General features: G+C 72.2%; 49 protein-coding genes, 1 tRNA gene and 2 pseudogenes (2 of these 52 only partly in view). 27 read left to right on the top strand and 25 right to left on the bottom strand.

The genetic code is table 11. From position 1 onward, the window contains the following. Both PSED_RS24455 and istB (PSED_RS24450) read left to right on the top strand, forming a co-directional pair. A pseudogene (locus tag PSED_RS24455) lies at nucleotides 1-867 on the top strand (Mu transposase domain-containing protein) (its annotated part extends 240 nt beyond the left edge of the window); the annotation flags it as partial. After that, complete coding sequence (gene istB / locus PSED_RS24450; protein WP_083845269.1) at nucleotides 864-1,688, top strand: IS21-like element helper ATPase IstB; 825 nt, start codon at nucleotides 864-866, stop codon at nucleotides 1,686-1,688. The pseudogene PSED_RS24455 and the gene istB (PSED_RS24450), both read left to right, overlap by 4 nt. On the opposite strand, the gene PSED_RS24445 is transcribed toward istB (PSED_RS24450), so the two are convergent. The 3 genes from PSED_RS24445 to PSED_RS24435 all read right to left on the bottom strand — a co-directional run bounded on the left by PSED_RS24445 (nucleotide 1,585) and on the right by PSED_RS24435 (nucleotide 4,700). After that, nucleotides 1,585-2,673 (bottom strand): site-specific integrase, encoded by a 1,089-nt coding sequence (locus tag PSED_RS24445; RefSeq protein WP_202946299.1) that lies wholly within the window; start codon nucleotides 2,671-2,673, stop codon nucleotides 1,585-1,587. The two genes, istB (PSED_RS24450) and PSED_RS24445, sit on opposite strands and share 104 nt — an antisense overlap. A 624-nt stretch (nucleotides 2,674-3,297) precedes the next feature. Then, nucleotides 3,298-3,615: a helix-turn-helix domain-containing protein gene (locus tag PSED_RS24440; RefSeq protein ID WP_013676029.1), complete on the bottom strand. Its 318-nt coding sequence runs from the start codon at nucleotides 3,613-3,615 to the stop codon at nucleotides 3,298-3,300. Next, nucleotides 3,612-4,700: a tyrosine-type recombinase/integrase gene (locus PSED_RS24435; protein WP_013676030.1), complete on the bottom strand. Its 1,089-nt coding sequence runs from the start codon at nucleotides 4,698-4,700 to the stop codon at nucleotides 3,612-3,614. The genes PSED_RS24440 and PSED_RS24435 overlap by 4 nt, the downstream gene beginning before the upstream one ends. A 145-nt stretch (nucleotides 4,701-4,845) precedes the next feature. Here PSED_RS24435 and PSED_RS24430 point away from each other — a divergent pair. Together PSED_RS24430 and PSED_RS24425 are read left to right on the top strand one after the other, a co-directional pair. Continuing rightward, nucleotides 4,846-5,001 (top strand): annotated as a pseudogene (locus PSED_RS24430) (ATP-binding protein); the annotation flags it as partial. 149 nt (nucleotides 5,002-5,150) lie between these two features. Further along, the gene (locus tag PSED_RS24425) at nucleotides 5,151-6,335 is read left to right on the top strand and encodes an IS30 family transposase (protein ID WP_013672281.1); all 1,185 of its coding nucleotides are present in this window, start codon (nucleotides 5,151-5,153) and stop codon (nucleotides 6,333-6,335) included. A gap of 154 nt (nucleotides 6,336-6,489) precedes the next feature. Here PSED_RS24425 and PSED_RS24420 read toward each other — a convergent pair whose 3' ends face one another. From PSED_RS24420 to PSED_RS24395, 6 genes are all read right to left on the bottom strand, one after another. Continuing rightward, nucleotides 6,490-6,822, bottom strand: coding sequence for a hypothetical protein (locus PSED_RS24420; protein WP_041762272.1), 333 nt, complete (start codon nucleotides 6,820-6,822; stop codon nucleotides 6,490-6,492). 41 nt (nucleotides 6,823-6,863) lie between these two features. Continuing rightward, nucleotides 6,864-7,286: a hypothetical protein gene (locus tag PSED_RS24415; protein WP_049803496.1), complete on the bottom strand. Its 423-nt coding sequence runs from the start codon at nucleotides 7,284-7,286 to the stop codon at nucleotides 6,864-6,866. Between the two features lie 205 nt (nucleotides 7,287-7,491). Then, nucleotides 7,492-8,793, bottom strand: a complete 1,302-nt coding sequence (locus tag PSED_RS24410) for a PAS domain-containing protein (RefSeq protein WP_013676908.1) — start codon at nucleotides 8,791-8,793, stop codon at nucleotides 7,492-7,494. Next, complete coding sequence (locus PSED_RS24405) at nucleotides 8,790-9,119, bottom strand: hypothetical protein (RefSeq protein ID WP_013676907.1); 330 nt, start codon at nucleotides 9,117-9,119, stop codon at nucleotides 8,790-8,792. The genes PSED_RS24410 and PSED_RS24405 overlap by 4 nt, the downstream gene beginning before the upstream one ends. Nucleotides 9,120-9,518: 399 nt before the next feature. Beyond that, nucleotides 9,519-11,951, bottom strand: a complete 2,433-nt coding sequence (locus PSED_RS24400) for a heavy metal translocating P-type ATPase (RefSeq protein ID WP_013676906.1) — start codon at nucleotides 11,949-11,951, stop codon at nucleotides 9,519-9,521. A 646-nt stretch (nucleotides 11,952-12,597) separates the two neighbouring features. After that, complete coding sequence (locus tag PSED_RS24395) at nucleotides 12,598-12,798, bottom strand: hypothetical protein (protein ID WP_013676905.1); 201 nt, start codon at nucleotides 12,796-12,798, stop codon at nucleotides 12,598-12,600. 242 nt (nucleotides 12,799-13,040) lie between these two features. On the opposite strand from PSED_RS24395, the gene PSED_RS24390 reads away from it, so the two are divergent. Next, complete coding sequence (locus tag PSED_RS24390) at nucleotides 13,041-13,454, top strand: CBS domain-containing protein (protein WP_013676904.1); 414 nt, start codon at nucleotides 13,041-13,043, stop codon at nucleotides 13,452-13,454. Between the two features lie 293 nt (nucleotides 13,455-13,747). On the opposite strand, the gene PSED_RS24385 is transcribed toward PSED_RS24390, so the two are convergent. After that, complete coding sequence (locus tag PSED_RS24385) at nucleotides 13,748-15,226, bottom strand: bifunctional aminoglycoside phosphotransferase/ATP-binding protein (RefSeq protein WP_013676903.1); 1,479 nt, start codon at nucleotides 15,224-15,226, stop codon at nucleotides 13,748-13,750. Beyond that, on the bottom strand, nucleotides 15,223-16,239 hold the full coding sequence (gene gap / locus PSED_RS24380; protein ID WP_013676902.1) for a type I glyceraldehyde-3-phosphate dehydrogenase: 1,017 nt from the start codon (nucleotides 16,237-16,239) through the stop codon (nucleotides 15,223-15,225). The genes PSED_RS24385 and gap overlap by 4 nt, the downstream gene beginning before the upstream one ends. 233 nt (nucleotides 16,240-16,472) lie before the next feature. Here gap and PSED_RS24375 point away from each other — a divergent pair, with 233 nt between their 5' ends. The 8 genes from PSED_RS24375 to PSED_RS24340 all read left to right on the top strand — a co-directional run bounded on the left by PSED_RS24375 (nucleotide 16,473) and on the right by PSED_RS24340 (nucleotide 26,333). Next, complete coding sequence (locus PSED_RS24375) at nucleotides 16,473-17,357, top strand: universal stress protein (RefSeq protein WP_013676901.1); 885 nt, start codon at nucleotides 16,473-16,475, stop codon at nucleotides 17,355-17,357. Then, nucleotides 17,354-18,259, top strand: a complete 906-nt coding sequence (locus PSED_RS24370) for a universal stress protein (RefSeq protein WP_013676900.1) — start codon at nucleotides 17,354-17,356, stop codon at nucleotides 18,257-18,259. The genes PSED_RS24375 and PSED_RS24370 overlap by 4 nt, the downstream gene beginning before the upstream one ends. Nucleotides 18,260-18,669: 410 nt before the next feature. After that, a complete protein-coding gene (locus PSED_RS24365) occupies nucleotides 18,670-19,539 on the top strand; it encodes a universal stress protein (protein WP_013676899.1) in 870 nt (289 codons plus the stop codon). Further along, a complete protein-coding gene (locus PSED_RS24360; RefSeq protein ID WP_013676898.1) occupies nucleotides 19,536-21,077 on the top strand; it encodes a CBS domain-containing protein in 1,542 nt (513 codons plus the stop codon). Before PSED_RS24365 ends, PSED_RS24360 begins: the two co-directional genes overlap by 4 nt. A 213-nt stretch (nucleotides 21,078-21,290) precedes the next feature. Beyond that, on the top strand, nucleotides 21,291-23,645 hold the full coding sequence (locus PSED_RS24355; protein WP_013676897.1) for a phosphoketolase family protein: 2,355 nt from the start codon (nucleotides 21,291-21,293) through the stop codon (nucleotides 23,643-23,645). A 43-nt stretch (nucleotides 23,646-23,688) separates the two neighbouring features. Then, nucleotides 23,689-24,744 carry an acetate/propionate family kinase gene (locus PSED_RS24350; RefSeq protein WP_013676896.1) on the top strand — a complete coding sequence of 352 codons (1,056 nt, stop codon included), beginning with the start codon at nucleotides 23,689-23,691 and terminating at the stop codon, nucleotides 24,742-24,744. 71 nt (nucleotides 24,745-24,815) lie between these two features. Beyond that, nucleotides 24,816-25,274: a pyridoxamine 5'-phosphate oxidase family protein gene (locus tag PSED_RS24345; protein WP_013676895.1), complete on the top strand. Its 459-nt coding sequence runs from the start codon at nucleotides 24,816-24,818 to the stop codon at nucleotides 25,272-25,274. A 450-nt stretch (nucleotides 25,275-25,724) separates the two neighbouring features. Next, nucleotides 25,725-26,333 carry a hypothetical protein gene (locus PSED_RS24340; RefSeq protein ID WP_013676894.1) on the top strand — a complete coding sequence of 203 codons (609 nt, stop codon included), beginning with the start codon at nucleotides 25,725-25,727 and terminating at the stop codon, nucleotides 26,331-26,333. Here PSED_RS24340 and PSED_RS24335 read toward each other — a convergent pair. Further along, nucleotides 26,302-27,207 (bottom strand): M56 family metallopeptidase, encoded by a 906-nt coding sequence (locus tag PSED_RS24335; protein ID WP_041759995.1) that lies wholly within the window; start codon nucleotides 27,205-27,207, stop codon nucleotides 26,302-26,304. The genes PSED_RS24340 and PSED_RS24335 overlap by 32 nt on opposite strands. Nucleotides 27,208-27,209: 2 nt before the next feature. Beyond that, complete coding sequence (locus tag PSED_RS24330) at nucleotides 27,210-27,617, bottom strand: BlaI/MecI/CopY family transcriptional regulator (protein ID WP_013676892.1); 408 nt, start codon at nucleotides 27,615-27,617, stop codon at nucleotides 27,210-27,212. 199 nt (nucleotides 27,618-27,816) lie between these two features. Between PSED_RS24330 and efeU the strand changes: the two genes are divergently transcribed. From efeU to PSED_RS35375, 6 genes are all read left to right on the top strand, one after another. Beyond that, entirely contained in the window at nucleotides 27,817-28,677 is an 861-nt protein-coding gene (efeU, locus tag PSED_RS24325) for an iron uptake transporter permease EfeU (RefSeq protein WP_013676891.1), read from the top strand. Between the two features lie 50 nt (nucleotides 28,678-28,727). Next, on the top strand, nucleotides 28,728-29,897 hold the full coding sequence (efeO, locus tag PSED_RS24320) for an iron uptake system protein EfeO (protein ID WP_013676890.1): 1,170 nt from the start codon (nucleotides 28,728-28,730) through the stop codon (nucleotides 29,895-29,897). Between the two features lie 32 nt (nucleotides 29,898-29,929). Then, nucleotides 29,930-31,246, top strand: coding sequence for an iron uptake transporter deferrochelatase/peroxidase subunit (gene efeB, locus PSED_RS24315; RefSeq protein WP_267939138.1), 1,317 nt, complete (start codon nucleotides 29,930-29,932; stop codon nucleotides 31,244-31,246). 559 nt (nucleotides 31,247-31,805) lie between these two features. After that, a complete protein-coding gene (locus PSED_RS24310) occupies nucleotides 31,806-32,492 on the top strand; it encodes a response regulator transcription factor (RefSeq protein WP_013676888.1) in 687 nt (228 codons plus the stop codon). Continuing rightward, complete coding sequence (locus tag PSED_RS24305; RefSeq protein WP_013676887.1) at nucleotides 32,492-33,823, top strand: sensor histidine kinase; 1,332 nt, start codon at nucleotides 32,492-32,494, stop codon at nucleotides 33,821-33,823. The genes PSED_RS24310 and PSED_RS24305 overlap by 1 nt, the downstream gene beginning before the upstream one ends. 162 nt (nucleotides 33,824-33,985) lie before the next feature. Further along, the gene (locus tag PSED_RS35375; RefSeq protein ID WP_013676886.1) at nucleotides 33,986-34,111 is read left to right on the top strand and encodes a hypothetical protein; all 126 of its coding nucleotides are present in this window, start codon (nucleotides 33,986-33,988) and stop codon (nucleotides 34,109-34,111) included. 112 nt (nucleotides 34,112-34,223) lie between these two features. Here PSED_RS35375 and PSED_RS24300 read toward each other — a convergent pair whose 3' ends face one another. From PSED_RS24300 to PSED_RS24285, 4 genes are all read right to left on the bottom strand, one after another. Next, nucleotides 34,224-35,441, bottom strand: a complete 1,218-nt coding sequence (locus PSED_RS24300) for a carboxylate--amine ligase (protein WP_041759993.1) — start codon at nucleotides 35,439-35,441, stop codon at nucleotides 34,224-34,226. A gap of 116 nt (nucleotides 35,442-35,557) precedes the next feature. Then, complete coding sequence (locus PSED_RS24295; protein WP_013676884.1) at nucleotides 35,558-36,349, bottom strand: phosphatase PAP2 family protein; 792 nt, start codon at nucleotides 36,347-36,349, stop codon at nucleotides 35,558-35,560. Continuing rightward, nucleotides 36,346-37,308 carry a hypothetical protein gene (locus tag PSED_RS24290; protein WP_143770598.1) on the bottom strand — a complete coding sequence of 321 codons (963 nt, stop codon included), beginning with the start codon at nucleotides 37,306-37,308 and terminating at the stop codon, nucleotides 36,346-36,348. Before PSED_RS24290 ends, PSED_RS24295 begins: the two co-directional genes overlap by 4 nt. Before the next feature lie 506 nt (nucleotides 37,309-37,814). After that, nucleotides 37,815-38,453 carry a DedA family protein gene (locus PSED_RS24285; RefSeq protein WP_013676882.1) on the bottom strand — a complete coding sequence of 213 codons (639 nt, stop codon included), beginning with the start codon at nucleotides 38,451-38,453 and terminating at the stop codon, nucleotides 37,815-37,817. A 205-nt stretch (nucleotides 38,454-38,658) separates the two neighbouring features. On the opposite strand from PSED_RS24285, the gene PSED_RS24280 reads away from it, so the two are divergent. From PSED_RS24280 to PSED_RS24260, 5 genes are all read left to right on the top strand, one after another. Continuing rightward, on the top strand, nucleotides 38,659-39,384 hold the full coding sequence (locus tag PSED_RS24280) for a response regulator transcription factor (protein WP_013676881.1): 726 nt from the start codon (nucleotides 38,659-38,661) through the stop codon (nucleotides 39,382-39,384). Further along, nucleotides 39,381-40,793, top strand: coding sequence for a HAMP domain-containing sensor histidine kinase (locus tag PSED_RS24275; RefSeq protein ID WP_013676880.1), 1,413 nt, complete (start codon nucleotides 39,381-39,383; stop codon nucleotides 40,791-40,793). Before PSED_RS24280 ends, PSED_RS24275 begins: the two co-directional genes overlap by 4 nt. A 21-nt stretch (nucleotides 40,794-40,814) precedes the next feature. Continuing rightward, nucleotides 40,815-41,267: a DUF1707 SHOCT-like domain-containing protein gene (locus PSED_RS24270; RefSeq protein WP_013676879.1), complete on the top strand. Its 453-nt coding sequence runs from the start codon at nucleotides 40,815-40,817 to the stop codon at nucleotides 41,265-41,267. Nucleotides 41,268-41,348: 81 nt separating this feature from the next. Continuing rightward, complete coding sequence (locus PSED_RS24265; RefSeq protein ID WP_013676878.1) at nucleotides 41,349-42,527, top strand: MGDG synthase family glycosyltransferase; 1,179 nt, start codon at nucleotides 41,349-41,351, stop codon at nucleotides 42,525-42,527. Further along, a complete protein-coding gene (locus PSED_RS24260) occupies nucleotides 42,527-43,543 on the top strand; it encodes a DMT family transporter (protein WP_013676877.1) in 1,017 nt (338 codons plus the stop codon). The genes PSED_RS24265 and PSED_RS24260 overlap by 1 nt, the downstream gene beginning before the upstream one ends. Nucleotides 43,544-43,694: 151 nt before the next feature. Here PSED_RS24260 and PSED_RS24255 read toward each other — a convergent pair whose 3' ends face one another. The 3 genes from PSED_RS24255 to PSED_RS24245 form a co-directional block, all read right to left on the bottom strand. Further along, entirely contained in the window at nucleotides 43,695-44,510 is an 816-nt protein-coding gene (locus PSED_RS24255; protein WP_013676876.1) for a COG4705 family protein, read from the bottom strand. 198 nt (nucleotides 44,511-44,708) lie between these two features. Next, complete coding sequence (locus tag PSED_RS24250) at nucleotides 44,709-45,524, bottom strand: ABC transporter permease subunit (protein WP_013676875.1); 816 nt, start codon at nucleotides 45,522-45,524, stop codon at nucleotides 44,709-44,711. Further along, nucleotides 45,521-46,474, bottom strand: a complete 954-nt coding sequence (locus tag PSED_RS24245) for an ABC transporter ATP-binding protein (protein ID WP_013676874.1) — start codon at nucleotides 46,472-46,474, stop codon at nucleotides 45,521-45,523. The genes PSED_RS24250 and PSED_RS24245 overlap by 4 nt, the downstream gene beginning before the upstream one ends. Nucleotides 46,475-46,743: 269 nt before the next feature. Here PSED_RS24245 and PSED_RS24240 point away from each other — a divergent pair, with 269 nt between their 5' ends. Beyond that, nucleotides 46,744-46,983: a hypothetical protein gene (locus PSED_RS24240; protein ID WP_132975694.1), complete on the top strand. Its 240-nt coding sequence runs from the start codon at nucleotides 46,744-46,746 to the stop codon at nucleotides 46,981-46,983. Between the two features lie 940 nt (nucleotides 46,984-47,923). Here PSED_RS24240 and istB (PSED_RS24235) read toward each other — a convergent pair. From istB (PSED_RS24235) to PSED_RS24215, 5 genes are all read right to left on the bottom strand, one after another. Continuing rightward, nucleotides 47,924-48,736, bottom strand: coding sequence for an IS21-like element helper ATPase IstB (gene istB, locus PSED_RS24235; protein WP_013676872.1), 813 nt, complete (start codon nucleotides 48,734-48,736; stop codon nucleotides 47,924-47,926). Next, nucleotides 48,733-50,325: an IS21 family transposase gene (gene istA / locus PSED_RS24230; protein ID WP_013676871.1), complete on the bottom strand. Its 1,593-nt coding sequence runs from the start codon at nucleotides 50,323-50,325 to the stop codon at nucleotides 48,733-48,735. The genes istB (PSED_RS24235) and istA overlap by 4 nt, the downstream gene beginning before the upstream one ends. A gap of 269 nt (nucleotides 50,326-50,594) precedes the next feature. Further along, nucleotides 50,595-52,115 (bottom strand): tyrosine-type recombinase/integrase, encoded by a 1,521-nt coding sequence (locus PSED_RS24225; protein ID WP_013676870.1) that lies wholly within the window; start codon nucleotides 52,113-52,115, stop codon nucleotides 50,595-50,597. Nucleotides 52,116-52,195: 80 nt separating this feature from the next. Next, nucleotides 52,196-52,269 (bottom strand) — tRNA-Arg (locus PSED_RS24220). Beyond that, nucleotides 52,260-54,017, bottom strand: coding sequence for an N-6 DNA methylase (locus PSED_RS24215; RefSeq protein ID WP_013676869.1), 1,758 nt, complete (start codon nucleotides 54,015-54,017; stop codon nucleotides 52,260-52,262). The genes PSED_RS24220 and PSED_RS24215 overlap by 10 nt, the downstream gene beginning before the upstream one ends. Before the next feature lie 66 nt (nucleotides 54,018-54,083). On the opposite strand from PSED_RS24215, the gene PSED_RS24210 reads away from it, so the two are divergent. Together PSED_RS24210 and PSED_RS24205 are read left to right on the top strand one after the other, a co-directional pair. After that, complete coding sequence (locus PSED_RS24210; protein WP_013676868.1) at nucleotides 54,084-54,908, top strand: PP2C family protein-serine/threonine phosphatase; 825 nt, start codon at nucleotides 54,084-54,086, stop codon at nucleotides 54,906-54,908. 34 nt (nucleotides 54,909-54,942) lie between these two features. Then, a protein-coding gene (locus PSED_RS24205; protein WP_013676867.1) for a bifunctional copper resistance protein CopD/cytochrome c oxidase assembly protein crosses the window boundary here: on the top strand, nucleotides 54,943-56,931 show its 5' portion. Its footprint extends 192 nt past the window's final position; the window shows 1,989 of its 2,181 coding nt (coding positions 1-1,989); its start codon is at nucleotides 54,943-54,945; its stop codon lies beyond the right edge, outside the window.

Raw genomic sequence — 56,931 nt, 5'->3', positions numbered from 1 at the left:
CTGGTGCTGACCTTGGCGTTCTCCCGGTTCCTGTCCGCGACGATGATCCCCTCGCGCCAAGGCGGGGACATCCTGTCCGGGATGTGGCTGCTGATCTCCCAGCTCGGCCGGGTGCCCAAGACGCTGGTCTGGGACCGGGAGTCCGCGATCGGCGGCACGGGGAAGGTGTCGGTCCCGGCCGCGGCGTTCGCCGGGACCCTGGCCACCAGGATCCGGCTGGCCCCGCCGAAAGACCCAGAGTTCAAGGGCATGGTCGAGCGCAACAACGGGTTCTTCGAGACCTCGTTCCTGCCCGGACGGGCGTTCGCATCCCCGGCAGACTTCAACTCCCAGTTCACCGACTGGCTGACCAGCCGCGCGAACACCCGCACCGTCCGGGCCATCCACGGGCGTCCGGTCGACCTGCTCGAGACCGACTACCAGGCCATGACAGTCCTACCTGCCGTCGCCCCGACAGTCGGGCTGACCCACCGGATCCGGCTCGCGCGCGACTACTACGTCCGCGTCGACACCTGCGACTACTCCGTGGACCCGCGGGTGATCGGCCGCTTCGTCGACATCGTCGCCTCGCCCACCACGGTCGAGGTGTTCTGCGACCGGCAGCTCGTCGCCCGCCACGACCGCAGCTGGGCCAAACACCTGGTGATCACCGACCCCGACCACGTCGCCACCGCACGCCAGATGCGCCAGGCCCTGGCCGAGCACCACCGAGCCCAGCAACAGGCCGGGCAGCGCGGGCAGCGCCGCCACAGCGACGGCCACCCGGTCGCGATCCGCGCCCTGCCCGACTACGACGCCCTGTTCGGCGTCGACTTCGACCCCACCAGCCCGACAGCCGCGGATGCGGCGGAAGCGAGCAACCCGTGACCACGACAACCACGTCGGCGAACGCACCGACGGCGCCGTCGAGAACCGCCCCGGCGGACGGCCTTCCATCCATGCTGGCCTACCTGGCCAGAGTGTTGAAGACCCCGACCATCGGGCGCTGCTGGGAGGAGCTGGCCGAGCAGGCCCGCGACGAGAACTGGTCGCACGAGGAGTATCTGGCCGCCGTGCTGCAGCGCCAGGTCGCCGAGCGCGAGTCCGCCGGAACCACGATGCGGATCCGGACCGCGCACTTCCCGGCGGTGAAGACGATCGAGGACTTCAACCTCGACCACCTGCCCTCGCTACGCCGGGACGTGTTGGCGCACCTGGCCACCGGCACGTTCGTCGCGAAGGCCGAGAACGTGATCCTGCTCGGCCCACCCGGGCTCGGGAAGACCCACCTCGCGATCGGGCTCGGGGTCAAAGCCGCCCACGCCGGCTACTCGGTGCTCTTCGACACCGCGAACAACTGGATCACCCGCCTCGCCGAGGCCCACCAAGCCGGACGGCTCGAGGCCGAGCTGAAGAAGGTCCGCCGCTACAAGCTGATCATCATCGACGAAGTCGGCTACATCCCCTTCGACCAGGACGCGGCGAACCTGTTCTTCCAGCTCATCGCGTCCCGCTACGAAGTCGGCTCAGTCATGGTCACCTCGAACCTGCCCTTCGGGAAAGCGCACATGTTCGACCGAACCTGTGTCAGGTCGCGCCGAAACATCACGGGTTCGGCAGCCGGCCGGCGTCGACGTGGTCGGCCAGATAGATCAGTGGGGACTGCGGGTCCATCCCGAACGCGGCCGCGACGAGCTTGGGGTCCATGACGTTGACCAGGTCGACCAGCCGGGTGCTGCGGATCATGCGGGGCGCGGCGCCGCAGGGGTCGAGGACGTGGCTGAGATAGGCCGTCGACGCCGCACGGCGCCCGGCTTTGGTGCCCTTGGTGACGATGACGTGCGGATTGTCGGTTCGCTGCTGCGCGCGGTGGGCAAGGCAGCGCTGCAGCACCGACCAGCTGGCCGGGTCGAGCGGGACCGGGTGCGGCCGCCGGCCCAGCCGCACTGCTCGGGCGTGTTCATCGACGTCATCGATCAGCATCAGGCGCATTTCCTGGCTGGACGCGCCATGCAACAGCGCGAGCATCCCGACCAGTGCCTCATGCGGATGCACCCCGTCGCCGGCGGCAGAATCCGCGCTGAGGTCGGTGGTCCACCGCCGAAACAGCGATCGTTGCTCGGCGAGGGTCAGGGTCGACCCGCGGAAAGCGCTGGGCTCGGAGGCCGACAGATCTCGGGCGGGATCGACGAGGATCAGCCGGCGCGCGCGGGCGAAGCGGAAGAACTGGCGCAGCACGACCAGCCGCCGCTTGCGCGAGGCCGGCATGCCGGCCAGGAACGCCTCGATGTCGCCGATGTCGACCAACTCCCACCCGTGCTTGCCACGCTGCTCGGTCAGGAACTGAGCGAGGTCGCCCACGATGGTCAGCGCCGTCTCGACGGTGTGGTCACTGCGCGCTCGGGTTCCGGCGCGACGCGCGCGTTCACGCGCATGCAGCATCTTCTCGCAGAACCCGGCCACCGCCGGCCGCAACGGTGCAGGGACCCGGTCGACACGGCGCCGCCGCCGCCCGGCGGCGAGCTGTTCGGGATGGTCGGTGGCCAGGGCGAGCTGGTGGTCGGTGAAGAAATCCTCGAGCACCCGCGCGAGCGGGCCCATGGAGCGTCCTGGGCGGCGGGCTCGGTCCAGCACCGCCGCCGGCAGATTGGAGTGCTCATCGGCCAGCAGTCGCCCCAGCTCGGTGATCAGCATGCAGGCCCGGCTGGGGCAGTAGCGCGAGGCAACGTGAGCGGTGAACGACTCGAGCCAGTCGGGCGGGCTCGCCAGCCGCTCGGCCAACGCCTCGGCGCGGATGAACGGCCGAGCGGGGTGTCGCTGCCAACACGCCGAGCACAGCCCGAGACCGGCATGGCGGCGCACCCGACCGCAGCCAGCGCAGGGGCGCGGCGGCTGGGGCCCTGGCTGCGGGCGTGAGCAGTGGCCACACCATCCCGTCGCCGCGCGCAAGTGGCCGAGCCTGGCGCAGCGCGGGCAGATCTGCATCGCGGCCGCCCGCTGATCGGTGCGCCGGCAGGTCTTGCACAACGTCTCGGTGGCCGAACGGCGCGGCCTGTCGCAGCGTCGGCAGCGGCGTGAGCACAACACGCACCGGCCAGTGTCTGCCTGCAGGACACGCTGGTTCCCGCAGGCCGGACAGGGCTCCTTAGCTGCATTCTCACGAACCCGCCGGGAACAACGACAGCATCGTGGCTGATCCAGCAGCCCGACGGGCGCGCCGCAGTCGGCGCAGTCACGCTGCTTCTTACCCACGACCTCGCCAACCTGGTCGATCGTGTCGGGCTCGCCGTCGTCCCCGCAGTCGTTCTCGTGGTCCGGTCACATCGGCGGCAGGGATCGACCACCGGTCCCGGATGCTCGAGGACCGTCGAGGGCTGTCGGACGAGTCGGCGCGACCGGTCGCTCGACCGGAGTGGTGTCGATCTCGAACAGGTCGTCGGGAGTGCACTGCAGAGCAGTGCACAGCGCGATCAGCGTCGAGAGCTTGATCTGGCTGGGTTCCTTGGTGAACAACGCCGACACCGACGCCGCGGACATCTCCACGCCAGCCCGCTCCCCGAGCAGCCGACGCAGTTGCGTCCCGGTCCAGACCTCGCGCTGCGCCGCGGCCATCCGCAGCCGCCACCGAATCCTCATCGCCGTTCATCCTCACCGGCGCGCTCGACAGGCTCGTCGGGCCCGCCGAGCTCGGACAGCGTGGTGGACACCGCGCGTCGATATGCATCCTCGATGAACGTCGCCGAGGGGCGGACATACCGCATCGTCGAGCTGACCGTCCAATGCCCGAGCAGCTGCTGAATCGCGACCAGGTCCACGCCGCGCTCATAGTTGTGGGTTGCGCACGCTCGCCGCAGCGCATGCGGGCTGAACCACTCCCCGGCCGCGCGGCCTTCCAGCTCCATCAACCGGCGCAGCCGGTTGCGGATCGTCCCCCGATGCAGGCTGCCGCCGGACTCGTCGGCGAACAGCACCGGTGAGTCGGGGAACTTGCCGCGCACGTCGTTGAGGAACCACCGCAGCACCAGGTCCAGGCCATCGAGCATCGGGACCCACCGCGGCCGCGGACCTGATGTCCTCGCTGCCTTGCCGAACCGGACATGCAGCTTCCCGAACGGCCCGCGGTTGAAGTGCACATCCGCCACATCGAGCAGCGAGGCCTCCTCCGAGCGCAAGCCAGCGTGATAGAGCGTCCGGAACAACGCGTAGTCCCGCGCGGCCGGCGCATACTTGCGGGCGGTCGCGATCCGGCCCTTCAGGAACTCGAAGAACTGCCCGACCCGTTCCGGGGTCGGCGGCGGCATCGAGTCCGGCGAGTCGTCCCCGACATGGCGGGATGCGTTGAACTCATCCACCGGGCAGACCAGCGAGACACCGAACCAGGCCTGGATCTCGGCGGCCTTGCGCACCTGCAGGAACCGGTGGAAGCCCTTGAAGATCTGCACATAGTCACGGCGGGTCGACGCCTTCCGACCCGCAATGGCCAGATCGCCCACGACCCGATCGACGTCCTCAGGCGTCACCTCCCACGCCGGGCGGCCCAACGCCGTCAGCGTCCGCTCCAGCAACCCGAAGTCGTTCTCGATCGTCACCGGGCTGAACCCACGCGCCCGCCACGACGCCACGAACGCCTCGACGCACTCGCCCTGGAACTCCCACGGATCCGTCGTCGCCGGCGCCGCTACCGACGCAGCACCCGCGATCACTGTCAGCCGCCGCGTCACCCGCACACCCTCTTCGCACCTGAATGATTAAGGCAGCGCCTAACATAGCGATCTCCCACCTGGAAGATCCACAGGGCCCATCCAGGGCGCATCGGTGCAGGCACGAGCACAGATCCGGCTAAACGAACAAGTGCCAGCCCCAGATCGCTGGGGCGAGACCTTCTCCGACGACGTCGTCGCCGCAGCCATGATCGACCGCCTCGTCCACCACGCCGAGGTCCTCACCCTCACCGGCGACTCCTACCGCACCCGCCAACGCCGCCAGCTCCTCGCCAAACAGAACCGCGCCGACCAAGACTGACAACCATCCGAGGGGTCAAGATTCAGAGTGGTGGTTTCTACGGAGCGTCGCAACACTCCCATGATCGTTTAGGGGTTGTGTTGTCTTCGACGCGTCGTGTCAAGAAGGGGCCCGGACGGCGGCCTCAGTCGGCCAAGCGCCAGCGCTTCATGGAGCTGCGCGCCCGCGGCTGGAGCATCCAGGCCGCGGCACGGGAGGTCGGCACGTCCCGCACGTCCGGGGCGAACTGGGCCCGCGGCTACAAGACCTACCGCGACGGGCGGGTGGTCGGGTTCGTGGCGCCACTGGATCGCCTCGCCGTGCGCGAGATCAGCTCGCGCTACTTATCCCAGGACGAGCGTTTCCAGATCGCCGACCTGCGCCGGATGGGCTGGAGCATCCGACGCATAGCCGCCCACCTCGGACGCTCACCCTCGACCATCTCCCGCGAGCTGCGCCGCAACGCACGCAACGACGGCGGCTACCGCCCGTTCGACGCCCACCGCCGGGCCGTGGCCCGCCGAGCCCGCCAGCACCGACGCCGTCTGGACACCAACCACGAGCTGCGAGCCCTCGTTGGAGAGCTACTCGCACAGCGGTGGAGCCCTCAGCAGATCTCCCGTCACCTGCGGGCCCGCTTCCCGGAACTCCCGGGCATGCGTCTGTGTCACGAAAGCATCTACCAGGCGATCTATGAGCCCGGGTCCTCTCTCGTCCGGCCCTCAAGGGTGCCGTCGGTGCATCGATCGCCGCTGCGGACCGGGCGCGATCATCGCCGAGCGCACCAGAAGGTCGAGCGGCGCAGGCCCCGCTTCGCGCAGCCGATGCTGACCATCCACCAGCGCCCGTTCCGACCCGAGGACCGGTCCGAGGCCGGGCACTGGGAGGGCGACCTGATCGTGGGCAAGGACCACGGTTCGGCGATCGGCACCCTGGTCGAGCGCACGACTCGCCTGGTCCGGCTGCTACACCTTCCTCAGCGTGACGCACACACGCTGCACCGCGTCCTCGCGATGAGGATGGGCGACCTGCCACCGTCGCTGCTGCGCTCGATCACCTGGGACCAGGGCACCGAGATGGCGAGACACACCGACATCACCGCCACCCTCGCGGTCCCCGTCTACTTCTGCGACGCCCACGCGCCCTGGCAGCGGGGATCGAACGAGAACACCAACGGGCTGCTGCGTCAGTACTTCCCTAAGCGGACCGACCTGAGCATCCACAGCCCGCGGCACCTCAAGGCCGTCGAGAACGAGCTCAACACCCGCCCTCGAATGGTTCTCGCCGACCGCGCTCCCGCCGAGCTGTTCGCTGCGTTGCTAGCCTCTTCGTCCGAGCCATCGTTGCGACGTTGACTGGAACCCGCCAGTCCCCAGAGAGGTCAATTTTCAAGATCCGTTGACACCGCTCGGCTGCCGCGTCGTGAGTCGGTGTCGGCGGGCGTCGTCACACACCCCCGTGCGGTACGTCCGATGCGCGGGACTGTCGTCGTCGGGGTCGACGGGAGGTTCAGCGAGCCGATCGCCGGCGGCGGGCGCGTCCGCCTCCGAACAGGATCGTCGGCAGCGGGATCACGCACGCACCGATGACGAAGCCGAGGTCGTAGAGGTGGCCCGAGTTGGGTACGGCGTACACGGCGACGTGGTCGTCGAAGAGCGAGACCAGGAAGGCGATCGGCAGGATCATCCCCTGCCAGACGCCGAGCCAGAAGCCGGGTGCGCCGGCGATCGCCGGGGCGGCCGTGTTCGTGGCCGCGCAACCGGCGAGAACCAGGGCCGCGGCGACGGTGACGGCGACGAGCGCGGCGGTCCGTCGCCACGAGCGTATTGCCGGTCGTCTCATCGCCCGGGCCCCGTCGGGGGCGCGGTCCCGGCCGGACGACGTCATCGTCGCCCGGCTCGATGGTCGCCGACGGACCCGGAACCGCCTGCCCACACTCGGCGTCCCGGCAAGCCGTGGCCGGCCTCTCGACCCGAGCGCGCGAGGTGTCCGAGCCTGTGCCCGAGTCGTTCCGGGAGCAGGTCGACGGCCCCGCGCGGGCGTGCGGCGTCGACGCGCACGACAACCGTGGTCCCGTCGAGGTCGACGACGATGCGGGCGACGACCGGTCGTTCGACGGCAGGGTCGTGGTGGCGCAGGACGCGCATCCTCGCCCGTGCCGTGGCCCGACCGCGCCGCACGAGCGGATCACGGAGCCCGTCGCGGGCGTAGTCGGCGAGATCGGGCGCGATGCCGCCGCCGAGTTGCACGATCGGTTCGTTGTCCGGTCGTGTGGTCCGTCGGTGCGCAGGGTGCGGGTCGGTCATGTCACCGAGAGTCGCCGCGGTGCGGAAGGCGGACCAGGGGCCTTGGGACCCGTCGGGGTCACCAGTGGTCCCGCGTGGCGGTGCGATCGTCGCTGTGCCGACGCGTCGACGTCGCGACACCGCGCGACCCGTCCGATGCCCGGATGCGAGACGGACCTCGTCCAGGGAGTTGCGGAGGGCGGCTCGCGGCTGCCGGACGTCGCAGCTACGTGAGCCGGATGGTCCGTCCGAGCACCTCGCGTGCGGTGTCACCGACGGCGGTACCCGTGGCCGTTGCATGTAGCCGGATCCGGGCGACCGCCTCGTCGTAGCTGATGTCCCGACGGAGTGCGAGGACCCGTGCGGCGAGGGAGACGACGGCGACGTCGGGGCCGATGGTGACGTCGCGGCCGTCGGGCCGGGGACCGAGGACTTGTCCGATCCTGTCGTAGTCGGCGGTGAGCGCGGTGAGCGCGAGCTCGGCGAGCACGGCAGCGTCGGCGTGCTCGCTCTGAGTGGGGCGCAGGTCCCCGGTGCGCCGGTAGAGGGTCAGCACTCCCAACGGTCGGCGGGCCAGCGCCAGCGGATAGGCCGCGACAGCGTCGAGGTGTGCGCTCGCTGCGACGTCGACGTAGTCGGGCCATCGGTGTTGCTCGTCGCCGAGCGGATCGACGACCACCGGCAGGCGGGTTCGCGCCGCCGTCAGCGACGGGCCGTCGTCGATGCTCCGTTCCAGGGCGTCGAGATCGGCGGCCCATTTGTCGGTGGCGGTGAGCAGATGGAGGCGGGAGTCGTCGCGGACCAGCGAGAGGGCCGCGGCATCGACGGTGTCGAGCACGTCGACCGCCGACCGGCATACCGCGCACGCCCAGCCGAGCCAGGGCGCATCGTCGATGTGCTCGACGACGGCTCGCCACAGTTGTGCCCGCCGGGTGAAACCGACATCGGTGTCGGTGGCGCCTCGAGCGGCGACGAGCGCGGTGAGCGCATCGCTGAGGCGGCGACCGCGCCGCTCCAGCGTGCCCGCGTCGCTCCACAACCGCTGTGCGCCGAGGGCGAGCTGACGCAGGTGACGTTCCGGAGGCTCGGTTGCGGATGTGTCCAGGTCCAGCCGGGCCACTGGAGCGCTGACGTCCTCGACGCGGTGCAGGATCGCTGCGACGGTGCCGCTCTCGTCGAGCAGCGGTGTGTTGACCGGTGCCCAGTACTTCCTGCGGAACGGTCCGGCCGATCGGCTGGGCCGTACGTCGTAGCGCTGGATCTGCATCGTGTGCGGGCGTCCACGGCGCAGCACACGGTGGAACGACGCGCTCAGGTTCGGGACACCATCCGCGTGGGGATCCTCCGGGTTGTCGGGGAAGGCCTCGAACATGGGCCGCCCGATGACGTCCTCGACGCTGCGCTCCGTGGCGGCGAGGTAGGCAGGGTTGCTCGCCCTGATCGTGAGGTCGCGGTCCAGCAGCAGGTACGGGGCTGCGGAATGGTGGAAGATCGCGCTGGCGGCGGCGGACTCCAGCACCACGTTCATCGCGAACCAGCTCTCCCCTCGCAGCTGCGCGGCCAGGTACTCGCACCGCTACGAGCGTCGATCACGTCGGACAGGTCCTCGTGTCGGTAGCGCTCGGCCACACGCTGCTCGTGGGCGGCGACCCTGCGCGACTGCGCCGCGTGCGCCAGCAGCTCGGCCGACCGGCCCGGGCAGGTCGATGCCCGGGCCTCGTACGTTGCCGCCACCTCTGCCTCGACCTGGGCGACCCACTCGGCGACGCTCGCGAGCCGGCCCCGCAGTCGACACAGGCGTGTTCTGGAATCGCGCACCGACTCGATCAGCTCCGTGAACGCCGGCTCGTCCATGGCGGGCCTCCTGCACACCGTCCGGGCACGGTGTCGGTAGCGCCGTCCGCGCAGGCGAACGAGTCTCCGGACTTCTGCACCCGGGACCGCGACGAACACCGCCGTCCGCACAGTGTGCCGACCGGCGGCAGCCCGCGTCGACCGCAGCGGGACCGAACGGCCGCGCGCGTCTGCGCGGTCCACCCACTCGATCCGCGTCCGAACGGCCCGGTCGGAAGCGCCGCAGGAGACCGCAGCCGCAGACCGGAGAAGCGACCCGCTGCAGGTCGCTTCGCTCCGCACAGTCGGAACCGGGTCGTACAGCGCCCCAACCTGTCAGTGGCCTTCGGTCGCTCGGATCGGCAACCGCGGCCTCGGGGAGCGCACACATGACAGGCCGGCCCGTCGTCGACGTCCGCCTCAGGACCGAGGCTGGTGATCACGCCGTCCCGCGCGCGTGGCGTCGTCGGTCTGGCGGGGTGTGTCCGACATCGGCTGTGCGAGGGCGAAGTACTCTTCCTCCTCCTGCGCGAAGTGCAGTCGGAGAAGTGCGTGCAGGCCGTACACCGTCGCCAGCAGGTCGTCGACCTGGCCGTGCTCCAGTTCGCCGGCGGCCGCCGCGAGGTCGAGGTGGGTGCTCAGGCGGCGGGCGAGGCGGTCGATCTCGACATGCGCTCTGGTCATCGGCGCGGTGGCGTCCGTGCCGCCCAGGGGAGCGGTCAGCGCGGGGTAGAGCTGGGCCTCCTCGGCGTGCTCGTGCGGGAGCAGCCGGCTGGTGAGCACCCGGTCCGCCTCGCGGAGGGCGTCGAGCGCGACGGGCGTGGCGCCCTGGTCGGCCAGCAGATCGGCGGCGTCGCGCAGCGCCGGCAACGCATCGGCCAGGTCGCGGTGCTCGGCCTCGAAACGGTGCACGAGCGCCTCCGCGTCGGCCGGCAGGGTGACCGTGTCGGGACGTCCCGGTCGTAGCGCACGCAGGGCGTTGAGGATGACGGCGACGTCGATCCCCTCCTGGAGCAGGGCACCGGCCGCCGGCGGCAGGAGGCCGACGGCCGCGACGGCCATCGCGAGCAGCGACAGCCCCATGCCGACGAGTGCGCTCTGGACGGCCAGCCGGCGAGAGCGGCGCGCGATACCCATCACGTCGGCGAGCCGGTCGAGGCGGTCCACGGTGAGCACGACGTCGGCCGCCTCGGACGCGGCCGTCGCCCCGCGAGAGCCCATCGCCACACCGACGGTCGCCGCAGCGAGGGCCGGGGCGTCGTTGACCCCGTCGCCGACCATGACGGTGACGGCCTCCTCGCGCTCCGCGCGAACCGCCGCCACCTTGTCGGCCGGTGACTGTTCGGCGCGGACGTCGTCGAGGCCCAGCATGGCGCCGACCTCGCGCGCCGGCGTCGCACGGTCGCCGGTGAGCAGCACCAGCCGCCGCAGCCCGGCCGTGCGCAACCGGCGCAGCGTCCGCGTCGCGTCGCGGCGCAACGGGTCCCGCAGCAGGATCGCGCCGACGACGTCGTCGCCCTCGTCGTCGGTGCTGTCCTGGTGACCACCGCGACCGACCCACACGACCGTCGCACCGTCGAGCAGGGCCCGTGCGGCCACGCTGCGCGTCCAGGACGCCGAGGGCGGCGCCGACCGCCTGCCGACCCGCACGAGGGAGCCCTCGACGACGGCGGAGACCCCGCGGCCGGGCTCCTCGACGACGGCGCTCGGCACGGAGAGCGTCATGCCGTTGGTACGCGCGTGCGCCACTATCGCGGCTGCCAGCACGTGCGGTGACACCTGGTCGGCCGACGCCGCGAGCCGGACCACCTCGCTCGGGGTCCATCCGGGCGCGGTGGCGACGTCGATCACCCGTGGCCGGCCCTGGGTGAGTGTGCCGGTCTTGTCCAGCACGAGCGTCCGTGCCCGGCCGAGGCTCTCCAGCGCCGCGCCGCTGCGGACGACCACCCCGCACTTCGTCGCGCGGGACAGACCGGACACGATCGCCACCGGGGCGGCCAGCAGCAGCGGGCACGGAGTGGCGACGACGAGCACCGCGACGGCGCGCACCGCGGACCCGCCGACGATCCAGGCCGCGGCGGCGACGGCCAGTGCGAGCGGGACGAACCACGCCGCGTAGCGGTCCGCGAGCCTGACGATCGGGGCGCTCTCCGCACCCGCCTCCTGCGCGAGGCGGACGAGCCCCGCGTACGTACTGTCGGCCGCGATGCGGTCGGCGTGGACCTCGAACGCGCCTCCCGCGTTGACGACACCGCTGCGAACCGACTCGCCCACTGCGCGGTCGACCAGAACCGACTCGCCCGTCACGACGGACTCGTCGAGCAGGGCCGCCGAAGTACGGATCCGTCCGTCGACCGGAACCACCTCACCGGGGCCGACGACGAGCAGGTCACCGACCTCGACGTCGTCCAGCGCCACCACGTCGGCGACGTCGCCGACGCGGCGCCGCGCGGTCCGCGGGACGTGCTCGGAGAGCGCGCGAAGATCGCGCGAGGCTCGCCGCTCCGCGGCGGACTCCAGCGCCCGTCCCGTGGCCACCATGACCGCGATGAGGGCGCCGGCGAGGTACTCGCCGACCAGGAGGGTGCCCACCAGCGACAGCACCGCGAGCAGGTCGACACCGACCCGCCCGCGGCGCAGCGCCGCCGCGACCCACACCAGCGACGGGACCAGCGCGGCGACCGTCCCGGCCGCCCAGGTCAGCTCCGCGGCCCGTCCGGCGCCGGCCCAGGTCGCCACCAGCCCGCCGAGCAGTGCCAGCACCGTCGCGGGCAGCAGCGACCAGGCGAGCCACGTCGTGGGCACCGCCGTGACCGTCCGTCGTCGCCCCTCTCCCGGCGCCACCGGGCTCATGACGTCTCCCGACGAACCGGGTTCCCGGTGCTCACGGGTACCTCGGTGGCTCGTCGTCGAGGGCGCCGCGACCAGGCCGGTCTCCCAACTCTGCGTGCACCGTTCCTCCCCGCCGCCTACCGGACGCCACAGGCTTTCGGGCCGGCCCGGCTGGGCGCGCGAGGCTTCCGGCTCCGTCGCCGAGGACCTCCGGCCCGATCGTGACGTGCCCCGCTCCGGTGGTGCCCGCTCGATCGGTGCCCGCTCGATCGCTGACGACCGTGCACTCCGGAACGAGCCATGGGTTCGACGGTGGCGACGCGACCGGGGACATCGACCGCGGCGAGCGAGCGCAACCACTCGCGCATCCCCGGACCGGAGGTCACCGCTGCGGCACCCATCTCCCGGGCCGCCCGGCGACTCCCGGGGCGGCTGAGGCCGAACGTGTGGGTGGGTGCCGCGACCACGAGCAGGTCGGCGCCCGCTGCGACGCCGGGTCCGGCCCGCGCCACGGCGACGATGTCGACGTCGGCATCGGGCACCGCCGACCGAAGTCCCTCGGCGACGGCCTGCGCGGCAAGACCCGTGTTGCCGAAGCAGGTCTCACAGGCAACGAGCACGCGCACGACCAGCACTTCCTCGGCGTCGTGGCGATGAGCGGGTCACGTCAGCCATTGCCGTGGACGACGTGTCCGATGCGGATTCCGGCGAAGTCGACGACGACGTCGGCGCGGTCCGGGTCGACCGAGCCGATGTGGACGCCGGCGAAGTCGCGCACCTCGCCGTCCTCACCGGCGGTGCCGAGCCGGACCCCGCTGTCGTCGACGACGAACGCGCCGGTCACGACGGCGGAAGCAGACGCGGGCATGGTGGCCCCTTTCGGTAGGGCCCGGTCGTCCGGGCGGTGCCGCACACGGTCCGCCGGGCGCCGACGCTGCGACCAGGGCCGGAGGGCCGCCGCGGACGGGACCTCGGTCTCCGTGTCGGCCGTGGAGACCGACCCTCGGCCTGCCGGACGAGGCCGATCGACCCTGCCCGGGCAGTCCTGCGGACGCCGAGGATCTCCCTGTCGACACGACGTTCGGCGCACCGCGACCCGAGGGGACCTCCATGGCGACGACGACCGAGCGACCCGCTCCGGACGACCCGGTCCGGCGCATCCTGCGAGCACCGGTGGCGTCGATCCCTGCGGAGCGGAGCGCCCGGGAGGTCGCCGAGGAGCTGGTCGCCGACGAGGTGGGGGCGGTGCTCGTCGACGGGTCCCACGGGCCGGTCGGCATCGTCTCCGAACGTGACGTCGTCACCGCCCTGGCGACCGGCAGCGACCTCGACCGGCTCCAGGCAGCCGATCTCATGAGCACCGAGCTGGTCTGGGCCGACCCCGACGACGGGATCGGCGACGTCGCACGACGGATGCGCGAGGCGAACGTGCGGCACATGCCCGTGCGCGGAACGTCGGGGGCTGTCGCCGGGATCGTGTCGGTGCGCGACGTCCTCGACGTGCTCGCCGCGCCTGCGGACTGAGCAGCGCCGGTGCAGGAGTGGGTGGTGGACCGGTCGGCCCGATGCGACGTCGTCGCTGGTCCGGACGGAAGTGCCCGACCCCGATCCGGGGCGCGGGAGAGGTGCGCGTCCGCGTCCTCGCCTGCGGGGTGTGCCGTACCGACCTGCATCTCGCGGAAGGCGACCTGGTCCCTCGTCGGCGCCGGACCGTCCCGGGGCCCCTGCACGGTTCGGGGCGCGCCCAATCGCCCGACGATGGCCGACCTGCAGCGGAGTCCGGCACCTGCTTCGTCGCGCCCCGGCCGCGGCCGGGTTCAGCGCGGGAGCCCATCGGTTGCGGCGTCCCAGGCCTCCCGTGCCATGTCCACGCACCGTGCCGCCGGCGCCGTCGTGTCCACCTCCAGCGCGTCGGGCCACGCGTCCACGGTTGCCGCCATCTGCGCCGCGACGGCCGGGGTCGCGTCGGACGCCGAGCCGTGCCGGGCCCGGATCCGTGCGGCGGCCACGTCGGACGGAGCCACGCAGCGGACCTGGACGAGCTCCGCTGCGCGGTCGTCGGCCACGGCCGCTGCCTCGGTGCGCCGGCGGGCGCACGTCCAGCTCGCGTCGAGCACGACCGACTCACCGAGGGACAGCAGCGCCGCCGCGCGGGTCAGGAGCTCCCGGTAGGTGGCGCCGGTGTGTTCAGGTGCGTACAGACCGCTGCCGAACGGAGCGGCTGCGGAGGTCGACGGGGCCATGCCGGCCAGCTCCTTGCGCACGCGGTCGCTGGAGACCAGGACGGCGCCGGTGCGGTCGGCCAGACCGGCGGCCAGCGTCGACTTGCCCGTCCCCGGCAGCCCGCCGACGAGCACGAGCCGCGGCGCTCCGGCGCGCAGGTGGGCCATGGTGAGCGTGAGGAGCCGGGCCGCGTCGGCGTCCGCGCCGACGTCGGGCTGTTGGAGGTGGCGTACGGCGGCGACGGTGGCCCGCACGCCCGCCCGATAGGCGACGTAGTGGTGCACGAGCGTGTCGGGAGCGGGATCGGCGGCGAACCCGGCGTACGCGTGAAGGAAGTACCGCGCCGCCGCGTCCGCGCCGAGCCGCTCGAGGTCCATGGCGAGGAACGCGGCGTCGTCGAGGCCGTCGACGTGGCGCAGGGAGTCGTCGAAGTCCAGGCAGTCGAGAGCCCGAGGGCCGTCGTCGAGGCAGAAGACGTCGTCGGCGAGCAGGTCGCCGTGGCCGTCCACCACACGGCCCTCGGCGGCGCGCCGGACGAACAGCGGGCGACGGCCGGCCAGGAAACGCGCAGCGAGCCGGCCCGCGCCGTCGAGCAGGCCCGGGTCGAGCGCGTTGCCGCGCAACGCTTCCATCCCCGCGAGGTTGGCCCGCCAACGCTCGAGCAGGGCATCGGCACTCGCATCGGCGGTGATCGACGCGGACCGCTCGGAGCGCGCGTGGAGCGCGGCGAGCATCCTGGCCAGCCGACGCAGGTGGTCGGTGACGTCGCAGCCGTCGGACACCAGACGGGAGAGCCGCCGGTCGTCGGGCATGCGCCGCATCACGAGCACCGGCTCGGCGCAGCCCGCGCCGTCGAGCCGCGCCGTTCCGAGGTACACGTCCGGGGCGAGGCGGCGGTTGAGCCGCAGCTCGCGCTCGATCGCAACCCGACGCAGCGCGGACGTCGAGAAGTCGCAGAACGAGGTGCGCACCGGCTTCTTGACCTTGTAGGCCCGGTCGCCGACGAGCAGCACGATCCCGACGTGCGTCTCGTGCACCTGCGCGCTCGCGGACCCGGCCCCGGCAGGCCTCATTCGTCGGGCAGCGTGCGTGCGACCAGCCCGAGCAGGTCCGCGACGCGCTCGGCGTAGCCCCACTCGTTGTCGTACCACCCGAAGACCTTCACCAGGCCCTCGACGACGCGGGTCAGACCGAGATCCATCAGGCAGGACGCGCGCTCGCCGACGACGTCGCGGGAGACGATCGGTTCCGTCGTGCACCGGAGCACCCCCTTGAGGGCGCCGTCGGCCGCCGTGACGAACGCGTGGTTCACCTGGGCCGCCGTGACCGGCGTCGAGAGCCGAACAGTGAGATCGACCAGCGAGACGTCCTCGACGGGCACTCGCAGGGACAGCCCGTCCAGACGGCCGGCCAGCCTGGGCAGGACCGCGCCGATGGCCCTGGCGGCTCCGGTCCCTGTCGGAATGATGTTGACCGCCGCGGATCGGGCCCGTCGGGGGTCGTGGTGCGGACCGTCGACGAGGTTCTGGTCGGCGGTGTAGCTGTGCACGGTGGTCAACAGCCCCTCCTCGATCCCGAACGCCTGGTCGAGGACGTATGCCATCGGCGCCGCGCAGTTCGTCGTGCAGGATGCCGCCGAGAGCACGTGGTCGCGCGTCGCTTCGTAGTCGCTGTCGTTGACGCCCATGACGATGGTGGCGTCCATCCCCGAGCCCGGCGCGGTCAGCACGACCTTGCGGACGCCGGAGCTCAGGTGCGCCGCGGCCGCGTCGCGGGTGCGGAACCGGCCGGTCGCGTCGACGACGATCTCCACGCCGTCCTCGGACCAGTCGACATCCGTCGGGTCCTGCCACTGCGTCACGCGCACGGCGCGATCGTCGACGGACAGGTAGCCGTGGGACAGCTCGATCCGCTTGTCCCATCGGCCGTACGTGGAGTCGCGCGTCAGGAGGCCCGCGACCTGCTCGGCGCCGGCCACGTCGTTGGCCGCGACGATCTCGAAGGAACAGCCGGCGCGGTCCTCCGCGATCCGGAACAGTGCCCGGCCGATCCGTCCCATCCCGTTGACCCCGACGCGTGTGCGCATCTCGCTCCTCCCGTCGTCCCGGAGCTCCACCGTCCGCTGCGCCTCCGGCGATCGGCAGGGCCCCGCGGACGGTGATCGGCGGGCCCAAGGTCCCTGAGCGCTCCTGCCGGCCCGCCGGTGGGTGATGCCACCGGCGATTGGGGCCGTCCGGCCCCTCCGCACGGGACGGATGGCGGCTCAGCGCCGTCACGATCGGTCGCCATGGTGATGGCAGGACGGATCAAGGAGGACCGATGGGTGCTGGACCGGGCCGTGCCGTCGTCGTCGGGGTCGACGGGTCGAGCGCGGCGCTGGACGCCGTGCGGTGGGCCGCTGCAGAGACAGCCGGTCGGGGGGCGGAGCTGCGCCTGGTCACCGCGGCCCAGTGGGCTGTCCCGTCGCCGATGGGAATGACCACGCTCGGCCAGGAACGGTTACGTCGGGTGCTCGTCGAGGCGGCCGAGGACGCCCTCGCCGAGGCCGCTGCCGAGGCCCGCCGGATCGCGCCGGAGGTCGAGGTGCGCACCGAGGTGGCGACCGGCACCCCGACGCCGACCCTGCTCGCGCGTTCGCGCGAGGCTGCGCTGCTGGTACTGGGCTGTCGGGGGTTGGGTGGGTTCGCCGGGCTGCTCGCCGGATCGGTCACGATCTCGGTCGCCGCGGCGGCGGGATGCCCGGTGGTGGTCGTGCGCGGGACCGTGGGTTCGACGGGGCACCTGCCCGTCGTCGTCGGCGTCGACGGCAGCCCGCACAGCGAGCCCGCGCTGGCGTTCGCGTTCGCGCAGGCCTCGGCACGTCGGGTTCCGCTGTTGGCCGTCCACGTCTGGAGCGACGCGATGATCGACCCGATCGCCGCGCCCGCGGTCGACTGGGCCGCTCTCGCGATCGGTGCCGAGGAGGTGCTCGCCGAACGCCTGGCCGGCTGGGGGGAGAAGTTCCCCGACGTCGAGGTGGGGCGGCGGGTCGTGCGTGACAACGCGGCGGCGACGCTGGTGGAGATGTCGGTCGGTGCCCAGCTCGTGGTCGTCGGCAGCCGCGGTCGCGGCGCGCTGCGCGGGGCGTTGCTCGGCTCGGTCGGCCAGGCGCTGCTGCGGCACGCGTCGTGCCCGGTCGCGGTCGTGCGTGAGGACGCGTCGTGAGCGCCCCGGTCCAGTGGCAACGACCCGTCGTCGCCGGGGTGGACGGCTCGTCCGCGGCGCTGGCCGCGGTGGAGCGGGCCGCGGAGGAAGCCGCGGTCCACGGTACGAGCCTGCGGCTGGTCGCCGCGGTCGAGTGGACGACCTACCGCGCGATCGGGTTGCCCGCGCTGGGGGAGGACCACCTGCGCGACGTCCTCGTCACCCAGGCGCGCGGGCACCTGGAAACGGCCGCCTCGCAGGTCGCGGCGCTGCGGCCGGAGCTGGAGCTGAGCACCGAGGTCGTCGGTGGCGCCGCGGCGGCGGCGCTCGAGCGGGAGTCGCAGGGTGCCTCGCTGGTCGTCGTGGGTGCCCGGGGTACCGGGGGGTTCGACGAGCTGCTGCTCGGTTCGGTCGCGCTGGCACTGGCCGGGCGCTCCCACTGCCCGGTCGCGGTCGTGCGGGATGCGGCCGCGGCGGGCGACGCACCGGTCGTGGTCGGTGTGGACGATTCCGCGGACCGCGACGACATCCTGCGACTCGCGTTCACCGATGCCGCCGCGCACGGCAGTGCGCTCGTGGTGGTGCATGCCTGGAACGCGACGAAGCTCGACCCGCTCGCGCTCCCGCTGCTGGACTGGTCGCTCGTCGAGTCGGCGTGCGACGAGCTGGTCGCAGGGTGGGTCGCGCCGTGGGAGAAGGAGTTTCCGGAGGTTCCCGTTCGCCGGGTGTTCGTCCGTGACGGTGCCGCCGGTGCCCTCACACGGCTCTCGGAGAACGCCCGGGAGGTCGTCGTCGGCAGCCGGGGTCGCGGTGCGATCCGCGGGTTCCTGCTCGGCTCGGTCAGCCGGGCGCTGGTGCACCACGCGCACTGCCCGGTCGTCGTCGTCCCCGCACCTGGCGCCGGAGCAGGAGGCCGGCCGTGATGGCGCACACCGCCCGGACGAGGCGGTCAGGCGAGCGTGTGCGCTCTCGTCCGTGACGTGATGTCCACCGTCGTCGTGTCCGTTCCGCCGGACTCGGGCGGACCGCTGCGGGTGCCGTCGTTCTGACCGGCTCCCGCTGGTACCGGCTGGTCCGCGTACCTCCGGCCTCCCCGGGACGAGCCGCCCGGCCCGCTCGACGGGCCACGCGGCTCTGCGCCCACGACCTGGCTGCTCGTGATGGAGGGCGCGCCGGGTGGTGCGTGGGGGTCCACCCTCATCGGAAGCCGAGCCCGCGGGTCGTTCGACCCTGCTGCACCGGGCCGTCGGGCCGGGGTCACCGTGACCCACAGCCGTGGCCGGGCCGCGACGGCAGACGGCATCTTCTGGGGACGTTCGGGAGGGGAGGAACCGTGGGCGATCAGGGGGCGCGCAGCGTCGTGGTCGGCGTCGACGGATCGGAGGCGGCGTCGGATGCCGTGCGGTGGGCCGCCGACGAGGCGGCTCGCTCACATCTGCCGCTGCGGCTCGTCGCGGCGGTCGAGTGGGTCACGCCGCACCGCATCGGTGCCACGGGGCTCGAGCCGCCGGACGTACGCGAGGCGGTCGTGACGACGGCGGAAGGATGGCTCGCCGACGCGCGCATCCTGGCCGAGGACGCCGCATCCCCGCCGGAGGTGCAGACGCAGGTGCGTGGCGGCACCCCGGCCGCGGTCCTGCACCAGGAGTCCGCCGACGCACAGCTGGTCGTCGTCGGTCATCGCGGCCGTGGTCGTGTGTCGGGTTTGTTGAGCGGATCGGTCGCGGTGGCCGTGGCGGCCTCGGCGCGATGCCCCGTTGTCGTCGTGCGGGGCACTGCGACGGCGAACGGTCCGGTGGTCGTGGGCGTCGACGGCTCGATGGTGAGCGAGGCCGCGCTGTCCTACGCCTTCGCCACCGCGTCCGCCCGTCGCGCCAGGCTGGTCGCCGTCCACGTATGGAACGACTCGACGGTCGACACGGCCGACTGGGCGCTCCGGGACCGGGACGCCATCGAGGCGACCGAACACGAGGTGCTCGCCGAGCGGCTGGCCGGCTGGTCGGAGAAGTATCCCGATGTCGCCATCGAACCGCTGATCGTGCGGGACGACCCGGCTTCGGTTCTGGTCGACCACGCGGCGACCGCACAGCTCGTCGTGGTCGGTAGTCGTGGCCGTGGATCGGTCCGCGGGACGCTGCTCGGGTCGGTCAGCCAGGCCCTGCTGCGTCGCGCGAACTGTCCCGTCGCGGTGGTCCGGCCGTGACCGCCGTGGCGCGGGGCGTGCTGCGGCGCACGCTGGTGCGTGAGGTGATGACGACCGATGTGGTGTCGGTGGCGCCGGACACCTCGTTCGACGAGGTGACCCGGGTACTGGTGGAGCGGGGGATCCGCGCGGTGCCGGTGCTCGAGGGCGGGGTGCTGGTCGGTGTGGTGACGGAGGCCGACCTGGTCCGCAGGGCCGAGCAGCGTGACCCGGACCGGCTGGGTGCGCCCGGCTGGTCGGTCCACGACGCCCGCACCGACCGGCCCACCACGGCGGCCGACGTGATGAGCACGCCGGCGATCTATGTCCTGCAGGATGCGTCGGTCGCGGAGGCGGCGCGGCGGATGCGGATCCGGAGTGTGGGTTGGCTGCCGGTGCTCGACGAGGTCGGGGGCCGTGTCGTGGGGGTGCTGGGACGCTCGGATGTCCTGGCGGTGTTCCTGCGTGACGACGCGGAGCTGCGCGCGGAGGTCGTGGACGAGGTGTTCGCGCACTTCCTGCATGTCGGGGCGGGGGAGGTCGAGGTCGGGGTCCGTGGCGGGGTGGTCACGCTTCGGGGTCGGCTCGCGACGAGGTCGGACGTGGAGCTGGCCGTCGCGCTGGTCGCCCGGCTCGAGGGTGTGGTCTCGGTGGTCGACGAGTTGACGTACGGGCCGCCGCCGGGTGGTTCCCCGGCCGGGGCGCCGGGCGGGGCGCCGGTCGGCGACGAGGCTGCTCGGGGTGGCACGGTCGTCGTGGCGGTCGATGTGAGTGCGTCGGCGCGGGCGGCGGTGTGGTGGGCGGGGGATGTCGCGGCGGCATGCGGGGCGCGGTTGCGGCTGGTGCACGCGGTCCGGCCCGAGGACGGCCGTGACAGCCCGGCCGCGGCGGTGCTGCGGGAGCTGTGTGCGGATGCCGAGCGGGCAGGGGTGTCCGACGTGGACAGCGTGATGGTGACGGGTACCCCGGCGGAGGTGCTTGCCGCACATGCGGTCGGCGCGCGGCTGCTGGTGCTCGGCAGCGCGGGTGCGCGGTCCGGTCCGGGGATGACGGGGCCGTTGGCGCGGTTGCTCGCCGAGGGTGTGGAGTGTCCGCTGGCGGTGGTGCGTGGCGCGGCGGTGGAGTTGCCGGCGCCTCGGCAGGGCCCGGTCGTGGTGGGGGTGGACGGGTCGGCGCCCGCTCGCGCGGCGGCCGACCTCGCTGCTGATCTGGCCGCCGGGTGGGGGGCGTCGGTGAGGCTGGTGCACTCGTGGACCGAGCTGAGGCGCGACCCGGACGGTCGTCTGCACCTCGACGGTGAGCACCGGGGTGAAGAGCAGGCCGCGGCGCGGCGGCTGCTGGACGCGGAGGCCGAGCGGGTGCGGCAGCGCGTGCAAGGGTTGTCGGTCGGCACCGAGCTCGGCGAGGAACCGGCGCTGTCGACGTTGCTGCACCAGGCGCGGGGGGCTCGGGCGGTGGTCGTGGGCCATCGTGAGCACGCGGCGACGGGCACGACGCAGGCCTCGGTGTTGCAGGGTCTGCTCGCCTTCGCGCCCTGCCCGGTGATCCGGGTGCGCTGACGGACGCGCGCATCGGCGCAGGCGCGCTGCCACCGGTTGCGTCGGGACCCTCGGCCGACAGGAGGGCCCTGGCCCCTGACGGCGGTTCCGCCGAGGATCACCGGGTACACACGTATGCCGCTCGACTTCGTGGTCGTCCGGGCGATCCAGGACGCGCTTGCCCACCCCGCCCACCGCTGTAACCGACGAGACCGAGAGAACGGGAGCCGTGTAGTGCCTTCGACCTCGTCCGACGACCTGACCGTGCTCGACGCCTGGTGGCGAGCGGCGAACTACCTGTCCGTGGGGCAGATCTACCTGCTCGACAACCCGTTGCTCCGCGAACCGCTGGCCGCCGAGCACGTCAAGCCGCGGTTGCTCGGCCACTGGGGAACGACGCCCGGGCTGAACCTGCTCTACGCGCACATGAACCGGGTGATCAAGGCTCGGGACCTGAACGCGCTCTACGTGACCGGGCCCGGGCACGGCGGGCCGGGCCTGGTGGCCAACGCCTACCTCGAAGGCACCTACAGCGAGGTCTACTCCGGCATCGGGGAGGACGCCGACGGGCTGCGTGCGCTGTTCCGGCAGTTCTCCTTCCCCGGTGGGGTGCCCAGTCATGTCGCCCCGGAGACGCCGGGGTCGATCCACGAGGGCGGCGAGCTCGGCTACGCGCTGGTGCACGCCTACGGCGCCGTGTTCGACAACCCGGACCTGCTGGCACTGTGCGTCGTGGGCGACGGCGAGGCCGAGACCGGTCCGCTGGCGGCGAGCTGGCACTCGAACAAGTTCCTCGACCCGCGCCGGGACGGCGTCGTGCTGCCGGTCCTGCACCTCAACGGCTACAAGATCGCGAACCCGACGGTGCTGGCCCGGATCCCCGAAGCGGAGCTCGCCGCGCTGATGCGGGGCTACGGATACGCGCCCCGGTTCGTCACCGCCGGCAGCGACACGGACCACTCGGCGGTGCACGAGGAGCTCGCCGCGAGGCTCGACGCCGCGCTCGACGAGATCGCGGCGATCAAGGCGGACCCGCCGGTCGGACGCCCGGCGTGGCCGATGATCGTGCTGCGCACGCCGAAGGGCTGGACCGGGCCACGGGAGGTCGACGGCAAGCCGGTCGAGGGCACCTTCCGCGCCCACCAGGTCCCCCTCGCCGGAACCCGGACCGACGAGCGACATCGCGCCCAGCTCGAGGAGTGGATGCGCAGCTACCGGCCCGAGGAGTTGTTCGACGAGCACGGGCGGCTCGTCGACGAGATCCGCGCCCTGGCGCCCCGCGGGGAGCGCCGGATGAGCGCGAACCCGCACACCAACGGCGGGGTGGTGCTGCGCGACCTCGCGATGCCGGACTTCCGCTCCTTCGCCGTGCCCGTGGACAAGCCCGCCGTCGAGATGAGCGAGGCCACGCGCGTGCTCGGTGAGTTTCTGCGGGAGGTGGTGCGCCGCAACCCCGACCGGTTCCGGCTCTTCGGGCCCGACGAGGTCGCGTCGAACCGGCTGCAGGCGGTCTTCGACGTGACCGACCGGGCCTGGAACGCGGCCGTGGAGCCGGGCGACGAGCACCTGGCCCCGGGCGGGCGGGTCATGGAGATCCTCTCCGAGCACCTCTGCCAGGGCTGGCTGGAGGGCTACCTGCTCACCGGTCGGCACGGGCTGTTCACCAGCTACGAGGCGTTCATCCACATCGTGGACTCCATGCTCAACCAGCACGCCAAGTGGCTCAAGACCACCCGCGCGATCCCGTGGCGGCCCCCGATCGCGTCGCTGAACTACCTCCTGTCCAGCCATGTCTGGCGTCAGGACCACAACGGTTTCTCCCACCAGGACCCGGGCTTCCTCGACCACGTGGTGAACAAGAAGGCGGAGATCACCCGCGTCTACCTGCCCCCGGACACCAACACCCTGCTCTCCGTCGCGGACCACTGCCTGCGCAGTCGCCACTACGTCAACGTGATCGTGGCCGGCAAGCAGCCGCAGCTGACGTACCTGTCGACGGACGAGGCCATCGCGCACTGCACCCGCGGGCTCGGCATCTGGGAATGGGCGTCCACACCGGTGGCGGACGGTGCCGACGACCCGGATGTCGTGCTGGCCTGCTGCGGCGACATCCCCACGCTGGAGACGCTCGCCGCGGCCGCGCTGCTGCGCGAGCATCTACCCGAGCTGAGGGTGCGGGTGATCAACATCGTGGACCTGATGCGGCTGCAGCCCGACCGCGAGCACCCGCACGGTCTGTCCGACCGGGAGTTCGACGCGCTGTTCACCGTGGACAAACCGGTGATCTTCGCCTTCCACGGCTACCCGTGGCTGATCCACCGCCTGACGTACTCCCGCAACGGCCACCACAACCTCCACGTGCGCGGCTACAAGGAGGAGGGCACCACCACGACGCCGTTCGACATGGTCATGCTCAACGACCTCGATCGCTTCCACCTGGTGATGGATGTGATCGACCGGGTGCCGACGCTCGGCAGCCGGGCCGCCACTCTTCGCCAGGACATGGCCGACCGTCGGCTCGCCGCCCGCGCGTACACCCGCGAGCACGGCGAGGACGACCCGGAGATCGCCGACTGGCGGTGGGAATGAACGACGGCGAGGGGACGACCGCGGCGGGAACGAGGGGCCGCTCATGAGGGTGCTCGTGGTCAACGCCGGGTCGTCGAGCGTCAAGCTGCGTCTTCTCGGGCCCGACGACGACGTCGAACAGAGCGCCGACACCGAACCCGGCGCCGAGCTGGAGGGCGTGCTGCGTGACTGGCCGGTGCCCGACGCCGTCGGCCACCGTGTGGTGCACGGCGGCACCCGGTTCACCGACCCTGTCGTGATCGACGCCGCGGTGCGCAAGGAGCTCGAGGACCTCACCGCGCTGGCTCCCCTGCACCAGCCGAAGTCCCTCGCCGGGCTCGACGCGGTCACCGCGCTGCTGCCCGACCTCCCCGCCGTGGCCTGCTTCGACACCGCCTTCCACACCTCGATCCCGGAGGCGGCCGCGACGTACGCGGTGCCGAAGCAGTGGCGCGAGCGTTACGCCATCCGCCGCTACGGCTTCCACGGCCTGTCCCACGCATGGTGCTCGGCGCGGGTCGCCGAGCTGACCGGAGCCCGGCGCATCGTGACCGCGCACCTGGGGGCGGGAGCGTCACTGGCCGCCGTGCTCGACGGACGCAGCGTCGACACCACCATGGGTTTCACTCCGCTCGAGGGCCTGGTCATGGCGACCCGCTCCGGCACCGTCGACCCCGGCCTGGTGCTGTGGCTGGAGGAGCACGAGCACCTCAGCCCGCACGAGATCGCCGAAACGCTGGAGAAGCGTTCGGGGCTGGCGGCCCTGGCCGGCACTCCCGACATGCGGGAGGTCCTGGCTGCGGCCGCCCGGGACGAGCCCGACGCGGTCCTGGCCCGCGACGCCTACGTCCACCGGCTCGCGGCCGGGATCGCCTCGATGGCGGCCGCGACCGGTGGGATAGGGGCCCTGGCCTTCACCGGCGGGGTCGGCGAGCACGCCGGCGAGATCCGGACCCGCACCGCGCAAAGGCTCGCGTTCCTCGGCGTGGCCGTCGACCCTGCGCTCGACGACACCGTCGACGGCGAGATCACGGCAGCCGGTGCTGCCGTACGCACCGTCGTCGTCCCTGCCCGCGAGGACCTCGAGATCGCCCGCGGCACCCGCGCCGCGTTGAGATGACCCGGGGAGCTCGCCGCTGACACCGGCCGACGCCCGCGTGGCCCTGGCAGACACCGAGAGGATGAGAACCGATGACCGAAGGCGAACGCGACCGACAGCTGCAGGTCCTGGACGTCGACGAGTGCTACCGCCTCCTGGCGACCGAGCAGATCGGACGGTTGGGCGTCAACGCCGAGCACTACCCGTTGATCTTCCCGGTGAACTTCGCACTCGACGGAACCACCATCGTCATCCGTACGGACACCGGCACCAAGCTCAGCGCGGCCGACCACGCCAACGTCACCTTCGAGGTCGACCAGATCGACAGGGGGACGCGAGCCGGCTGGAGCGTACTCGTGCGTGGTCTGGCCGAGGAGGTCACCGCGGAGCACCGGGCCGAGCTCGTCGAACGTACTCGGGCCAGTGGCGTCGAGCCGTGGGCGCCGGGGGAGCACGGGCACTGGATGCGTCTGATTCCCCAGCAGATCAGTGGCCGGCGCATCGTCCCGGGCCGGCTCCCCCCGGCATTCGAGCCGGCGGCGTACCCCTGAGCCCCGCGGCCCACCGCTCAACCGAGCGGCACCAGCATTTCGGGATGCGCCCGAGACGGACGGCGGGCAGGCCCCGACAGCGCTGTCGCCGGCACCCTCGGTCGGCCATCTGGTCGTCGTCCATGTTGGCGTCCCGGTTCGCACCGCATCGTCTGCGGGTCGCGGGTTCCTCCTCATGACCACGAGCCAGGACCGGCGCGACCGCGCGACGAGTCGCACGGCCGCGGCACCGGTGAGCGCGGCGACGGTGGCGGCCATGACCAACCCGCCGAAGACCCCGACCGCGACGGTGGGGGCGAAGGGCCGGCCGGGAGCCCACAGCGGAGTTGCGACGGCGATGAACGCGAGAACACCAGAATCCGGGCGCGGCAGGGGCGTCTCTGCGGCTCCTTACCGGTCGGCGACCCTCAATTAGCCCGCCGACAACCCGGCGCTGACTACGGTGCGGGCATGAACTCCCGCAGGCTGGCGATTTCGGCCTGCGCGGCCATCGCCGCCGCCACGTTCGCGTTCGTCGCGCTGCTGTCGCTGTCGCCGTCCTACATGGCGGACGCCGAGGTCATCCTCGTCCCCAACCCCGCGGCCGCGGCCCAGCAGACTTCGAGCGGGACCGTGCTCGACGCCTCGCAGGGCGTGACCGTCGCGGCTGCTGTCTACGGCGAGCCGCAGTGGCTGGCCCAAGCCGCGACGGCCGCGTCGATACCCGCGGGCGGGCTCACCGTCACTGCGACGGTCGTGCCGAAGACCCCGATGATCCAGCTATCCGCGGTCACCGGTGCCGGTCTCCGGGCCGCGGAGATCGCGCTCTCGGCGGTGGTCGCCGATGCGTCGCCGCTTGTCGAGAAGCTGAGTGGGCCGTACTCGGTGGTGGTCGTGGCGAAGCCGGACGGCACCGGGGCCGCGAAGGGGCTCGCGCCGTCGACGATCCGGGCGGTCGTGGCCGCGGCAGTGTTCGTCGTGGTGGCTGCCGGGACGTGGGTCGTCCTGGTACGCCGGGGCCGTCGTGGCCGAGGGGCGTGCGCGGGGGTCAGCTCCCCGACAGCTCCGCCGTCTCGATGAGACCGTGAGTATGTACCACCAGCAGGGCGACGACGGCCCAGGACAGCACGGTCGCGACGACGAGCAGGGCGTCGGATGCCGGGCGTCGCGGGGGACCATCGAGCAGGTCCCGGACGCGGGCGACGACGTCGCCCCGGCCGGCCGCGAGCGTCGTGCCACCGCGCCTGCTGGACCCGGCGACGGCGGCCACCCCGATCGCCTGTGCCACGACGGCGCGGTCGCCGACCGCGCGGACCGCGGCGTCGTCGGCCCAGCGCTCGACGGCATGGTCCACAGCGCGTTCCACCGGCCCGAGCAGCGGGTTGAGCATCGCCGCGAGGTAGCCCAGCCGCAGGTAACGGTGATGGTGATGGACGAGGTGGGCGCGCTCGTGGACGAGCAGCGCCCGCCGTTGCGGGCCCGAGAGCGCGCGCAGCATCCCGGCCGAGACCACGATCCGACCGCCCCGGGCGGGCACGGCGTAGGCCAGGATTCCCGGGTCCGGGAGTACGACGAGATCGCCCGCCGCCGCGAGCCCCGCGACGGTGGCGACGACCGCCCGGTCGCTGCGCAGCGTCCGTGCAAGACCGAGCAGCCCGCGCCCGGTCAGTGCGACCGCGAGCACGCCTGCGCCGGCGGCGACCGGAACCGGCAGAGCCGCGGCGATCTCCGACGCCGACCAGTCGGCTGGGTGCAGCGCGGGCAGCAGGTCGACTGTGCCGACGTACCCGACGAGGGCCAAGGCTGCGAGCGTCCCGACCGCGGCGCTGACGGCGAAGATCGTCAGCAGCACCGTCGCGACGGCGGGTGGCAGCGACCGGGCGCAGCGCGACGCGACGGCGCCGCCTGCTGCCGGCAGCCCCAGCAGCAGAAGCATCAGGACGGGGACGGTCATTGTCACGACGAGGTCCCGTCCTGCTCCGACCCGGCGGCGCGCCGGTCGAGCAGCTCGCGCAGGAGCCGCTCCGAATCCTCGTCGAGCCGACCCACGAACTGGGCCAGCACGCTCGCCCGGTCGACGCCGCCGTCGAGGAGCTTGCGCATCTCGCGCGCGGTGAGCCCGGCCTGCGCGGCGACGCCGTCGCCGACCAGGCGGTAGGCGTGGGCGCGGCCGTGCGGCTCCCTGGTCACGACCTGCTTGTCGTGCAGTCGGGCCAGGGTGGTGAGGACCGTCGTGTAGGCGAGGTCGCCGCCGAGCCCGGCCTGCACCTGCGCGGGCGTGAGCGGTCCATCCGCTGTGGCGAGGCAGGCGACGACCTCGGTCTCGAGCGCCCCGCGCGGTCGCGGGTTGCGCCGCCCCACCATCGGTCCTCCTTGGACTCGGTCCTCCTCGGACTGCGCGGCGACACCGGCCACGGCATGTGCGGCCCGATTCTGCCATCGCCGCAGGGCCCGGCGACCGGTCGCGCCGGCGGGCAGGAAGGCCTTGCATTTCGGCCGACGTTAGGTGAGGCTACCCGCAACTACTATCGCTCGATAGTAGATGTTGTGAAGGGGCTCGCCGGTGTTCGCCAACTACTTGATCGGCTTGCGGGAGGGTCTGGAGGCCGGGCTCGTCGTCAGCATCCTGGTCGCGTACCTGGTCAAGGTCGACCGGCGCGACCGCTTACCCGCAGTGGCGGGCGGGGTCGCGGTGGCGGTCGTCGTCAGCATCGGTTTCGGTGCGCTGCTGACCTACACGTCGACCTCGCTGCTGTCGGACTTCCACAGCCAAGAGATCTTCGGCGGCACGATGTCGCTGATCGCGGTCGGGTTCGTCACCTGGATGGTCTTCTGGATGCGACGAACCGCCCGCGGCATGCGCAGCGAGCTCGACGGCAAGCTCTCCTCGGCGCTCGCGGTGGGCGTGCTGGCCGTCTGGGTCACCGCCTTCCTCGCCGTCGCCCGGGAAGGCCTGGAGACCGCGCTGTTCTTCTGGTCGGCGGTGCACGCCGCCGGGAGCACGACCGATCCCGTGATCGGGTTCACCTTCGGGATCGCGACGGCGGTGCTGCTCGCCTGGTTGCTCTACCGCCGGTCGGTCTCACTGAACCTCGCCAGGTTCTTCACCTGGACCGGCGCCGGGCTGATCGTGGTCGCCGCGGGCGTGCTGTCATACGCGATCCGGGACCTGCAGGAGGGTGGCGCGCTCCCGGGTCTGAACAACCTCGCCTTCGACCTCGGCGACCGGCTGTCGTTGAGCTCCTGGTACGGGGCGCTGCTCAAGGGCGTCTTCAACGTGACCGCCCAGACGTCGTGGGCGCAGGCGATCGCCTGGACCGGCTACCTCGTCGTCGTCATGACGCTGTACTTCAGGCCGGCACGCCGCCGCAGCCAAGCCGCGGCGGCGAGCCCCGGCGGCTCGCGCGCCGACGCCCAGCCCTGACCGACGAACCATTCGTCACACCCCTGCGTCACCACCCATCAAGGAGAACCGTGAGATCGGCACATTTGCGTGCTGCGACCGTCCTGGGTCCGCTCGTCGTGACTGCGCTGCTCGCCGCCGGCTGCTCCTCGAGCGCCGCCACGGCGCCCGCGGGCGACGGCAGCATCGCCGTCGACGCGGGAGACAGCACATGCGGCGTAGCGCAGACGGTCATCGCGGCCGGCCGGCATACGTTCACGATCACGAACACCGCGTCGCAGGTGACGGAGGTCTACGTCTACGCCGCGGGCGATCGGGTCGTGGGCGAGGTCGAGAACGTCGGACCCTCCACGACGCGCACGCTGATCGTCGACCTGCCCGCGGGCGACTACCAGGTGGCCTGCAAGCCGGGCATGATCGGCAACGGTAACCGGACAGCCCTGACGGTGACCGGCACGCCCGCTCCGACCGGGACCGCCGACCAGAACCTGCAGGCCGCCGTCGACTCCTACCGCGCCTACGTCGAAACCGAGGCCCAGGCGCTGCTCCACACGACGACCACGCTGGCCACAACGATCACGAGCGGGGACCTCGCGGCGGCTCGGCAGGCCTACCCGACCGCCCGCCTGCACTACGAGCGGATCGAGCCGATCGCCGAGTCCTTCGGCGACCTCGACCCGTTGATCGACATGCGCATCGACGACGCGGGCCCGGGAACCCCCTTCGTCGGGTTTCACGCCGTCGAGCAGATCCTGTTCCAGAAGAACACCCTCGACGGCGCAGCACCCCTCGCCGACGCCCTTGTCGCGAACGTCGGGAAGCTTGACGCCCTGGTCAAGACGGTGCAGCTCACCCCGCTGGTGATGGGCAACGGCGCCAAGTCGCTGCTCGATGAGGTCGCCAAGTCCAAGGTCACCGGGGAGGAGGAGCGCTACTCCCGCATCGACCTCGTCGACTTCGCGGGGAACGTCGACGGCGCGAAGCACGTCTTCACCGCGCTGCGGCCCGCGCTGCAGGCGAACAACTCGCAGCTCCCCACCACCCTGGACCAGCGGTTTACCGCCCTGGTCGAGCTGCTTGGCACCCATCAAGCCAAGCCCGGCGCGCCCGGGTTCGTCCCGGGCAGCCCGTACGTCTCCTACGACGCACTCACGCCGGCCGACGTCAAGGCTCTCGCCGTCGAGGTCGATGCGCTCTCCGAACCGCTGGGGCAGATCAGCGGCGCGGTGACGGGCCGGTGACCGACACGTCGAGCACCGACCGAGCCCCGGTGGTGCCACCCACGTCGGAGCCGCCCCCCGCGCTGCCGGAGACGCCCCGGGCGACCCGCGTCAGCCGACGCCGGATGATCGGGCTCATCGGCGGGGCCGCCGCCGTCGGCGGCGCTGCGGGGGCGGGCATCACGTACGCGGCGACGCCCGGCGCGTCGGCAGGCGCGGCGTCGGCGGGCCAGGCCGTTGCATTCTTCGGCGACCACCAAGCAGGCATCGCCACACCTGCACAAGACCGGTTGCACTTCGCAGCGTTCGACATCGGCCCGGCGGCCACCCGCGCGGACCTCGTCGCCCTGCTCACGGCATGGACGAACGCCGCGGCGCGGATGACCGCGGGGCTCGACGTCGGGACGGGTGCGGTGGCCGGCAACCCGGCCGTTCCCCCCGACGACACCGGGGAGGCGTTCGGGCTCGCGCCGTCGCGGCTGACGCTCACCGTCGGCTTCGGCCCCGGCTTGTTCACCGACGCGAACGGCCGTGACCGCTTCGGGCTCGCCGCCGCCCGGCCGCCGCAGCTCGCCGAGCTGCCCGCCTTCCCCGGCGACGCCCTCGACCCGGCGCGCAGCGGCGGTGACCTCTGCATCCAGGCGTGCGCCGACGATCCGCAGGTCGCGGTGCACGCCATCCGGAACCTGGCCCGCCTCGCACGCGGCACCGCGTCGGTGCGCTACTCCCAGCTCGGTTTCGGCCGCACGAGCTCGACCTCCACCGAGCAGGCCACGCCCCGCAACCTGATGGGCTTCAAGGACGGCACGGCGAACCTCAAGGCCGAGGACACCGCGGCGCTCGACGCGCAGGTGTGGGTCGGCGCGGGCGACGGACCCGCCTGGATGAGCGGCGGCAGCTACCTCGTCACCCGCCGGATCCGGATGCTCATCGAGCCGTGGGACTCGACGTCGTTGACCGAGCAGGAGCGGGTGATCGGGCGGTCCAAGGGCAGCGGCGGGCCCCTCGGCGCATCGAACGAGTTCGACCCGCTCGACCTGCAGGCCCAGGACGCGACTGGTCGCCCGGTCATCGACGCGAAGGCGCATGTGCGGCTCGCGCACCCGAGCACCAACCGCGGCGCGACCCTGCTGCGGCGCGGCTACTCGTTCGTCGACGGCACCGACGAGCTCGGGCGGCTCGACGCCGGCCTGTTCTTCATGGCCTACCAGCGGGACCCGCGGGCCCAGTTCGTCACCATCCAGACCACGCTCGCGGGCAAGTTCAACGACGCCCTCAACGAGTACATCCAGCATGTCGGCAGCGGCGTGTTCGCCTGCCCGCCCGGGGTCGCGCCCGGCGGCCACTGGGGCCAGGCGCTGTTGGCATGAGTGTCGCCGGCGGAGACCGGCTTCTGCCGCAGGCAACGACTCGCGGCGAACACCACCACGCCAGTCCCCGTCACGCGACGGGCGACGAGTTGGTCACCGCGCCGCGGCTCCTGGTCCGGGCCCGAGCGGCGTCGGTCCAAGGCGGCCCCGGGTTCGACGCGCGGTCGGCCACCGTCGGGCTGCGGGCGTGCACGGGGGCGGTACCGACCGACGAGGGCCACCTCCGGGCTGTGCCGGCCGGGGACGTGCAACGCCGCTACGCGGCTGCTGGCGAGTCCGGCGCGGGCCGCGCACAGGCGGGCGGTGGGCAACGACGTCGAGCGGTTGATCCCCACGGCGAGCCGCGTCTGCCTCGGCTGAGCGCCCTCCTCGAGGTCCCGAAGACCCTCCCGCCGGCCCGGCCTGGGCCGGCGGCGTCGGCCAGCGCGCGGTTGGGTGCCGGCAACGGTGAGCGTGGCCGCGCAAATGGGGGCCAAGTCGGCCAACCAGGAGCAAGCGTTCGGTAAGCACGCCCGCCTTTGGGCGGATCGGTCCTCGTGCCCGTCCTAGAGTCGGTCTCGTGGCCCGGTTGCTGCTGGTTGAGGACGACGAGACGATTGGGGCCGCGCTCGCGCGCAGCCTGACGCTGCACGGGCACGAGGTTGTCTGGTCCCAGGACGGCGCGGCCGCGGTCCGTGAGGGGACGCGGGCGGCGTTCGATCTGGTCCTGCTCGATTTGGGGCTCCCGGATCTCGACGGCATCGTGGTCTGCCGCGACCTGCGGCCCGCCCTGCCCGACGCGGTGATCGTGATGCTGACCGCGCGCGACGAAGAGATGGACGTCGTGCTCGGGCTGGAGTCCGGCGCGGACGACTACCTGGTGAAACCCGTCCGGCTCGGTGAGCTGCACGCACGAGTGCGCGCTCACCTCCGCCGCGCCGAGGCGGGACGCCACGAGCCGCCGACCGAGCTCGGAGACCTCGTCCTTGACTTCGCGAGCCGACGAGTCACGGTCAACGGCGGCGAGCTTCGCCTGCGTCCGCGGGAGTACGACCTGCTCGCGCGCCTCGCGGCGAATCCTGGCGTCGCGGTCAGTCGCGATGTCCTGATCGCCGAGGTCTGGGACGAGAACTGGTTCGGCTCCACGAAGACCCTCGACGTGCACGTCGCCTCGATCCGCCGGCAGCTGGCCTCGGCCGGGTCGGTGCGCATGCCGACCATCGTGACCTTGCGCGGCCACGGGTACCGGCTCGATCCGCCCGCCTGATGCGCCGTCGTATCGCCGTCCTCACCCTGGGCGCAGCTGTTCTCGCCATCGCCTTGTTCGGGCTCCCACTGGCCGCGATCGCTGCCAAATACCTGGTCGATCGCGAACGCAGCGAGCTCGACCAGGTGGCGACCGTCTCGGCGTTGACCGTCGCAGTCGACATCGCGGGCACGCACCCACTGGAACTACCGACCGTCGCGGAGGAAGCCGACGTCGCGCTCTACGACACGAGTGGCACGCGCATCCTCGGAACCGGACCGGCCACAGCCGACCCGCCGGTGCGCGACGCACTCGCCAACCCCGGGCAGATCACCTCCGGCGACGGAGTCGTCGCCATCGCCGTGACCGGGGACGACCCGCGCGCGGGCGTCGTGCGGGTCGCCGCTTCCGGCGCGGAGGTCTACCTGCAGATCGGCCTGGTCTGGGCCGTGATGACGGCGTTCGCGCTCACGGCGCTCGCGGCGGTGTGGATCGTCGCTCGACGTCAGGCCGGACGGTTGGCCGGCCCGTTGGAACAGCTGTCCACGACTGCCCGCCTGCTCGGAGCGGGAGACTTCACCGCGCGGACCAGGCGGGTGGGGATTGCGGAGATCGACTCCGTCGGGGCCGATCTGGACACCACCGCTGACCGGCTCGGGGACCTCGTCGCGCGCGAGCGGGCGTTCACAGCGGACGCCTCGCACCAGCTGCGGACCCCGCTCGCCGGGCTCCGGCTGAGCCTGGAGACCGCGCTCGACGATCCCGAGGCCGACCTGCGCGCGGCGATCGACGATGCAGTGCATGCGGCCGACGGCCTGCAGCGCACGGTCGAGGACCTGCTCGCCCTCGCCCGCGACATCCGCACCGGACGCGGCACGGTTGACATGGTGTCTCTGGTCGCCGACGTCGTCGAGCCGTGGCGGCGGCTGTTGGTCGAGCGCGGCAGGACACTACTGGTCCGGGCGGAGGAGGGTCTTCTGCCTGCGAGCGCATCCGAAGCAGCGATCCGTCAGGTTCTCGCCGTGCTGCTGGAGAACGCGCTACAGCACGGCGGGGGAACGGTCACCGTTGACGTCCGGGACGCGGCGGGTGCGCTCGCGGTCGACGTCAGCGACGAAGGACCAGGAATCTTGATGCCGCCGACGACTTTGTTCGCGCGGCGCTCCGCGGGCATCGATGGGCCTCGCCCGACAGGTGGGCACGGCATCGGTCTCGCGCTGGCGCGGAGCCTGGCCGAGGCCGAGGGTGGGCGGCTCACCTTGAGCCGGGCACGCCCGGCCACCTTCACTCTGCTCGTCGCGACCGCGCCCGGTGCGGGCGGTGTCCTCCCGGCGATGCGGGCAGCCGAGTGATGAGGTCAAGGGCGAGGCTCGGCGGGGACCTCCCGTGGCCTGGAGATTCCTTACCCGGCGCTTGCATCGAGCTACCCGACTCCGAACAGACCCGGACCTACCGTCGGGAGGGATGGCGTCGGGACCACTGCGACGCGGTGGCGATGGATCGGGGGCCGGGTGATGACACGACTGCGGCGCTACGCATCTGCCTTTCTGCGCCTGTGCGTGCTCGTCGGCGCAGGTAGCTTCGTGGTCGGGGTCGGAATCGCCGCGCTGCTCACGGTGGTGCTGCTCCTGGTCGGCTGACAACCACGTGTCGGCCTGACCGAGACCGGGACCCCCTGGGGGCCGAACGCCTCGGCGGCTCGGGTGGGCGATTTCTCGACCGACAGGAGACGGTTGCCGTCGTCCGGAGGGCTCACCCGTGCCGGCGATCGGCAATCTTCCTTCGGAGACCGGAGACAACCCGGCCGACCAGCGCCTGGGTCGGTCGCGGGTCGTGACGGTCCAGAACTGCGTGCGTCGTGCCCCGGCGGGGCCTGAGCTCGGAGACAGCGGAGCCCACCCCACGGTCGCGCGCGCTGAGCACGGCGTATATGTCGTCCTCGGCGCGGAACGTGCGGCCGAGCTCGTAGTCGACGACGGCCGGGGTCCGGCCCAGCAGCAGGTCCACCCATATCGCCGGCAGGTTCGGCCCGGCGGCGATCGCGAGCGCGAGCGAGTGGTACACGCGCGGGTTGAGGTCGATGAGCAGCGGCCCGGACGCCGACTCGATCAGCTGGATGTTGAACAGACCGCTCCAGCGCAGGTTCGCCATCAACGCCCGGGCCGCCTCGTCGAGGGCCGGGTCGCGCGCGACGGTGGTGGCGAAGCAGACGACGCCGCAGTCGCGGGGCCAGGTCCGTTCGGCACGTTTGTGCACGGTCGTGACGACCCGTCCTTCCCAGGCCACGCCGTTCACGGTGCGGATCCGGCCGTGCAGATAGGGCTGCACGAGTCCGGCTTGACCCGGCAGGTCGCGCAACGCCGTGACCAACTCGTCTAGTCCCGCCACCCGGGCGACCTCGATGCGCTCGAGGCGACCGTCGCGGGTCATCTCCGACCGCAGTGGCTTCACGACAGCGGGGAAGCGGACCCCGCCGTCACCGTCGTCGAGGTCGGAGAGGGTGACGGCGGCGGTCGGCGGGACGAGGAACCCGGCGGAGCGGGCGTGTGAGTCGAGCAGGCTCTTGTCGCACGCGGCGGCGACGAGAGCCGTCTCGGGCGCGCCGACCGCGACACCAGCGGGAAAGAGGTTGCGACGGTCGGCGAGGGCGAGCAGACCAGCCTCGGTGCCGGGCAGGACGACGGTCGCGCCGATTCGGGTCGCCGCGGCCGCCAACCCGTGCGCGAAGCCGTCGGGATCGACGCGGGGGTCGAGGATCGGGATCACCCCCGCCGCGGCACGAGAGAGCGCCCCGTAGGAGTGCGGGTCCGTGGTGGCGACCCACGTGCGGTAGCCGGCCCGGTGCAGCCCGCGAAGTGCGGCCAGGCCGCCGGTGTACTCCGCGCCGGTGAGAAGGACACAGCCGCCCGCCTCCCCGCCGCCGCGCCTCGTCTGGGACTGCCTGCGGTGCAACGAGCTCGTCGTCGACATGACCGGAGTGTGCGAGCCCGCGGGCAAGCGTTCGGCAATCGCGGGGTGGCCGGAGTGCAAGGGTTCGACGGGGCGAGCAGTGTTTGCCTCCACCTTGCCGCGAGAGCCGTCGTTGCTCACCTGCGGGCGGGCGGCCGGTCCTCGTGCGCCGGGATCGAGCCGAGTGGAATGAGCGGGTCCGCGGCGGCCACCTCCCCCGGGGAAGGCTCGACGCGGAAGAGCGCGCCCACGCACACCGTCAGCCACGCACCGCCGAGCAGCCAGCCGTCGAGCACGTCGCTGGGCCAGTGCACCCCGAGATAGAGCCGACTGACGCCGATGGCCGCCACGGCCCCGGCCGCGAGGGCGACCGTGGTCCATCGGATGAGCGTGCGTGTCGTGCGTGTGACCACGACCGCTGCCACGATCCCGAGGACGACCGTAGAGCTCAGGGCGTGCCCCGAGGGCAGCGAGTAGCTGCTCTCCGCCGCGAGCTGCCAGGACTGCGGCGGCCGTGGCCGGGCAACGAGGTTCTTGACCACGACGACCAGTACCCCGGCACCGCCCAGGGCCACGACGACCACGGCCGCGGCACGGATGCGGCGCTGCCACAGCAGCACGGCGCAGGTGGCCACGGCGACCACGACCATCCCGAGCGTGCCGCCCGCCGCCGATACCACTGACATCGCCGTCGTCGCCGCGGCAGAGCGCTCCTGCATGATCCACGTCAGAACAACGGTGTCGGGCCCGAGCGGCCCCAGACCGTGCATCGCGACGATCGAGGACAAGACCGTGTGCGCGCCGAACAGCACTGTTGCGCTCACGGCGGGCACGAAAAGGGGATTGCGGGCGTACGCAAGCGCGATGAGGACGATCACGGCGGCGAGGACGAGGGCGTCCTGTGCCGCGAGCAGCGCGATCGTGCTCACCGCGCGGTCAGTGCGAAGAAGTCCCGCTGGTCGGCCTGCAGGTAGCGGTCGACCGGGCCCGGCATCGTCGGCAGCAGAGGGGTGCCGACGAGCTGGGCGGGCAGGTGAGCGGTGTGGTCGTAGGTGAACATGTCGACCATTTGGTTGTGGATGTCGAGCTCCATGCCGGTGACCGCGCCGGCCTGCGTGAGCGCAGCGGCAAGTGTTGCCAGCGTCAGGCCGGCGCCGCCGACGTAGACCAGGTCGTTGTGCGCCGTGACGCCGAGGCCGGACCGCCAGGTGTACTGCAGCTGGTTGCTCGCCGAACCCCACTGCCCGCCGCCGTTGATGTCGAGACCGGGCACGACCTGACCGTGGTCGATGATCAGATCGAGATTCTGGCGGACCGCGACGACGTCGGGGCCGGCGCCGACGTCGCGGCCCCACGCTCCGATGTGAACGACTCCGGAGGAGTCGATCACGGCCGACGCCGCGCCGTCGCGCAACGGAACCGGGGTGCGGCCATCGGCGGAGAACCCGCCGTTAGCGTCTTTCATCTTGAACCCGGAGTTGAACGTGGCCAGCAGGGTCGGGCGGGAGGCCGCCGGGACGCGCCCGGCCTCAGGCCAGCCCAGCCCGCTGGGCTCCCGGGTGCCCGGGATCAGTCGGGTGCTGACCGTGCGCTGGTCGAACCGCGCGATGCCCGCGACGACGCTGGCATGGGCGGGATCGGGGCGGATGAACGTCGTCAGCACCGACGCGGCGTGCCCCGGGATCGCCTGAGTCGGGGTCCAGACACCCTCGCCGGCGAGCGCGGGAGTGATCAGCGGTGCGACCGGCGCGACAGTGATCGGCCGCGAGGGGTCGGTGGTGACGACCGGAAGGGAACGGGAGTCCGGGGCCGTATCGGCGGGTGCGTGCAAGCGGTAGTAGACGTTCTCGGCGAGGTTCACCACGGGAGCGCCCCCGTGGTCACGCACCCACTCCACGGTCCGCACGAGAAACGACGCGTTCCCCGGATACGCCAGCGCTCGAACGTAGGAGACCGTCACGGGGATGAGCACAGCGATCATGGCCAGTCCGACCCATCGGCGCCGCCGGCGCCACCCGGTCCTGGCCGCGCGCCGGGAAGGCGTCCGGTTGCCCGTGGGTTGCGGGGCGGAGGGCTGTCCGGGGTCGTTCGCGGCGGTGGGGCGGGAGACCGTGACACCGTTCATGCCATAGACGCTATGGACGTGCTGGTACGGGCCTCACCAGCAGGAGGTTAGAGGTTGGGAACCATTCGAACGGCGAGCGTTTCACCCCGGTGGCACACCCCTCGGGCGGCAAGACAGCTGAGGCCTTGGCCTGTGGCGCATGCTCGCCCCGACAGCGTCTAACCCGGCGCGCTGGCGCCGACGGGAGGCAGGATGTCAGGTCGGCCAGCCCGTCGCGGAACGTGGCCGCATGACTCCATCTCGGTCCGCCCACCTCGTCGAGCACCAGTTCAACGGCCGGCTCGGGCACGCCGGCGTTCCCGGCGAAGCTCCACCGCCAGCGGAAGCAGCGACACGACAATGACCAGCGCGATGACCGGCAACAGGTAGGCGTCGACGCCGGGGACCGTCGCGCCGAGCGCGTATCCCGCGAGTACCAGACCGAGGGTCCACAGCAGACCGCCGACGACCTGCCACATGATGAACGTAGCCGCGGGGGTGCGCAGGGCGCCGGCGACCGGGTTGAGGACTGTCCGGACCACCGGGATGAACCGGGCCAGCACGATCGCCTTCGCCGGCCCGTAGCGGGCGAACATCTCCTCTGCCCGCCGCATCCCCGCGAGCAGTCGTGGATGGCTGGACCGAACCTCGAGGGCGCGCCCCGCCCGTTGCCCCAGCCAGAACCCGGTCTGGGCGCCCGCGAGGGCGCCGGCCGCTGCTGCCAGTAGCACCCACGGGAGGCTCAGGTGAAGTGCGCCGCTACCGGCTGCGCACAGCAGACCCGCGGTGAACAGCAGCGAGTCCCCGGGCAGGAAGAAGCCGATGAGGAGCCCCGTCTCGGCGAACAAGACGACGAGGATGCCGATCGTCCCGAACGACGACAGCAGGTCGTTCGCGCTGAGTGGGTTGAGCGCAAGGATCGTCGTCACATCTCTCCTCGGTGCACGTCACCTCGGCGGCGGTTCCCCGTCGCAACGACGTCGACGCTAGGCCCCTCAATGCGCGGGACCGGCCAATCGCGAGTAAGCATTTGGCAAGCATCAGCCGGCGCCGTTCGGGGGCGGTGAGCGGGCTCTTACCCATCTCCGACCCGCGGCACGGCTACCGTTCACCCTCCTGAGCGACGGTGTGGGCATGCACGGGTCCCGGGCAGATGATGTGGTCGTGCCCCAACGAGTGTTGGTCGTCGACGACGACCGGGCGATCCGCGACTCACTCGAACGCGCGCTCGGTCTGGAAGGCTATGAGATCGGCGTGGCGGTCGACGGGGTCGAGGCGCTCACCATGCTGCGGCGGGAATCCTTCGACGCGTTGGTCCTCGATGTGATGATGCCCGGCGTCGATGGCCTCGGTGTTTGTCGCGTGCTGCGCGCCGACGGCGACCGGACCCCGGTCCTGATGCTGACCGCGCGGGTGGAGACCTCCGACCGGGTCGCGGGGCTCGACGCCGGCGCCGACGACTACCTGCCCAAGCCCTTCGAGCTCGACGAGCTGTTGGCCCGGCTGCGCGCCTTGCTGCGACGCGCGGCACCGGTGATGGTCCAGGAGCAAATGGAGGCGTCGGCGTTGCAGGTCGCGGCCCTGCGCGTGGACGTCGCCGCGCGTCGCGCGTGGTGGGGTGAAGCCGAGCTGGCGTTGTCGAAAACGGAGTTCGACCTGTTGGAGCTGATGGCGCGCAACGAGGGCATCGTGCTGGACCACTCGACGGTCTACGAGCGAATCTGGGGCTACGACTTCGGGCCGGACTCGAAGAACCTCGCCGTGTACGTCGGGTACCTCCGGCGCAAGCTCGCCGCGGCCGGGGCCCCGTCGTTGATCTACACCGTGCGCGGCGTCGGCTACGCGCTGCGACGGCCGTGAACCTGCGGACGCGCTTCGCGCTGGCCTTCGCCGTCGTGGCCGCCGTGGTGGCGATCGCGGTCGGATGGCTCAGCTACGACGCGTCGGCCCAGCGGATCGGTCAGGAGATCGACACGACGCTGAGCTCGGCGACGGTCGCCCTGGCCGACGGCCGGAACGACGTCCTGACCGCCGTGCCGGTCACCGTGGGCCACGGGCACCACGGCGAGGCCCGTCCCCTGGTCGCGCAGACGGTGGCGCCCGACGGCACCACGGCGCACCTCGGCGGTGAGGCGGTCGACCTGCCGGTCGACACGACCGCACGGGCCATCGCCGACGGGACCGCGCCGCCGGGCACGGTGGACGTCACCGAGGCGGACGTGGGCCACGGCACGTACCGGATCATGACGACCGCGTTGAGCGGCGGACGAGGTGCGCTGCAGGTCGCGGCGGACGTCGAGCAGACTCATGACCTGTTGCACGACATGGCGATCGAGATCGCGTGGGTGAGCGCGATCGTCCTGGTCGTCGCCGCGCTCGCGGGCTGGCTCCTCGCCTGGCGCATCACGCGGCGGCTCATCCAGCTGGCCGGGATCGCCGAGGACGTCAGCCTCCACGGCGGGATCGACCGGCAGATTCCGGTCGAGGGCCGCGACGAGGTCGCACGGCTGTCAACGTCGTTCAACACGATGCTCGGGCGCCTCGCCGCCGCGCGCGACGCGCAGGAGCGGCTGATCCAGGACGCCGCGCACGAGCTGCGCACCCCGCTGACCAGCCTGCGGACCAACGCGAGCGTGTTGCGCCGCTTCGCCGACCTGAGCCCTGCGGCGCAGGACCGGCTGGTGAGCGACGTGCAGGGGGAGACGCGGGAGCTGAGCCACCTGGTCGACGAGCTTGTCGAGCTCGCGCTGGCCGGTGCGATGGACTCGCCGGAGGAACCGGTGGCCCTCGCCGACGTGCTGATCGCGGCTGCCGAGCGGGTGGGGCGCCGCACCGGGCGCGCGATCGTCGTCGACGCCGACCGCTCGGTGGTCCGGGGACGCCGGCAGGCCCTCGACCGGGCCGTCGGCAACCTGATGGAGAACGCCGTGAAGTTCGACGGCTCAGGTGTCGAGCCGATCCAGGCGACGGCGCACAAGGGCCGGATCTCGGTGTCAGACAACGGCCCCGGTATCGACCCCGAGGACGCGGGACGGATCTTCGACCGCTTCTACCGGGCCCGCAGCGCCCGCGGGCTGCCCGGATCCGGGCTCGGGCTCTCGATCGTGCACGACGTCGCGGCCTCGCACGGCGGCTCGGTCTTCGCCGACCGGCGTTCCGGCGGCGGGGCGACCGTCGGCTTCACCGTCGACCCCGCGCGGCTCTTACCTGACTCCGAACCGGAGCACGACGGCAGTTCACCGCCGCCGACCAGCCTTGGGGGCACCTGACCGATCGTCCCCGGGAGCACGATGCCCAGCCAAACTCACCGTGGCGAGCCCACCAGCCGGCACCGCTCGATCACCCCTGCCACCCCAGTGCGGGCCTCGGACGCGGAACGCGCCGACGTCTTTGCGAACCTGCACGAGGCGCTCGCCGCCGGGCGGCTCGACCTCGCCGAGACCGACGAGCGCGTCGGCGACGCCTACGTCGCGCGGTACCGCCACGAGCTTGCGCTCCTCGTGTTCGACCTGCCCACCGCGGAGGCCGACCGGCGCCGACCCGGCGACGACCGGACCAGGTCTGCGCTGCGCGCGATAAGGGAGCGTGCGGCCCGGCGCCCGCTCGCGGCCGCTGGCGCACTGGTCATCGCCATCGGAGCCGCCGGGGGTGTCGTCGAGGCGTCGGTGACCGACGACGGGACCTCGGGGCCGCCCGGCGTCGCGCACTTGCACGACCATCCCGGCGCGCCGCTTCCCCGCTGACGTCCAGCCGTCTCCGATTCCCCGCCGTCCTCCGCACCGCTCCCCGCGTCCTCCTCCGATCGAGACCCGAGGTTCCTCCCCATGCCCGCACTCCTCGCCGACCGCCGTGCCCGCCCGCACGGCCGTCGCCGCGCCGCCCGCCCTGCCGCGATGCAGCTGGTCGCCCCGCCGGTCCCAGGCGCCGGCCGTGTCGTCATCCTGGGGGCGACCGTCGGCCAGGGCCACGAGGGCGCCGCCCGCGAACTGGGCCGCCGCCTCGCCGGCTCGGGTGTCGAGGTGACGATCCACGACTACATCGACGCGGTGCCCACTGCCGCAGGGTGGATCCTGAAGGACCTTTACGCGCCCACCGTCCAGCACGCGCCCCGCGTTTTCGACGGGATCTTCCGAGGGCTCGAGCGGCCCGGTGCCCTGCGCAGGGTGACCGAAGGCATCTGTGCCATCGCGGAGCCTGCGGTCGAGCGTTGGGTCGGTGACGCCGACGTCGTCGTGTCGACCTATCCGCTCGCCTCCCGCACGCTGGGCAGGCTGCGTCGGCGTGGGAGGCTCGCGGCCACGTCGATGACCTACCTGACCGATCCCGCCGCGCACAGCCTCTGGTGCGACCCGGACGTCGACCACCACCTCACGGTCACCCGCGCGACCGCCGCGGACGCCTCCCGCTACGGAGTCGAGGCCGTCGCGGCCGGTCCGCTCTGCAGCCCTGCCTTCAGCGCGGCGCCGAGTCCCATCGACCGGGCGTCCCTCGGGCTGCACGGGCCGGACCCGATCGTCCTGCTCAGCGCCGGCTCGCTCGGAATGGGCGACGTCCCCAGGACGGTCGAGGCGATCCTGCGGCACCCCCGTGCGCGCGCACTCGTCCTTTGCGGCCGCAACGACGCGCTGTGGCGGCGCTGGGACGAGCCGCGGATCGCCGCGCTCGGTTGGCGCGACGACGTCCCCGCCCTGATGGCGACCGCGGACGTGCTCGTCCACAATGCCGGCGGCCTGTCGTTCACCGAGGCCCTTGTGGCCGGCCTGCCGGCGCTGACGTACCTGCCGATCCCGGGACATGGTCGCGCCAACGCGGCGATCCTCGAGCAGTCCGGAATCGCCGCCTGGCCACGCACACCCGACGATCTCGTCGCGGCCATCGAGCAGCACCGTCGCGACCGCGCCCCGATCCTGCCGCAGTGGGCCGCCGGGGCCGACGCCGCGGCCATCGTGCGCGACGAGCTCACCGCCCGGTCCGCGGCGGGCCTGCGCGCCAGCGGCTTCTGATGTCAGTGATCGGGGCGGTCACCGTCGCCGCGGTGGCCGCGAGCCTGATCGGCACCGCCGGCGTCGCCCAGCGACGAGGCTCGATCAGCGTGCCGCCGTTCCCCGCTGGCGACCCACGCCTGATCGGCGCGCTGGCCCGCAGCCAGTGGTGGTGGATCGGCACCGGCGCCTCCCTCGCCGGCATCGCCCTCCAGATCCTGGCGCTGGCGCTCGGTCCGATCCTGCTGGTGCAGAGCGTGATGACGACCAGCATCGTCGGTGCGACGCTCGCCGAGCGATTCCTGCTCCATCGGCGGAGCTCCGGCGAGACATGCGCCGGAATCGTCCTGACGGTGGCCGGTCTCAGCGGACTGCTCCTGGCGCTCGATCCGCACGCTGGTGGCGCCCCGGGACCGTCGGCGCTCACCACGGTCGGCCTTGCCGCGGCCACCATCGCGGTCATGGTGACCATCGCCGGCTGGGCGCGCCGTCGCGCGCTCGGCCCACGTGCGCGGGCGCTCGGGCTCGCCCTCGGGACCGGGCTCGGGTACGGCCTCAGCGCGGTCCAGCTCAAGCAGGTCGGTGCCCAGGTCGCCAACGGCATCGCCACGCCGCTCGGCCACCCCGCGATCTACGCCGCCGTCGTACTGGGATCGCTGGCCATCCTGCTGAGCCAGCACGCTCTGCGTGAGGGTGTCGGGGTGGCCGCAGTCGTCTCGGTGATCCTGGTCGTCGACCCGGTCGTCGGGCTCGTCGCCGGCGGGCTCTGGTTCGGCGACGCCGTGACGACGTCACCGGTCGCGCTCGTCCTCGCGACGGTCTGTGCGACTGTGCTCCTCGTCGGCATGGTCGCCACCCAGTCCTCGTCGGACCAGTCCGCACCCGGCGCATGTCCGCACGGTGCGGACATCGACGGCGAACGCCCGGTCACGGCCCAGCCGGAACCGGGCGGCAGCCGCGACGTCACACCGGCACATGCCCGGGAACAGGTCGTGAGCGCGGCCGCACAGGGGCCGGGCACGACCCGCCTCAGCTGAGCCGCTGAGCGGGGGTGACCCTGGATGACGCGAAGCGCGGGCTCCTGCGGCCCGGCCCCACCGAGTCGGTGGTCTCGTCGCTGCGCCCCCGTCGCGCGCCACCGGGGGTCGGAACCGGCTCCCGTCCCACGCGAAGGACCCGCTGACCGTGTCAGCCGCGTCGGGCGAGGCGATTCTGCCGGGCGTGCACGGCGACGGCGGTCGCGATGGCGACCAGCAGGACAAGGCTGATCGCTCCGGTACCCAGGTCGAGGCCACCGCGCGCCGGTGGGACGGCGATCCAGTCCGCGAACGACGCCCCCAGCGGCCGGGTCAGCACGTAGGCGACCCAGAATGCGGGAACTGCGCCGAGGCCCCACCATCGGTGCGCGATGACCGGGACGGCGAAGACGACGGCGAACAGGATGCCCGAGGCGAGGTAACCCAGCCCGAAGCCGGTCGCCGTGAGGTCACCCGCGGCCGTGCCGAGCGCGAACGTCGCGCAGACGGTCGTCCAGTAGAAGCACTCACGTCGGACGGTGACGATGCTGTGGATGTCGAGGGTGCCCTCGACGCGGTGCCAGAGCAGGAGCACGGCGGCCACGGCGACCGCGAAACCGATCGTGGACGCGACGTAGGGGATGCCGATGACGACGTGCAGGACGTCGGCTGCCATCGTCCCGAACACGCTGACCATCGCGACGGTGGCCCAGTAGAGCCAGGGTCGGTACCGGGTGGCACGTAGCTGTGCCGCGAGCAGGCCGCTGAGCGCGAGCAGCGCCCCCAGGACCGCGATGACGGGGTCGATCGTGCGGGCGAGCCAGTCGGAGGCGGTCTCGCCCATTCCCGTCGTGAGGATCTTGATGATCCAGAAGACCAGGGTCAGCTCGGGAACCTTGATCCCGCGAGCCCGGTGTGGCGGTGCGAGATGGCGGGCGCTGTCGGTACCTGCGACGTCGTGCTGTCGTCCGAGTGGGGACGATGTCATTCGAGCGACTCCGGTTCGGGTGCGGGGAACGGGTGAACGGTTGGGGGTGCGAGGGGGTCCGGGCGGGCTCCGTCCGCGAGGAAAGCCGGTCATGGGCCGTCGTCGTGTCGCGGATCGGGAAGCCTTGCCGGCGTCGTGCCGCCCGGTAGCCGATGCGGGAACGAGCCGTGCGAGGGCGGCGCAGGTTGGTCGGCGCCACTACACGTCGCGACGCCTCAGCAGCACTGCGGCAACCACTGTCGCGATGACGGCATAGGCGGCGAAGACGGCCATCCCCGTCCAGGGCGCGAGGGCCGCGGGGTCGGGGATCACCGACAGGGCGGCCTGTCCGGCGTTGGCGGGCAGGTACGGGCCGATGGTGTCCTGCCACGAGCTCGGCAGCACACCGACGATCGCCGGGAGCACGAGCAGCACCCCGAACAGGGCCGCGATCCCGCCCGCGGTGTTGCGGACCAGCGCCCCGAACGCGATCCCGAGGACGCCCACGAGGGTCAGGTACACGCCCGTCGCGACCACGACACGCAGAACACCGGGGGCCGACAGGCTGGTGGAGTGCGTGCCGAGCAGGGCCTGCCCGCCGAGGAACGAGACGAACGACGTCGGCACCATCAGGACGGCCGTCAGGCAGGTGAAGACGATCAGCTTCGCCCACAGCACGGGCAGCCGTGCCGGGACCGCCGCCATCGTGGCCCGGATCATGCCGGTCGAGTACTCGCCCGTCACCAGCAGGACCCCCAGGGTGCCCACGGCCAGCTCGGCGACGGTATAGCCGTTGAGGCTGGTGACGACAGGGTCGAACCGGGCGAGCTCGCGAGGGCGCATGTGCGCCCAGTCGGCATTGGTGAAGAACGATCCCACCCAGCCGACGCCGATCATCCCGACGACCGAGATCGTCGCGACGAGCACGCTCGACCACAGTGTGCGGAACTTGATCCACTCCGAGGAGATCGTTCGTGGAAGCGTGACCGCTCCGCCGGCGGGGGCGGTGGGTGCCACAGGGATCGTGGTGCTCATCGCCGCCCTCCCGTGCTCGTCGACATCGCCGGCGGTGGCTCGGCGGTGCCGGGTGTGCCGAACTCGACCGCGTCGCGGGTGAGTTCCATGAACGCTTCTTCCAGAGAGCCGTGTATCGGGGTCAGCTCGAACAGGGCGATCCGGTGGTCGGCCGCGATCGTGCCGATCTCCTCGCTGCCCAAACCCGCCACCTCGAGTGTGTCGGCGCCGGTCGTGGTGACGGTGACGTCCGGGCCCGCCAGCAGCGCCGACAGAGTGGTGGCGTCCGGGGCGCGGACCTTGACGTGGGCGCCCGCCGCCCGGGCGACGACGTCGGCGACCGGGACGTCGGCGAGTAGCCGGCCTTTGCCGATGATGATGACCTGATCGGCCGTCAGCGCCATCTCGCTCATCAGGTGCGACGAGACGAACACGGTGCGGCCCTCGGCGGCCAGTGACCGCAACAGGTTCCTGATCCACAGAATGCCCTCGGGGTCGAGGCCGTTGACCGGCTCGTCGAGGATCAGCGTCTTCGGGTCGCCCAGCAGTGCGGACGCGATGCCGAGCCGCTGGCCCATGCCGAGGGAGAATCCGCGGACCCGCTTGTTCGCGACGTCGGAGAGGCCGACGAGGTCGATCAGCTCGTCGACTCGACTGCGGCCGATCCCCGTGGTGGCGGCCAGTGCGAGGAGGTGGTTGCGGGCCGTGCGACCGGTGTGGATCGCCCTCGCCTCGAGGAGCGCGCCCACCTCCCGGAGCGGGGCGGAGTGCTCGGCGTAGGGCTTGCCGTTAACCGTGACGCTGCCAGAGGTCGGGGCGTCCAGCCCGACGATCATGCGCATGGTCGTCGACTTGCCCGCTCCGTTTGGCCCGAGGAACCCGGTGACGATCCCGGGACGGACCGTGAAGGTGAGGTCGGAGACCGCAGCCTTCTGGCCGTACCTCTTCGTCACGTCGCGTGCTTCGATCAACGATCCACCACTCCTCGGATTGCGTGCAGCTGTCCGTACCACTTCTCACTGGCGACTCTGCCGAGCGCGCGGAACCTATCGCCCTGCAGGTAAGCAACTAGGAAAGCGCCTCAGTGGTTCCTCAGAAGTCCGAGAGCTGGCATTCCGCTCATGATTTCCGCACCTGATACGGATGAATTCTTTGGGTCTGGATGGGCGCCCCTTTCCACAGGCCGCGCGGCATGGAAAACGGCAACCGGAACCGCCCGACCGGTGGCACCATCGGCCTCATGGCAGCGGTTCGGTGGCTGGGCGCAGTGGCGTGGGCGGGCTCCTGGTACCTGATGTACCTGGAGATCACCCGCTGGCATCATGTCCGGCCGGACCTGACGTTCAACAAGGAGCTTCTGGCCCACGACGGCGTCGAGCCGCGCCCGGGGCTGCCACTCCTGCTGCTGTACGTCACTGCCGTCGTCGCACCTGTTGCGACCGTCGCGACCGCGGTCGCCGGCGACCGGCGTCGCCGATAGGGACGGGTGGTGTGCCCGGTGGCGCAGACCTGCCGGTCAGCGAAGGTGACCCCATGGCCTCGGCGGTATGACTGTCACTTTCCCCGCAGGCCAACGGTCCACGTCAGCGTCACGGGGTCTGCCGGCGACGGCTCGAATGCAGGCGTTGACGCTCAAGGCCGCACGGGCCGTGAGAAATGCTGGTGGTCGCCCCTTGGGCGGGGCCTGTCGGCCCTTGGCTTAGCACGGCCTCACTCGCCGTCAACGGTCGCTGCGCAGGCTCCGCGATCGCCTTTGGCGACGGCCTGCGGCCGCCATTGACTGCGAGCCTCGGAGGCCGTGCCGGCGCGCCTTACCGCGGCGGGGGACAGCACCCCGCCACCCCGAGGGGACGGGCCGACACACGCGGACCCCGCGAGAGCGGAAGGCCATCATGACCAGCAAGCAGCGCACCCGGAACACAACCACCGACAATACGACCACGACGACGCCCGAGCCGGCTGCGGCGAGCGGGATCGGTGAGCGCCCCGACGGTACCGGGCAGGTGATCGGGTTCTCGGTGCGGCCGGCCGGGCGAGTGCGGACCACTGACCGGGCGGACGAATCCCTAGGGGGACAACGTCAGCGTCAATCGATACTTGGATCAGACCCGGCCGGTGGCCAAGACCATCCTCGCTGTCGATACTTGAAGGTGCGGTCATCGCGTGGAACTTCTGAAGCACTGTGGAAGGTCTCGGCCGCCCCAGAGAGGTCAACTTTCAAGATCCGTTGACACGGGGCCTGAGCAGCCCTGCAGAGCCGGCGCCGTGGTGTCAGACACGGTGCGAAGCAGAGGCTGCCGACGCGTGTCAACGGCCAGCTTGAAATCCCCGCTGGCGGCCAGTAGTTCTCCCCACTGGTGGCCAGTTGGTTCTCCCCGACGGCGGCCAGATATCTCCCCGCCTCGGGGTGGTGCTCGGGGTCAGGTCAAGGGGCTCACTCCCTTGCCGGAGGTCGCCTGAGCGAGGCGGTAGCTGTCGCCCTGCGTGACGACGATGTGGGCGTGGTGGAGCAGCCGGTCGACCGTGGCGGTGGCGAGAGTCTTCGGCATGATCTCGTCGAATCCCGAGGGGTGCAGGTTGCTCGAGACGGCCAGCGAGCGGCGTTCGTAGGCGGCGTCGACGAGCCGATAGAAGCCCTCCGCGGCGTCCGGGCTGACGGGCAGTAGCCCGATGTCGTCGATGATGATCAGATCGGTGCGGATCAGCCGGGCCAGCGCGCGGGTGATCGAGTCGTCGGCTCGGTGGCGGCGGACGAACGCGCCGAGGTCCTCGATGGTGAACCAGGCGACGGTCATCCCGGCCTCGACCGCGGCCTGGCCGAGCGCCTCGCAGAAGTGGCTCTTCCCCGTCCCGGACGGGCCGCAGACGCAGAGGTTCTCCCGCCGCCCGACCCACTCCAGGCTGGTGAGCGCGTCCTGGGTCGGGCGCGGGATCGTCGAGGCCGAGGCGTCCCAGTCCTGCAGGGTCTTCCCGGCGGGGAACCCGGCGCGGGCGCGGCGGGTCCGCAGGTTCGTCGCGTCTCGGCCGGCGGCCTCCTCGGCGAGCAGCACCCGGACCAGCTCGGCGTGGTCCCAGCGCTGGGCCCGCGCGGTCGGGACAAGCTCGAGCAGGTGACGGCGGATGTGCGGGAGCTTGAGTCGGCGGGTGAGCTCGACCGCCTCGGCCAGCGGATCACCGACCGGGCCGGCAACACCCGCCGAGCCCGCCGAACTCGGTGTCGTGGTAGCGCTCATGCGGGCTCTTCAGTCGGTCGCGGCCCAGCGGACCCAGGGCCGGACTCAGTGCCGGACTCAGTGCCGGGGTCAGGATCTGGTTCGGGGCCCGGAGTCAGGCCGAAGCCGGACCAGGCGGCGGTGCCCGGCTGGAGGCTGTGGGTCTCACCGGCCTGCGTGGCGGGCTTGGCGACGGTCTCCCCGGCTTGGTGGGCGAGGATGCGCAACAGGTCGTTCTCCGCGAACCGTCCCGCGATCGCCGCGGTGCCCAGGGCCTGGTCGACCTGCCCGGGCGGGTGCAGCTTGGCCAGCGCGACGGCCTCGGTCATCTTCCGCCGGACCCCGCGGGCCCCGGCCGCGGCCGCCTCGACCAGCCAGGCCGCAGCGCCCGGCCCGAGCGCGAGGAACGCCGCCTCCGCCGCGCTGGTGGCCCGCGGCGTCCGCTCGCCGTGCGCGATCGCCGCGCCGCTGCGCGGCGGGTAGTGCGCGTCGTCGATGACCGGGCTGCCCGGACTCGACCGTCCGTGCCGGGCGACCTGGACCGGCCCGTCCTGCCCGACGGCGGTGACGATGAGGTCGTCGCCGTGGAAGCGGACCCAGACCCGGGTGTCGACCAGCTCGTGGGGCACCGAGTAGCGCACTCCCTCGACCGAGACGGTGGCGTCCCAGTTCACCCGCCGCGTGGTGCCGAACGCGACCGTGAACGGAGTGGAAGGCAGCGGGTGCAGCCGCAGGCGTTCCTCGGCGAGCATCTCCACCGGCGGCCGCCTCGTCTCGCGGTGCGGGCGGGTGTTGACCTTCTCGCACCAGTCCCGGCAGGCGGCTTCGAGCTGGCCGAACACCCGGTACTCCTCGGCGAGGTTGACCTCGGTCGGCACGAGGTCGGCCTTGGAGATCCGCACCGTCGCCTCCGAGCCGCCCTTGGTCTGCGGGTCCGCCGGCACGCAGGTGCGGATGGTCATCCCGTAGTGGCGGGCGACGTGCACGATCTCCGGGTTGCGCACCGGGACTCCGGCGACGTGGTCGACCGAGACGGTGCGCTCGTTGTCGGTCAGCGCGTAGGTCGGCACCCCACCCAGCCGGCGCAGGGTGGTGTCCAGGCAGGCCACGATCGTGGGCAGGGTGCGGTCCCAGACCGCGAGCACGACCCGGAACCGGGACCAGGCCAGCCACGCGCACCACAGGTTCGTCCGCCGCCCGCCGATCCGTGGGCCCTCCGCCCAGTCCCACTGCAACCACAGGCCCGGCTCGGGCACCCACGGCCGCAGCACCCGCCGCTGCCCGGCGCGCAGCCGCGCCTTCGTCTCGGCCACCGCGCGACGGGTGGTGCGCTCCCCGCCGGTGAAGCCCATCGCGACGATCCGCTCATGCACGATGTCGGCGCGCACCCGCCCGTTCGAGCGGGCCACCAGCTCCTCGATCTTGGCCAGGTAGGCGTCGATCGGGCGGGCCCGGTGCTCACGGGCCACCACCGGCTCCCCGGCCGCGCGCAGCGCCACGTATCGGGCCACGGTGTGGTGGTCACACCCGGCCAACTCGGCCGCCGCACGGTAACTACCCGTGAGGTCGTAGGCCTCGAGAATCTCCACGATCTCCTCGCTCCGCTTCACCGGCAGACCCTCGCCACCGGTCATTTGCTGTGGATCACCGGGGAGATATCTGGCCGCCAGCGGGGAGAACGCCGGCCATCACCGGGGTGGTAAATGGCCGCCTACGGGGAGTCTGGACTGGCCGCTGTCAGACGCGTCTCGTGAGGCTCCTGATGAGGTCGTAGCGAGCAGAGTTGCAGGTAGATGCAGGTGTCTAGCAGGTCGTGGCGCCTTACATGAGCGGTCGTTCACCGCGCCCCGGTTGGCCGCCCCACGAACGGTTCGTCGGCCTAGGTTGCGGCGGTCGTGACGGTACTGCGGCGGCCGCGACCGCCGAGTTCGGCAAAGCCTCGTTCAGCGAGCAGTGCCAACGCCCGGTGTGCGGTGGTGGGCGAGACTCCGTAGCGATCGGCGAGATCCTTGACTGTTGGCAGTGTGTCTCCGGGAACCAATAGCCCGGCGCGGATCGCTCCTTCAAGGTCGTTGCTGATCCGTTCGTACGGCCCAGCCGGCTCCGCCGGACTCGAATCGGGAGCGAAGGTAGTTACTTCGGGTGCCAAGCCGGTGGGTAGCTGGAGGCGCCCGTTCAAGGTCTTGGCAGCTCGTTGGTCAGCTTCTCCGACCCATGCGCTATAAACCCGCAAGGTTGTCGTGCCTCCGCCTCCGTGGCCGAGCCTACCTGCGACGGTCCGGACATCGACGCCAGCCGCAATGAGCTCTGTCGCCGAGAAGTGGCGCAGTTGGTGGATGTGCATGTGATAGCCGAGCCGCCGGCACATGCGTGTATATCGCTGAGTGACCGTGTCGGGGCGGAGCGGCTCACCGTGATCGGGCGCGGCCGAGAAGATGTAGTCGGTGTCGCGGACGACGGCATCCAATAGTCCGAGGCTTCGCTCGGCTTCTGCCCGATAGGCAGCGAGCAGAGCCAGCGTCTGGGCGTCGAGAACGATGCGGCGCCGCTGGTGGGTCTTGGTGTCCTTCTCCCAGACGCGCCGGTTGATCTGCGCAAGGCTCGTACGGATGTCGAGGACGCCGGCACCGAGGTCGAGTCGATCCCACCGGAGCGCGCACAGCTCGCCGCGGCGTGCACCCGTGGTCATGGCGAGCCAGACGAACATGCCCCAGTCAGGGTCCTTGAACGCCTCGTCGACGATGCGGGCAGCTTGCTCCGGCGTCGGCGGCTGCGGATCCGGCGGCGGCTGGGATGGGGCATCGGCCTGGTGCACAGGGTTGACGCCGACCCAACGCCACTTCACCGCGCGAGCGAAGGCTCCGTTCAGCAGTACGTGGCACTGGCGAAGGTAGGAGGCCCCGAGCGGTTTGCAGGAATGCGGTCCACAGCGTTTGTCGCAGTCATGCAGCCCGAGGACACGGTGATCGATCGACCGCCCGTCGCGAGAACAGCGAGCGCGGCAGCGTCGCAGCTGCGCGTAGAACGTGTCGAGCACCTCGCCGTCGATCCGACCGATCGGCAGGCTGCCCAGGACCGGACGGATGTAGAGGCGCGCGAGCCGCTCGTACCCGGCGCGCGTCGTGTCCGCGACCTCGAGCACGTCGAGGTAGCGGTCGAGCAACTCGTTGACGGTCGCGTTGGTCCGCGTCGAGCGACGCTCATCTACTTCGTTGAGGAGCCGCGCTCGGACCTTCTTCGCCTGCGCCGCGGCAGAGGGGCCGGCGGGCACCGTCTCGACGAGGTAGTGGCGCTTGCCGGAGAGCGGATCGATGCCCGCGTACACCCGCACGCGGAACGAGCCGCTGGGGAGTTGCTCGATCTCCCCACGAGCGCGACGAGGCTTCTTGGCTGCCGCCATGGAACCAGGCTACCTACACTGGCTCCACGCTTAGCTCCATGAAGTGCGGCCGAATCCGATGAGCGATCCACTGACCTGCGTGCCCCCGGCAGGATTCGAACCTGCGACCCAGAGATTAGAAGGCTCTTGCTCTGTCCAGCTGAGCTACGAGGGCGTGCGCCCCGGACCGCCGGGGCGCGGGGAAAGGGTAGCGGTCCCGTCGACGCCCGGCGCTCGGACCTGCGGGTCTCCGGGCGCCAGCCGACCCGCGAGCAGCCCCGCCGTCCCCTGCGCGGCGAGCACCTCCGCAGCTGCGGCGGCCTGCTGGAGCTGGAGGTGCAGATCGGCGAGCCGGCGCAGGGCCGCGGCGAGGGGGCGTTGCTCGTCGAGGGGGAGGTCGGGGACGCGGACGCGCCGTTGTTCGGCACGCGACGTGCCGGCGGTGCGCAGGACCCCGGCGAGCAGCTCGGGGTCGATCCGGTCGACGTCGGGCCGATAGGCGGTGAGCCCGGGCGCGAGAGCCGCCGGTGCGTCCAGCGTCCGGGCGCACGCAGCCCCGACGACGACGTCGCCCGCGACGGCGCGGACCACGGTCGACCCGGAGCCGGGACCGCTCGGCGCGCGGGCCAGCCGCAGGTCGTCGGCGGTGAGGGTGGCCGGTGCCGGGTCGGCCGTCGACACCCTGACGAGCCGGACGACGCCGGCGCGTTCGAGGGCGGCGAGGCTGGTGGTCGGCAGCTCCCTGGTCGTGGGCTGCAGGGCGGGTGGGCAGGGACGGACCTCGGCGAGCGCCTGCGCCTTCGCGGCGTACGCGGCCGGGTCGGGGCGCGGAGGCAGCCGGGGGCTGAGGTCGACGGTCTCGGCGTCCACCGCGGCGAGCGGGCGTTCGTCGGCGGGGCGGTGGGTATCGGGCGCGAGCAGGATCGTCGTCGGACGCCGGTCGCCGGCACGCGGGCGGCGCAGCACCCACAGGTCGGCGTCGTGACCGGCTCCCACGACGGCACGCAGGGCACCGTCGTGCAGCAGGGCGGCCCGCACGCGGCGGCCCCGGCGTCGTGACGCGGCGGCCGCCGGCATCCGCACGACGACGCGACCGCCAGGGCGCACCCGCTGCACGCACCGTTGCGCCCACGCGAGCTCGGGCTCGCTGCGCGGGGGGACGCCGTAGGGCCAGGGGCCGTCGAGGTCGCGACGGTCGCCGACGGGCGGGTCGCACACGACCACGTCGGCGAGGTCGGCAGGATCCGGCGGGAGCAGGGCGTCCGCACAGACCGACGCTGCTTCGCGACGGGCCAGCCGCAGCCGGGCGGCCGCGATGAGCGCGCGGTCGGGAGCGAGGTCGACGCCGCGGAGCCGGTCGGCGCGGGCCGCGACGAGCAGCCCACCGGTGCCGCAGGCCGGGTCGAGCAGCAGCTCGCCGGGCTCCGGCGCGGCGAGCTCGAGCATCGCGGCGACGACGTCGGGCGGTGTGGGGCGCAGCCGTCGGGAGTCGGTCTCGAGGTAGCGCGCGTGCAGGAGCTCGAAGGCGCCGGCGTGCCCGTGCTCGTCGGCGACTCGCTCGGCGAGCTCCACGAACGCCGCGTCGGTCCGCTCGGTGACGCCGGGCAGCAGGGGTTCGTCGTCCCCGTCGCGCAGCCACACGAGCAGTGCCCCCGCCCGGGCGACGACGTGCCCGAGCCCGATCTCGCCACCTTCGCCCCGCAGGTGCTGCCACATCCGCTCCAGCGGGGGCATCTCGGTGGCTTTCCCGTTGCGGCGCAACCACTCCTCGACGTGGCGCAGCTCGTACCGCGGGCTCGCGGGCGTGCCGTCGACGGGGCTGGGGAAGTCGGGATGACGACGTCGCCAGTTGGAGACGGCGGCCCTGCTCACCCCGCCCAGCCGCGCGATGTCGCCCGCGCTGACGGTGGCGACCTCGCTCACGTCGATCACCCTAATTCGCCGCGTCGTGAGTTGTGAAGCGGTTACACAGCCCCCATACTTCGCGCCATGCCTTCGGCACTGCGGTTCGCGATCGGGTCCGACGTCGGCCGCAGGAGGTCGGGCAACCAGGACTCCGGCCTCGCCGGCCGCAGGCTGCTCGTGGTCGCGGACGGGATGGGCGGGCACGCGCACGGGGAGCTCGCCAGCTCGCTGACGGTCGCCGCCTTCTCCGAGATGGACGAGCAGCTCGGTCCCGACCTCTCCGAGGTCGACCTGGCCGCCGCGCTGACCACGGGGGTCTCCGTCGCCGCGCGCCTGCTCGACGAGGGTGCCCGCCGCGACCCCGGCTCGCGCGGGATGGGGACGACCGTCGTGGCGCTGCTGTTCGACGACACCCGCCTCGGCATCCTGCACATCGGCGACTCGCGGGTGTACCGGCTGCGTGGCGACGAGTTCACCCGGGTGACGCACGACCACACCGTCGTACAGGCACTCGTCGACGAGGGCCGCATCACCCCCGAGGAGGCCGCGGTCCATCCGCGCCGCTCGGTGCTGCTGCGCGCGCTGCAGGCGGGCAACGACCCCGACCCCGAGGTGTGGGTCGACGACGTGGCACCCGGTGACCGCTACCTGCTCTGCTCCGACGGCGCCACCGCCGTCCTCGACGACGACACGCTGCGCGAGCTGGTCGCCCGTGACCGCGACCCCGACGCCGTCGTGTCGGCCGTGATCGAGCTCGCGAACGAGGGTGGCGGCCCGGACAACATCACGTGCATCGTCGCCGACGTCGTGGAGGTGCCCGACGCCGACGGGGGTGCCGGGTCGGACGGTTCGGTCGACAACGGTCACGTCCTGGTGGGGGCGGCCGCCGAGGCCGCCGAAGCCGTCTGACGAGCCCGTTCGGCCGGGGCTTAGCCTGGAGGTCATGGCGCAGACGACCGCCGGGCCGGAGACGCGGAAGGCCGGGACGTCCTCGTCCGGGGCCGCCGGTCTCATCGGGCTCGGGGCGGGCATCGCGATGCTCGTCGCCGGAGGACTGACAGTACTGACGGGTGCCCGTCCCGCGACCCTGCTCGGGTTGCCCGACCCCGGCGAGCTGACGACGGTCGCGCTCCCGGCCGTCCGCGCACTCTCCGAGGTCTCGATGGTGCTGACCATCGGGTTCCTGCTGCTCGCCGCGTTCTTCGTGCCCGCCCAGCCCGACGGCTACCTCGACGTCTCCGGCTACCGCGCGGTGCGTGCCGCGTCGTGGACGGCGTCGGCGTGGTTCGTCTGCGCGGTGTTGCTGGTGCCGCTCAACGTCGCCGACACGCTGGGACGTCCCGTCGGCCAGGTGCTCGACCCGGGCCTGCTGTTCGACCTGATCCCCAAGATCTCCGCCGCCGAGGCCTGGTCGCTCACGGCCGTGGCCGCGCTGCTGGTGCTGGTCGCGGCGCGACTGGTCCTGAGCTGGGGCTGGGCGGTCGTGGCCTTCGGACTGGCGCTGTTCGGCCCGCTCCCCGTCGCGCTGACCGGGCACTCCGCCGCCGGCGGCTCGCACGACATCGCCACCGACAGCCTGGTCCTGCACGTCCTCGGCGCGTCGCTGTGGGTGGGTGGCCTCGCGGCCGTCGTCGTGCTCGCGAGCAGCCGGAGCAACCGCGACCGTGCCGCCGCGCTCGCGACGGCGGTCCCGCGCTTCTCCACGCTGGCACTGGTGTGCTGGGCGCTGCTCGCGGTGACCGGCGTGGTCAACGCGCTCGTGCGGGTGCCGCTGTGGGCCGTCTTCACCACGGAGTACGGCGCCCTGGTCGTGGCCAAGACCCTCGCCCTCGTCACCCTCGGCGTGCTCGGGGCACTGCACCGCAGGCGGACCGTCGCCGCGGCCGCCGAGGGCCGTACCCGGTCGCTGATCGCGCTGGGTGGCGTCGAGATCCTGCTGATGCTGGCGACGATCGGCCTCGCGGTCGCGTTGGGGCGCAGCGCACCTCCCGACACCGGCGCCCCGCCGCCGTCGATTCTCGAGGCGGTGATCGGGTACGACCTCGACGGCCCGCCGACGTTGCTGCGCCTGCTGTTCGACTGGCGGTTCAGCCTGATCTACGGCTCGTTCGCGATCCTGCTGGCCGTCGGGTACCTGGCGGGCCTGCGCAGGCTGCGCCGCCGTGGCGACGCCTGGCCGGTGGGCCGCACGATCGCCTGGCTGTGCGGGTGCCTGGTCGTGCTGATGGCGACGAGCTCGGGGATCGGCCGGTACGCGCCCGCGATGTTCAGCGTGCACATGGCCCAGCACATGATGCTGTCGATGCTGGCGCCGATCCTGCTGGTGCTCGGCGCCCCGGTGACGCTGGCGCTGCGGGCGCTCCCCCCGAGCGGGAAGGGACGCCCCGACGGTCCGCGCGAGTGGATCCTCGCGGCCGTCCACTCCCCGGCGGCGCGCTGGCTGACGAACCCCCTGATCACGTTGCCGCTCTTCGTCGGCAGCTACTACGCGCTGTACTTCTCCAGCCTCTTCGAGACCTCGCTCAACGAGCACTGGGCGCACCTGGCGATGAACGCCCACTTCCTGCTGGTCGGCTGGCTGTTCTTCTGGCCGTTGATCGGGGTGGACCCGTCGCCGCGCCGGCTACCGGCGGTCGCCCGGCTCGGCGTCGTCTTCGCGTCGGTGCCGTTCCATGCGTTCTTCGGCGTCGCCCTGATGAGCCAGAACGAGATCATCGGGGGGTCGTTCTACCGCGGTCTGAGCCTGCCCTGGGTCCCCGACCTGATGCGCGACCAGCAGCTCGGCGGTGGTTTGACCTGGGCTTCCGGCGAGCTCCCGCTCCTGCTGGTCGTCATCGTCCTGCTCGTGCAATGGTCGCGCCACGACGAGCGGTCGGCGCGACGCGATGATCGTCGCGCCGAGGTCGACGGGGATGCCGACCTGAAGGCCTAC

The sequence above is a fragment of the Pseudonocardia benzenivorans CB1190 genome, assembly GCF_000196675.2.
GTDB lineage: Bacteria > Actinomycetota > Actinomycetes > Mycobacteriales > Pseudonocardiaceae > Pseudonocardia > Pseudonocardia benzenivorans.
The sequence above is the reverse complement of the archived record's forward strand: the minus strand, read 5'-3'. Positions and strand labels throughout refer to the sequence as shown.

Excerpts from the sequence above, each read along its gene's own strand:
- PSED_RS24300 (WP_041759993.1), bottom strand. The coding sequence starts at position 35,441 with ATGTCGACGACGAGCTCGTTGCACCGCAGGCAGTCCCAGACGAGGCGC.
- PSED_RS24415 (WP_049803496.1), bottom strand. The coding sequence starts at position 7,286 with ATGACCGACCCGCACCCTGCGCACCGACGGACCACACGACCGGACAAC.
- PSED_RS24445 (WP_202946299.1), bottom strand. The coding sequence starts at position 2,673 with ATGCTGATCACCGAGCTGGGGCGACTGCTGGCCGATGAGCACTCCAAT.
- PSED_RS24385 (WP_013676903.1), bottom strand. The coding sequence starts at position 15,226 with ATGAGGCCTGCCGGGGCCGGGTCCGCGAGCGCGCAGGTGCACGAGACG.
- PSED_RS24210 (WP_013676868.1), top strand. The coding sequence starts at position 54,084 with ATGCCTTCGGCACTGCGGTTCGCGATCGGGTCCGACGTCGGCCGCAGG.
- PSED_RS24330 (WP_013676892.1), bottom strand. The coding sequence starts at position 27,617 with ATGGTGGGGCGGCGCAACCCGCGACCGCGCGGGGCGCTCGAGACCGAG.
- PSED_RS24400 (WP_013676906.1), bottom strand. The coding sequence starts at position 11,951 with ATGAGCCCGGTGGCGCCGGGAGAGGGGCGACGACGGACGGTCACGGCG.
- PSED_RS24225 (WP_013676870.1), bottom strand. The coding sequence starts at position 52,115 with ATGGCGGCAGCCAAGAAGCCTCGTCGCGCTCGTGGGGAGATCGAGCAA.
- PSED_RS24255 (WP_013676876.1), bottom strand. The coding sequence starts at position 44,510 with ATGACATCGTCCCCACTCGGACGACAGCACGACGTCGCAGGTACCGAC.
- PSED_RS24335 (WP_041759995.1), bottom strand. The coding sequence starts at position 27,207 with ATGACCGTCCCCGTCCTGATGCTTCTGCTGCTGGGGCTGCCGGCAGCA.
- gap (WP_013676902.1), bottom strand. The coding sequence starts at position 16,239 with ATGCGCACACGCGTCGGGGTCAACGGGATGGGACGGATCGGCCGGGCA.
- PSED_RS24250 (WP_013676875.1), bottom strand. The coding sequence starts at position 45,524 with ATGAGCACCACGATCCCTGTGGCACCCACCGCCCCCGCCGGCGGAGCG.
- PSED_RS24260 (WP_013676877.1), top strand. The coding sequence starts at position 42,527 with ATGTCAGTGATCGGGGCGGTCACCGTCGCCGCGGTGGCCGCGAGCCTG.
- PSED_RS24280 (WP_013676881.1), top strand. The coding sequence starts at position 38,659 with ATGCACGGGTCCCGGGCAGATGATGTGGTCGTGCCCCAACGAGTGTTG.
- PSED_RS24265 (WP_013676878.1), top strand. The coding sequence starts at position 41,349 with ATGCCCGCACTCCTCGCCGACCGCCGTGCCCGCCCGCACGGCCGTCGC.
- PSED_RS24410 (WP_013676908.1), bottom strand. The coding sequence starts at position 8,793 with ATGAACGTGGTGCTGGAGTCCGCCGCCGCCAGCGCGATCTTCCACCAT.
- PSED_RS24375 (WP_013676901.1), top strand. The coding sequence starts at position 16,473 with ATGGGTGCTGGACCGGGCCGTGCCGTCGTCGTCGGGGTCGACGGGTCG.
- PSED_RS24240 (WP_132975694.1), top strand. The coding sequence starts at position 46,744 with ATGGCAGCGGTTCGGTGGCTGGGCGCAGTGGCGTGGGCGGGCTCCTGG.
- PSED_RS24340 (WP_013676894.1), top strand. The coding sequence starts at position 25,725 with ATGAACTCCCGCAGGCTGGCGATTTCGGCCTGCGCGGCCATCGCCGCC.
- PSED_RS24440 (WP_013676029.1), bottom strand. The coding sequence starts at position 3,615 with ATGAGGATTCGGTGGCGGCTGCGGATGGCCGCGGCGCAGCGCGAGGTC.
- PSED_RS24345 (WP_013676895.1), top strand. The coding sequence starts at position 24,816 with ATGACCGAAGGCGAACGCGACCGACAGCTGCAGGTCCTGGACGTCGAC.
- istB (WP_013676872.1), bottom strand. The coding sequence starts at position 48,736 with ATGAGCGCTACCACGACACCGAGTTCGGCGGGCTCGGCGGGTGTTGCC.
- PSED_RS24405 (WP_013676907.1), bottom strand. The coding sequence starts at position 9,119 with ATGGACGAGCCGGCGTTCACGGAGCTGATCGAGTCGGTGCGCGATTCC.
- PSED_RS24270 (WP_013676879.1), top strand. The coding sequence starts at position 40,815 with ATGCCCAGCCAAACTCACCGTGGCGAGCCCACCAGCCGGCACCGCTCG.
- PSED_RS24395 (WP_013676905.1), bottom strand. The coding sequence starts at position 12,798 with ATGCCCGCGTCTGCTTCCGCCGTCGTGACCGGCGCGTTCGTCGTCGAC.
- PSED_RS24425 (WP_013672281.1), top strand. The coding sequence starts at position 5,151 with ATGGAGCTGCGCGCCCGCGGCTGGAGCATCCAGGCCGCGGCACGGGAG.
- PSED_RS24305 (WP_013676887.1), top strand. The coding sequence starts at position 32,492 with ATGCGCCGTCGTATCGCCGTCCTCACCCTGGGCGCAGCTGTTCTCGCC.
- PSED_RS24390 (WP_013676904.1), top strand. The coding sequence starts at position 13,041 with ATGGCGACGACGACCGAGCGACCCGCTCCGGACGACCCGGTCCGGCGC.
- PSED_RS24350 (WP_013676896.1), top strand. The coding sequence starts at position 23,689 with ATGAGGGTGCTCGTGGTCAACGCCGGGTCGTCGAGCGTCAAGCTGCGT.
- PSED_RS35375 (WP_013676886.1), top strand. The coding sequence starts at position 33,986 with ATGACACGACTGCGGCGCTACGCATCTGCCTTTCTGCGCCTGTGCGTG.
- PSED_RS24420 (WP_041762272.1), bottom strand. The coding sequence starts at position 6,822 with ATGAGACGACCGGCAATACGCTCGTGGCGACGGACCGCCGCGCTCGTC.